Annotated in this window: 45 protein-coding genes, 6 tRNA genes, 2 pseudogenes, 1 riboswitch and 1 other annotated feature (2 of these 55 running past the window's edge); of the genes and pseudogenes, 22 read left to right on the top strand and 31 right to left on the bottom strand. The window is 28.6% G+C overall.

What is annotated here, in order from left to right:
* The 7 genes from BTM21_RS10535 to BTM21_RS13715 form a co-directional block, all read left to right on the top strand.
* Window positions 1–613: the 3' portion of a DUF624 domain-containing protein gene (locus BTM21_RS10535; RefSeq protein ID WP_021874726.1), read on the top strand. 62 nt of this gene lie to the left of the window's left edge; 613 of the gene's 675 nt are visible here — the last part of the coding sequence; the start codon falls outside the window, past its left edge; the stop codon is at window positions 611–613.
* Window positions 614–641: 28 nt separating this feature from the next.
* Entirely contained in the window at window positions 642–1,931 is a 1,290-nt protein-coding gene (locus tag BTM21_RS10540; protein ID WP_021874725.1) for a glycoside hydrolase family 125 protein, read from the top strand.
* Window positions 1,932–2,282: 351 nt separating this feature from the next.
* On the top strand, window positions 2,283–2,774 hold the full coding sequence (locus BTM21_RS10545; protein WP_079481071.1) for a hypothetical protein: 492 nt from the start codon (window positions 2,283–2,285) through the stop codon (window positions 2,772–2,774).
* A gap of 71 nt (window positions 2,775–2,845) precedes the next feature.
* A complete protein-coding gene (locus BTM21_RS10550) occupies window positions 2,846–3,619 on the top strand; it encodes a hypothetical protein (RefSeq protein ID WP_021874723.1) in 774 nt (257 codons plus the stop codon).
* Between the two features lie 93 nt (window positions 3,620–3,712).
* On the top strand, window positions 3,713–3,922 hold the full coding sequence (locus BTM21_RS10555; protein WP_021874722.1) for a hypothetical protein: 210 nt from the start codon (window positions 3,713–3,715) through the stop codon (window positions 3,920–3,922).
* A 95-nt stretch (window positions 3,923–4,017) separates the two neighbouring features.
* Window positions 4,018–4,176 carry a hypothetical protein gene (locus tag BTM21_RS13710; RefSeq protein WP_021874721.1) on the top strand — a complete coding sequence of 53 codons (159 nt, stop codon included), beginning with the start codon at window positions 4,018–4,020 and terminating at the stop codon, window positions 4,174–4,176.
* Window positions 4,177–4,254: 78 nt separating this feature from the next.
* Window positions 4,255–4,395, top strand: a complete 141-nt coding sequence (locus BTM21_RS13715; protein ID WP_021874720.1) for a hypothetical protein — start codon at window positions 4,255–4,257, stop codon at window positions 4,393–4,395.
* A gap of 112 nt (window positions 4,396–4,507) precedes the next feature.
* Here the strand turns inward: BTM21_RS13715 and BTM21_RS10560 are convergent, their stop codons facing one another.
* From BTM21_RS10560 to BTM21_RS10590, 7 genes and pseudogenes are all read right to left on the bottom strand, one after another.
* Window positions 4,508–5,827 carry a sensor histidine kinase gene (locus BTM21_RS10560; protein WP_096145436.1) on the bottom strand — a complete coding sequence of 440 codons (1,320 nt, stop codon included), beginning with the start codon at window positions 5,825–5,827 and terminating at the stop codon, window positions 4,508–4,510.
* Complete coding sequence (locus BTM21_RS14025) at window positions 5,824–5,913, bottom strand: hypothetical protein (protein WP_311195411.1); 90 nt, start codon at window positions 5,911–5,913, stop codon at window positions 5,824–5,826. Before BTM21_RS14025 ends, BTM21_RS10560 begins: the two co-directional genes overlap by 4 nt.
* Before the next feature lie 301 nt (window positions 5,914–6,214).
* The gene (locus tag BTM21_RS10570; RefSeq protein ID WP_021874717.1) at window positions 6,215–7,615 is read right to left on the bottom strand and encodes an FAD-binding oxidoreductase; all 1,401 of its coding nucleotides are present in this window, start codon (window positions 7,613–7,615) and stop codon (window positions 6,215–6,217) included.
* 2 nt (window positions 7,616–7,617) lie between these two features.
* Window positions 7,618–8,807, bottom strand: a pseudogene (locus BTM21_RS10575) (electron transfer flavoprotein subunit alpha/FixB family protein).
* Between the two features lie 12 nt (window positions 8,808–8,819).
* Window positions 8,820–9,608, bottom strand: coding sequence for an electron transfer flavoprotein subunit beta/FixA family protein (locus BTM21_RS10580; RefSeq protein ID WP_021874715.1), 789 nt, complete (start codon window positions 9,606–9,608; stop codon window positions 8,820–8,822).
* A gap of 29 nt (window positions 9,609–9,637) precedes the next feature.
* A complete protein-coding gene (locus BTM21_RS10585; protein WP_079481070.1) occupies window positions 9,638–11,158 on the bottom strand; it encodes an L-lactate permease in 1,521 nt (506 codons plus the stop codon).
* 398 nt (window positions 11,159–11,556) lie between these two features.
* Complete coding sequence (locus BTM21_RS10590) at window positions 11,557–12,246, bottom strand: FadR/GntR family transcriptional regulator (RefSeq protein ID WP_021874713.1); 690 nt, start codon at window positions 12,244–12,246, stop codon at window positions 11,557–11,559.
* A gap of 501 nt (window positions 12,247–12,747) precedes the next feature.
* Here BTM21_RS10590 and BTM21_RS10595 point away from each other — a divergent pair.
* The 4 genes from BTM21_RS10595 (at window position 12,748) to BTM21_RS10605 (ending at window position 14,953) form a co-directional block, all read left to right on the top strand.
* Window positions 12,748–14,004, top strand: coding sequence for an IdeS/Mac family cysteine endopeptidase (locus BTM21_RS10595; RefSeq protein WP_021874712.1), 1,257 nt, complete (start codon window positions 12,748–12,750; stop codon window positions 14,002–14,004).
* Window positions 14,005–14,019: 15 nt separating this feature from the next.
* Complete coding sequence (locus tag BTM21_RS10600) at window positions 14,020–14,340, top strand: dockerin type I domain-containing protein (protein WP_096145437.1); 321 nt, start codon at window positions 14,020–14,022, stop codon at window positions 14,338–14,340.
* Between the two features lie 203 nt (window positions 14,341–14,543).
* A complete protein-coding gene (locus BTM21_RS13720) occupies window positions 14,544–14,690 on the top strand; it encodes a hypothetical protein (RefSeq protein WP_161493127.1) in 147 nt (48 codons plus the stop codon).
* Between the two features lie 32 nt (window positions 14,691–14,722).
* The gene (locus BTM21_RS10605) at window positions 14,723–14,953 is read left to right on the top strand and encodes an IdeS/Mac family cysteine endopeptidase (RefSeq protein ID WP_096145438.1); all 231 of its coding nucleotides are present in this window, start codon (window positions 14,723–14,725) and stop codon (window positions 14,951–14,953) included.
* Window positions 14,954–15,173: 220 nt separating this feature from the next.
* Here BTM21_RS10605 and BTM21_RS10610 read toward each other — a convergent pair whose 3' ends face one another.
* On the bottom strand, window positions 15,174–23,666 hold the full coding sequence (locus tag BTM21_RS10610) for a GH36-type glycosyl hydrolase domain-containing protein (RefSeq protein ID WP_021874710.1): 8,493 nt from the start codon (window positions 23,664–23,666) through the stop codon (window positions 15,174–15,176).
* A gap of 146 nt (window positions 23,667–23,812) precedes the next feature.
* Window positions 23,813–25,108: a M18 family aminopeptidase gene (locus tag BTM21_RS10615; RefSeq protein WP_021874709.1), complete on the bottom strand. Its 1,296-nt coding sequence runs from the start codon at window positions 25,106–25,108 to the stop codon at window positions 23,813–23,815.
* Between the two features lie 182 nt (window positions 25,109–25,290).
* Here BTM21_RS10615 and BTM21_RS10620 point away from each other — a divergent pair, with 182 nt between their 5' ends.
* The 4 genes from BTM21_RS10620 to BTM21_RS10635 all read left to right on the top strand — a co-directional run bounded on the left by BTM21_RS10620 (window position 25,291) and on the right by BTM21_RS10635 (window position 28,447).
* Window positions 25,291–26,469 (top strand): cation diffusion facilitator family transporter, encoded by a 1,179-nt coding sequence (locus BTM21_RS10620; protein ID WP_021874708.1) that lies wholly within the window; start codon window positions 25,291–25,293, stop codon window positions 26,467–26,469.
* Between the two features lie 134 nt (window positions 26,470–26,603).
* Window positions 26,604–26,978 carry a GntR family transcriptional regulator gene (locus BTM21_RS10625; protein WP_079481069.1) on the top strand — a complete coding sequence of 125 codons (375 nt, stop codon included), beginning with the start codon at window positions 26,604–26,606 and terminating at the stop codon, window positions 26,976–26,978.
* Window positions 26,979–26,981: 3 nt separating this feature from the next.
* A complete protein-coding gene (locus BTM21_RS10630; RefSeq protein WP_021874706.1) occupies window positions 26,982–27,830 on the top strand; it encodes an ABC transporter ATP-binding protein in 849 nt (282 codons plus the stop codon).
* Window positions 27,827–28,447 (top strand): ABC-2 transporter permease, encoded by a 621-nt coding sequence (locus BTM21_RS10635; RefSeq protein ID WP_079481068.1) that lies wholly within the window; start codon window positions 27,827–27,829, stop codon window positions 28,445–28,447. The genes BTM21_RS10630 and BTM21_RS10635 overlap by 4 nt, the downstream gene beginning before the upstream one ends.
* Before the next feature lie 98 nt (window positions 28,448–28,545).
* On the opposite strand, the gene BTM21_RS10640 is transcribed toward BTM21_RS10635, so the two are convergent.
* The 10 genes from BTM21_RS10640 to BTM21_RS10685 form a co-directional block, all read right to left on the bottom strand.
* Entirely contained in the window at window positions 28,546–29,250 is a 705-nt protein-coding gene (locus BTM21_RS10640) for an MIP/aquaporin family protein (RefSeq protein WP_096145479.1), read from the bottom strand.
* Between the two features lie 408 nt (window positions 29,251–29,658).
* The gene (locus BTM21_RS10645; RefSeq protein WP_021874703.1) at window positions 29,659–30,012 is read right to left on the bottom strand and encodes a DUF1667 domain-containing protein; all 354 of its coding nucleotides are present in this window, start codon (window positions 30,010–30,012) and stop codon (window positions 29,659–29,661) included.
* A gap of 56 nt (window positions 30,013–30,068) precedes the next feature.
* The gene (locus BTM21_RS10650; protein WP_021874702.1) at window positions 30,069–31,310 is read right to left on the bottom strand and encodes an NAD(P)/FAD-dependent oxidoreductase; all 1,242 of its coding nucleotides are present in this window, start codon (window positions 31,308–31,310) and stop codon (window positions 30,069–30,071) included.
* A gap of 11 nt (window positions 31,311–31,321) precedes the next feature.
* A complete protein-coding gene (locus BTM21_RS10655; protein ID WP_021874701.1) occupies window positions 31,322–32,755 on the bottom strand; it encodes an NAD(P)/FAD-dependent oxidoreductase in 1,434 nt (477 codons plus the stop codon).
* 196 nt (window positions 32,756–32,951) lie between these two features.
* Window positions 32,952–34,448: a glycerol kinase GlpK gene (gene glpK, locus BTM21_RS10660; RefSeq protein ID WP_021874700.1), complete on the bottom strand. Its 1,497-nt coding sequence runs from the start codon at window positions 34,446–34,448 to the stop codon at window positions 32,952–32,954.
* A gap of 442 nt (window positions 34,449–34,890) precedes the next feature.
* Window positions 34,891–37,419 (bottom strand): SEL1-like repeat protein, encoded by a 2,529-nt coding sequence (locus tag BTM21_RS10665; RefSeq protein WP_021874699.1) that lies wholly within the window; start codon window positions 37,417–37,419, stop codon window positions 34,891–34,893.
* Window positions 37,420–37,614: 195 nt separating this feature from the next.
* The gene (locus BTM21_RS10670) at window positions 37,615–38,451 is read right to left on the bottom strand and encodes a MurR/RpiR family transcriptional regulator (RefSeq protein WP_021874698.1); all 837 of its coding nucleotides are present in this window, start codon (window positions 38,449–38,451) and stop codon (window positions 37,615–37,617) included.
* Between the two features lie 183 nt (window positions 38,452–38,634).
* Window positions 38,635–39,357, bottom strand: a complete 723-nt coding sequence (locus BTM21_RS10675) for an amino acid ABC transporter ATP-binding protein (protein WP_079481066.1) — start codon at window positions 39,355–39,357, stop codon at window positions 38,635–38,637.
* The gene (locus BTM21_RS10680; RefSeq protein ID WP_021874696.1) at window positions 39,341–40,024 is read right to left on the bottom strand and encodes an amino acid ABC transporter permease; all 684 of its coding nucleotides are present in this window, start codon (window positions 40,022–40,024) and stop codon (window positions 39,341–39,343) included. Before BTM21_RS10680 ends, BTM21_RS10675 begins: the two co-directional genes overlap by 17 nt.
* A gap of 47 nt (window positions 40,025–40,071) precedes the next feature.
* Window positions 40,072–40,911: an ABC transporter substrate-binding protein gene (locus tag BTM21_RS10685; RefSeq protein WP_021874695.1), complete on the bottom strand. Its 840-nt coding sequence runs from the start codon at window positions 40,909–40,911 to the stop codon at window positions 40,072–40,074.
* Between the two features lie 178 nt (window positions 40,912–41,089).
* On the opposite strand from BTM21_RS10685, the pseudogene BTM21_RS10690 reads away from it, so the two are divergent.
* From BTM21_RS10690 to BTM21_RS10700, 3 genes and pseudogenes are all read left to right on the top strand, one after another.
* Window positions 41,090–42,528 (top strand): annotated as a pseudogene (locus tag BTM21_RS10690) (IS6 family transposase).
* Between the two features lie 572 nt (window positions 42,529–43,100).
* Complete coding sequence (locus tag BTM21_RS10695) at window positions 43,101–44,183, top strand: PRK06851 family protein (RefSeq protein WP_021874694.1); 1,083 nt, start codon at window positions 43,101–43,103, stop codon at window positions 44,181–44,183.
* A 170-nt stretch (window positions 44,184–44,353) separates the two neighbouring features.
* On the top strand, window positions 44,354–45,706 hold the full coding sequence (locus BTM21_RS10700; protein ID WP_021874693.1) for a methyl-accepting chemotaxis protein: 1,353 nt from the start codon (window positions 44,354–44,356) through the stop codon (window positions 45,704–45,706).
* Between the two features lie 200 nt (window positions 45,707–45,906).
* Here the strand turns inward: BTM21_RS10700 and BTM21_RS10705 are convergent, their stop codons facing one another.
* The 5 genes from BTM21_RS10705 to BTM21_RS10725 form a co-directional block, all read right to left on the bottom strand.
* Window positions 45,907–47,145, bottom strand: coding sequence for an IS256 family transposase (locus BTM21_RS10705; protein WP_079480999.1), 1,239 nt, complete (start codon window positions 47,143–47,145; stop codon window positions 45,907–45,909).
* Window positions 47,146–47,264: 119 nt separating this feature from the next.
* Window positions 47,265–48,542, bottom strand: coding sequence for a Na+/H+ antiporter NhaC family protein (locus BTM21_RS10710; protein WP_021874692.1), 1,278 nt, complete (start codon window positions 48,540–48,542; stop codon window positions 47,265–47,267).
* A gap of 107 nt (window positions 48,543–48,649) precedes the next feature.
* Window positions 48,650–48,758, bottom strand: a riboswitch (SAM riboswitch).
* Between the two features lie 168 nt (window positions 48,759–48,926).
* Window positions 48,927–49,002, bottom strand: a tRNA-Lys gene (locus tag BTM21_RS10715).
* Between the two features lie 4 nt (window positions 49,003–49,006).
* Window positions 49,007–49,080: transfer RNA gene (locus tag BTM21_RS10720), tRNA-Gly, on the bottom strand.
* 64 nt (window positions 49,081–49,144) lie between these two features.
* Entirely contained in the window at window positions 49,145–49,819 is a 675-nt protein-coding gene (locus BTM21_RS10725; protein ID WP_079481065.1) for a hypothetical protein, read from the bottom strand.
* 204 nt (window positions 49,820–50,023) lie between these two features.
* On the opposite strand from BTM21_RS10725, the gene BTM21_RS10730 reads away from it, so the two are divergent.
* Window positions 50,024–50,434 carry an HNH endonuclease gene (locus BTM21_RS10730; RefSeq protein ID WP_079481064.1) on the top strand — a complete coding sequence of 137 codons (411 nt, stop codon included), beginning with the start codon at window positions 50,024–50,026 and terminating at the stop codon, window positions 50,432–50,434.
* Between the two features lie 117 nt (window positions 50,435–50,551).
* Here BTM21_RS10730 and BTM21_RS10735 read toward each other — a convergent pair.
* A tRNA-Gly gene (locus BTM21_RS10735) sits at window positions 50,552–50,626 on the bottom strand.
* A gap of 9 nt (window positions 50,627–50,635) precedes the next feature.
* Window positions 50,636–50,719: transfer RNA gene (locus tag BTM21_RS10740), tRNA-Leu, on the bottom strand.
* A 142-nt stretch (window positions 50,720–50,861) separates the two neighbouring features.
* Window positions 50,862–51,070: a binding site (T-box leader), on the top strand.
* A gap of 89 nt (window positions 51,071–51,159) precedes the next feature.
* Here BTM21_RS10740 and thrS point away from each other — a divergent pair.
* Window positions 51,160–53,097: a threonine--tRNA ligase gene (thrS, locus tag BTM21_RS10745; RefSeq protein ID WP_021874690.1), complete on the top strand. Its 1,938-nt coding sequence runs from the start codon at window positions 51,160–51,162 to the stop codon at window positions 53,095–53,097.
* 92 nt (window positions 53,098–53,189) lie between these two features.
* On the opposite strand, the gene BTM21_RS10750 is transcribed toward thrS, so the two are convergent.
* From BTM21_RS10750 to BTM21_RS10765, 4 genes are all read right to left on the bottom strand, one after another.
* Window positions 53,190–53,561 carry a NifB/NifX family molybdenum-iron cluster-binding protein gene (locus BTM21_RS10750; protein WP_021874689.1) on the bottom strand — a complete coding sequence of 124 codons (372 nt, stop codon included), beginning with the start codon at window positions 53,559–53,561 and terminating at the stop codon, window positions 53,190–53,192.
* Between the two features lie 2 nt (window positions 53,562–53,563).
* Entirely contained in the window at window positions 53,564–53,947 is a 384-nt protein-coding gene (locus tag BTM21_RS10755; protein ID WP_021874688.1) for an ArsR/SmtB family transcription factor, read from the bottom strand.
* Between the two features lie 118 nt (window positions 53,948–54,065).
* Entirely contained in the window at window positions 54,066–56,507 is a 2,442-nt protein-coding gene (locus BTM21_RS10760; RefSeq protein ID WP_021874687.1) for an MGH1-like glycoside hydrolase domain-containing protein, read from the bottom strand.
* 178 nt (window positions 56,508–56,685) lie between these two features.
* The gene (locus BTM21_RS10765) at window positions 56,686–57,252 is read right to left on the bottom strand and encodes a 5-formyltetrahydrofolate cyclo-ligase (protein ID WP_242944826.1); all 567 of its coding nucleotides are present in this window, start codon (window positions 57,250–57,252) and stop codon (window positions 56,686–56,688) included.
* Between the two features lie 181 nt (window positions 57,253–57,433).
* Here BTM21_RS10765 and BTM21_RS10770 point away from each other — a divergent pair.
* A tRNA-Met gene (locus BTM21_RS10770) sits at window positions 57,434–57,509 on the top strand.
* A 15-nt stretch (window positions 57,510–57,524) separates the two neighbouring features.
* Window positions 57,525–57,600: transfer RNA gene (locus tag BTM21_RS10775), tRNA-Met, on the top strand.
* Between the two features lie 41 nt (window positions 57,601–57,641).
* Here BTM21_RS10775 and BTM21_RS10780 read toward each other — a convergent pair.
* On the bottom strand, window positions 57,642–57,671 hold the final stretch of the coding sequence (locus BTM21_RS10780; protein WP_021874685.1) for a lactate utilization protein. The gene runs 609 nt beyond the window's last position; the window shows 30 of its 639 coding nt (coding positions 610–639); its start codon lies off the right edge, out of view — the gene reads right to left on this strand; its stop codon occupies window positions 57,642–57,644.

The following is a 57,671-nucleotide window of genomic DNA, read 5'->3' on the forward strand; positions in this document are numbered from 1 at the left end:
TTTGCTTAATATCTTTTTTATGATATTAAATATTCCAGTTGTTTTATTTTTCCTATTTGTAGGTATAAGTAACATTTTTACTTATTTACCTTTATTTTTAGTAACTTTAATACCTACTGGTGCAGCCTTTACAACATTATTATTTTGCATGGGAAAGATAGTACGTGATAAAGATTTAAGTGTTTTAAAAGATTTTATTCGTGGATTTAAAATGAATTTTAAGCAAAGCACTCTATTTTGGTGTGCTGAATTATTTATAATTTTCATTTTACACTCTAATATTAAGTTTTTCTCTACAGTTAAATATAACTTAGTACTTACTTGTATATTTACAGGATTATTAATACTTCTAGCTTTAGTAACTCCTTATATATACATATTAATTAGCAGATTTTCTATGAAAAATCTTGATCTTATAAAGGCATCAATTATATTAACCTTTACTAGACCAATACTTACTATATGTAATGTTTTGATAGCTGCAATTACACTTATTTTATTTGAAGTAAGTCCAGGAACAACTGTATTATTTATCTCTAGCGTATTTACATTTTTATTAGCATTTTCTAATAAGGCATTATTAAGAGATCTTGAATTGTCTTATTCAAAATAAATTATTTGTTTTAATTCAGGAGGATATTATGAATTCTACAACTACTAAACTAGAAAATATAAAAGAAACATTAATAGGTATTGGACAAGATTTATCCAATTCTATAAAAGATGAAAAATTAAAATCCTTATTTTTTAATTGTTTTATTAATACTATAGAAACTACTGTTACTGTAGAAGATGATGATGCCTTTGTAATAACTGGGGATATTCCTGCTATGTGGCTTAGAGACTCAACTTCTCAAGTAGAGCATTACTTACCTTTTGTTAAAAACAATGAAAATTTAAAGGATCTTTTTACTGGATTAATAAAGAGACAAATGAAATGTATTCTTATAGATCCTTATGCAAATGCTTTTAATAGAGAAGCTAATGGTCAAAAGTGGGACAACGATATAACTAAAGATAGTCCTTGGGTTTGGGAAAGAAAATATGAAATAGATTCTTTATGTTACCCTGTAAGATTAATTTATAAGTATTGGAAAGAATCAGGTGATACTTCTTTCTTTAATGATGAAATTAAAAATATCTTCAATATAATTATTGATTTATGGATAACAGAACAAGATCACTTTGGAAAGTCAGACTACTCCTTCCAAAGATTAAACTGTTCTGAAACAGATACTTTATGTAATAATGGTCTTGGAAATCCTGTAGGCTATACAGGTATGACATGGTCTGGATTTAGACCTAGTGATGACGCTTGCAAATATGGATATTTAATTCCTGCTAATATGTTTGCTTCTGTAGCTTTAAGATATATAGAAGAAATTGCTGAAACAATTTATAATGATATTTCTCTTAAAGATAAAGCTTTTAAATTAAGAACTGATATTGAAAATGGAATTGAGAAATTTGGAATTATAGAAAATAAAGAATTTGGTAAGATATATGCTTATGAAACAGATGGATTAGGAAACTATAATTTTATGGATGATGCTAATGTTCCAAGTTTATTATCAATACCTTATATTGAATTTAGAGGAATTGATGATGAAATTTATCAAAATACTAGAAAGTTTATATTAAGCAAAAATAATCCTTTCTATTATGAAGGTAGTGCTGCTAAAGGAATTGGAAGTCCACATACTCCACCAGAGTACATATGGCATATAGCACTTTCAATGGCAGGGCTTACTACTAATAACAAAGAAGAAATATCTGATTTATTAAAAACTTTATTAGCTACAGATGGTGATACTGGATTTATGCATGAAGGCTTCTATTGTAATAATCCAAAGGAATTTACAAGAGATTGGTTTGCTTGGTCAAATTCATTATTTGCTCATTTTGTATATGAAAAGATTTTACAAAATTAAATTATAATAAAATTAGGGCTGTCTCGTAAAAATTATTTACAAGAGACAGCCTTTTTTTATAAATCTTTCATTCTTCCTCATATTTCTTAATAATTAATAATAATTTAATAATAATTTCAAATTTTATTATATTAATTAAATTTATTTAAATTAATATAATGAAAAGTTATTCTTTTAATCCTTCTATCCTCTAAAATTCTACTTCCCACATCTCCTCTTTAAACGCGATATATATTTCTGTTAATTAATTAACTGTTTTTGTAACTATCTGTTATTTATCTCCTTGATTAACTGATAATTTATAAGTATAATCTAATTAAAATTATTTATATGAAAATTAAGGAGTTTTTTATGTCTTTAAATAAAACTTTTAAATTTTATAAGAGAATCCTGCTTTTTTTACTTTTAATTTTTAGCTTTGATATATTCTTAGATTTTGATAAAACTAATTTATGTGATTCAAATTCTACATTATTAAAAAATAAAATTTTAGGACTTTCCCCATCTTCAAGCCCAATCATGTTAAATGATCTTACCGAATTTGAATGGGATAAAGTCTATTCCTTTTCACCTTATACAACAAAAAAAGATATTTATGAAACTATTGGTTTGAATTTTAATATTGCTAAAACTGTAAGTGAAGGTATGAATCACATGATGTTTTTAAATAGAGATGAAGTAGTTTGTTATTTATATGGATACCCTGATGAAACTAAATATTACATATCTTTAGATTGTTCATTTTATGAAAATGGAATTGGAGTTGCTCACTTTGATGATAATATTTTATTTGATGTTTCTACTTCAGATAGTATATTAACTTTAACTCATATTATTGATTAATTTACATATTCTCCCCACATAATAAGTTATCCAAATAAATTGAAAATTAATATTTATATTGAGGTGAAAAAATGATTATTAATAAAATTTATAAATTTTTAGACTTAATTAAAACTAAATTCTATATGAAATTTAAACAAAAATCTTTTAAGGGTGAAAAATATCCTATAAATTATTTATTACATAAAAATAAAACTTCTGATATTTTATTAGTTGTATTTACTTCATGCACTAAAAAAGGTCAAAAGGCTCGATACAATTATCTAAGAACCTTAGAAAAATTCAACGTTAATAAGCTATTTATATTAGATGATTTTGGATTTGATGGTAGAGGTGCTTATTATTTAGGTAAAGATAACGATTTTAATATTCAATCTGATGTGTCTTCTCTAATAGCTTCTATATCCAATAATTTAAATATAAAAAAAGAAATATTCATAGGCTCTAGTAAAGGTGGCTACGCTGCATTATATTTTGGTCTTGATAGAAATAATAGCGTAATTATATCAGGTGCTCCTCAATATAAATTAGGGAATTATCTTAGTTTACCTGGTCATGAAGAAATTCTTCAATATATTATGGGCGATACTGATAAGAAATCTATAGATTACCTTAATAATTTATTGGAATACAAGTTAATTTCTAATTGTAATAATAAAAATGAAATATATATTCACTATTCTACAGAGGAAGAAACCTTTGAACCTGAAATAGAACCTCTAATAAATAAAATTAAAGAACTAAATTTAAATTATTCCTTTGACATTCATAATTATAAAAATCATTCAGATTTAACTTTATTTTTCCCTCAATATATAAAAGATACTTTAAATAAATATCTATAATTATAATTTATTTTTATTCTATTTTTAGAAGATAATACTATGCATTAAAAATTGTACAAGTCAAATAATAAATAGTGAAAGGAGGGATTTAATATGACAAAAAAATATACTACTTATTTACCAACAGAGAGAACTAATTATGAACCACCTAAACACGCTCTTGAAAGTCATGGAAAAACTAATGGTACTACAAAAATCCCAAGTACCATTGAAGATCCTATAGTTGTAAATAATATTGTTACATCTGAATTTGATTATACTGAGCATGTTGATGTAGATAAGGATTTAAATGTAAATCCCTAATAATTTTAAAATGTATTATACTGACTAAAAAAAGTTGCATAAATATAATTTAACTTATCTCTCATATACTTAATGAATATTAAGGAGTGATTTATATGTCTAACAATAAAAAAAATAGAACTAACGGAACTATACCTTCAGTAGGAAAAGAAATTGCAGATCCTGTTAATTCTACTAATATAGCTACTTCTTTTTATAAATATCCTGCAAAGGATCAAATAACAAGAAAAAGTAAAACTAATCAACTATATTAAGTTTTATCTTACTTTTAATATTTTAAAAGGTGTTTCAAAAGAAACACTTTTTAAATTTACGTTAGGAGGTATATTGTTATGTTAAGTTTCTCTAAAAAAAGTAACAACATAAAATCCTTTGGATATCCTAATAAAATAACTTTAGATGATTCAAATACAAAGTCTTATTTTAATGATGGAAAAGAAAATCATAGCTATCTAAAGTCTAGAGAATATTAATTTAATGTTTAATTGTTGTAATATAAATAGAGGCTATAGTCATTCACTATAGCCTCTATTTATATTTAAGATTTAATGATTTTTTGATTAATTTGTGATGAAACTGTGAAAATTAAACTTCCACTATTAAATCATATGGAATTGTAAAATAAAATTCTGTTCCCTTATTTACTTTACTTTCTACACCATAAATAAATCCGTGAGCTACTATTATTTCTTTGCATATAGCTAATCCTAAACCTATGCCTCCGCTTATATTCCCTTTATAATATCTATCCCATATAAATTTTAACTCTTCTTCTTTAATTCCTATTCCAAAATCTCTAACTCCAACCTTTATGCCTAAATTAGTTGTTTCTACTTTTAATGTTATTTCTTTAGTTTTTGAATGGATTAATGCATTGTTGAATAAGTTGCTTATTACTCTAAATAAATATTTTTCATCTATATCTACATTAAATTTTTCTAAATTATCTATTCTTGTATCTATTTTATATTTTACATTTTTAATTCTATTATTAGCATTTACAAGTCTTCTAAAGCTCTCATATAAAAACATTTTTAAGGATTGGTTTTTTAAATTTAAGAATTTGTTATCTTCTTTTAACCTACTTAATAGTAACATTTCATCAACTAATTCATTTAAATTATCTACCTCATTAATTATACTCTCGCTATATTCTACCAACTTATCTTCAGGGATAATTCCATCTCTTATAGCTTCACTATTAGCTCTAATAACACTTAATGGCGTCTTTAAGTCATGACTTACATTTGCAATAAATTCTCTTTGAAGATTATCTTTAGTTTTAAGATCTTTAGCCATTTCTTCAATACTGCTAGATAAATCTGAAATTTCATCATTACCTTCAATTTTATAGCTACTTGAATATATTCCTTTAGCTATATCTTTTGCTTTATTTTGTATTTTTATTATGGGATCCGTAAATTTATCTCCTACATATATAGCTAAAATAGCTGAAAATACTAATAAAAGTATAAATATAAATACCATTATTGTATTTACACTTTTTATTAATTGTTCTGTTGCTTCATACCCTTTATAAATTACTAAGTCTCCATATGGAGTTTCTACTTTATACGTAATATATGTATTTCCATTTTTAGAATTATATATTTCTTGTGTTTCTAAACTAAAAAAATCAATGTTTTTTATTTGTTTGTTTTTATTTTTGCATAGATTTACTACCTCTCCATTTTTCAATAAAACTGCTGATATATTATCTAAAGATACAGGTTCATTATTTTCTATGCATTCAATCACATACTTGCTAGTTTCCTCTAATAACTTAAATTCATTATTATTATATACACTAGGTAATAATAACCATGTTAAAGAAAAACCTAGCAATGCAGATACTAAATTTAGTATAACCATATACTTTATCATCTTTAATGTTATTTTCTTCATTTCTCAATTGTAAGGCTATACCCTACCCTCCATACCGTTTTTAAATTTCTCTGAAAAAGAGTTATTTTCTCTCTTAGTTTTTTTATATGAGTATCTACAGTTCTTGTATCCTTCTTTTTCTAAATACAATTTTGATATTTCTAGAAGTTGTTTCTCATCCTCAATAATTAAAATATTTTTCATGTATAATACTCCCAAACCCTAATATATACTTATATTTTACCAAACTTTTAGTAAAATAGGTTACTTAAAAAAAATTTTTCTGAAAATTTTTTTCATTAATATATTGAAAAAGCCTTGTAAATGTTCTGATTACTTCAATACAACACTTACAAGACTTTATTAAAACTATTTTTAGAGGATGTGCATTTTTTTAAATCTTAAACTTTATTGACAAACTTTTCCTGGATTTAATAGATTCTTAGGGTCGAATGCTTTTTTAATTCCAGCCATTATATTTATCATTTCATCTCCAATTGCTTCATGTAAGTATCCTTTTTTAGCAAAACCTATACCATGTTCTCCTGATACTTTTCCATTTAGTTCTTTTGATTTATTATACATAGTTTCCATTACTGCATTTAGTTTTTCATGCCATTGTTCTTCTGTTAATTCATCTCTTAATATATAAACGTGAAGATTACCATCTCCAGCATGTCCAAAACTTCTAATTCTTATATTAAATTGCTTTTCTACGTCTTTTGTAAATTTAACGAATTCTGCAACTTTATTTCTTGGTACAACAACGTCAACTTCATCCATTTCAGTAGTTGATGCTTTTATAGCTTCTAGGAATGCTCCTCTTGCTGACCAAATTGATTCTTGTCTTTCATCTGTATCTGAAATAAATACGTCTAATGCGCCTTCCTTTAAGCATATATCAGCTACTTTTTCATAATCTTTTTCTATATCTTCTTTTGAGTTTCCATCAAAAGTTAATAATAAATATGCATCTGAAGAATTATCTGGGAATTTCTTTCCTAGGAATTCTTCTGCTGATACTATAGCTGCTCTTTCCATAAATTCTATAGCTGTTGGAATAGCTTTTGATTTAATTATTTTTGGAACTGTTTCAATTGCAGTATCTAAATCTTTAAATGGTATTAATAAACTAATAGCTTTCTTAGGTAATGGTAATAACTTTAATGTAGCTTTAGTAACTATTCCTAAAGTTCCTTCTGCACCTACCATTAAATCTTTTAAGCTATATCCTGAACTATTTTTAACTACTTTTCCTCCAAAGTTTTCTACTTTACCATTTGGAAGAACAACTTCAAGACCTCTTACGTAGTCTCTTGTAACACCATACTTAACAGCTCTCATACCACCTGCATTAGTGCTGATATTACCACCAATAGTTGCAGTTTTTTCACCTGGATCTGGTGGGTAGAATAAGTCATGTTCTTCTACGTATTTACTTATTTCCATAAGTAGTACACCTGGTTCTAAAGTTAAAGTAAGATTTTCTTCATCTAACTCTAACATTTTGTTCATTTTACTTAAATCTATGATTATTCCTGAATGTAGTGGTACTGCTGAACCAACTAATCCTGTTCCTGATCCTCTTGGAGTTACTGGGATATTATTTTCATAAGCATATTTCATTATTTTAGAAACTTCTTCTGTTTCTAATACTTGAACTACTATTTCAGGCATTTGTTTTACAGCTCCAAGTTCATCATGGCTATAATCTTCGCTTATATTTTCACCAACAAAAACTCTTTCGCTATCATTTATAACTGAACTAATATATTCTATATCATGTTTATCAACTTTTTTGTAACTCATAACTATTCTCCCTTCTCCATTTTGATTTTTTCAATCAATTGTGGAACTACTTCATATATGTTTCCAATTATTCCATAGTGAGCAGCTTCAAATATAGGTGCTTTTTCATCTTTATTTATAGCAAAGATATAATCTGAATTATTCATACCTGCTGTAAATTGTACAGCTCCTGATACACCACAAGTGATTATTAACTTAGGTCTTACTGTTCTACCACTTAATCCAACTTGTTTCTTAGCATCAAACCATCCAGCTTCTATTAAAGGTCTTGTGCAAGCTACTTCTCCACCTAAAAGATCAGCTAATTCTTCTATCATCTTAAGGTCTTTTTCTGCCTTAACCCCTCTTCCAGCAACAACAATTACTTCTGCTTCTGAAATGCTGTGTTCTTTTTCTTTCTTTGTAACTTTTTGAACTTCTATATTAGAATTTAATTTTGAATCATCTACTTCGCAGATAGTTACTTTTCCTTTAATTTCTTCTTCTCTCTCTGGAGCAGACATAACTTTGTATCTTACTGTTGCCATTTGTGGTCTTGAGTTTGGTGTAACTATTTGAGCCATTATATTACCACCAAAGGCTGGTCTTATTTGAACTAAATCTGTGTTTTCTTTAATATCAAGTATTGTACAGTCTGCTGTTAAACCTGTTCTAAATCTTGCTGCAACTCTAGGAGCAAGTGATCTACCAACTGTTGTAGCTCCAACAAGTATAGATGATGGCTTAACTGCATTTATAAATTCAGCAAAAGCTGCAGTATATGGTTCAATTGTAAAGTACTTTAATTGTGGTTTGTCATAAACAAAGACTTCGTCTACTCCATAGTGAAGTAATTCTTCAGCCTTGTCCTTTATATTTGTACCAATGAAAACACAATAAACTTTATGATTTATCTTTTTAGCTAACTCTCTAGCTTTTCCTATAAGTTCAAAAGTAACTGGATGAATTTCTCCATCTACATGGTCTACATAAACTGCAACACCATTCCATTTACTCTTATCTATTTTTTAACTTCTTCTTCTACGTATTCTACAGCACCCTTAGGTCCTTTTCTTACGCATAATTTACACATTTTACAACTTGCATTTATTTCTAATTTTCCATTATTATTTTCTAATGCACCAAATGGACATATTTTTATTAATTCGTTTATATCTCCTACTTTATCTTGATTTATAACAAGCTTTGCCATTACATATCCCCCCTAAATGAATTTTAACTCTTTTAACTTAGATGCTATTTTTTCAGTTAATTCTTCTGGCTTATCATTCCACATTTCATGTGCATCATTTGATGCTGGTGGGAATATTCTTTCAACCTGAGTTGGTGATCCATTTAGACCGTATTTTTTCTCATCTTTATCTTCAAAATCTTTTAACGCAATAACATTTATTTTTCTATCCTTAGTTGCTACTTTCTTCTTATAAGAAGGTAGTCTTGGTTGGAAAATATCCTTTTCAACAGTTATTAAGCAAGGAAATTTAACTTCTGAAACCTCTACAGTATCTGGCATATCCATTTCTACTGTAATTGATTTTTCGTTAACTTCTAAGATTTGTCTAACGTTTGCTACATGTGGGATACCAAGATATTCTGCCATTTCTGGTCCAACTTGTGCTGTATCTCCATCTGTTGTTTGTTTTCCACAAATAATAAGATCCATATCTCCTACTTTTCTTACACCTTGTGATAATGTATATGAAGTTGCAAGAACGTCTGCCCCTGCAAATTTTCTATCTGATACTAATGTTCCTTCATCTGCTCCCATTGCAAAAGCTTCTTTTATAACATCCATAGCTTGTGGTGGTCCCATACTGATTACTTTTATAGCACCTCCAACTTTATTCTTTATTTGTAGAGCTGTCTCTAGAGCATATAAATCATATGGATTCATTTTTGAATCTATACCATCTCTTTTTAATACTCCTGTTTTTTCATCTACTTCTACCTTTGAAGTCCCTGGAACTTGTTTAATACAAACTACTATATTCATTACAGTTCTCCTCCATTCTACCCATTTTTTTAAAATAAAGCTGCGCCAAGGAATGTAATTATTCCCTGTATGATTACATAAGCCAAAAAGAATTTAATAGTTGAATTTAATATCTTTCCTTCTTCTCCTGCTATACCTGTAGCTGCTGTTGCAACTGCTATACTTTGTGGTGAAATTATCTTTCCTGCTGTTGCTCCTGCTGTATTAGCTGCTGCTAACCAACAAGGATCAATTGCTAAAGATTTTGCAGCTTCAACCTGAAGTCCACCAAATAATACATTTGATGAAGTTGCACTACCTGTTATAAATGTTCCTAATGCACCTATTAATGGTGCTATTGCAGGATAGAATCTTCCTGTAATCATAACTAAAATAACAGCTATAGATTTAATCATTCCACTATATCCCATAACCTTAGCTAATGCTATGATTGATAGGATTGTTATCCCTGACTTACTCATTTGTTTTATAGTGCTACCTAATACCCCTAACTTTTCTTTTAATTTAGCACCTTGAATTGCTCCACCTATAAAGCCTGATATTAAAATCAAAACTCCTGGTGTTCCAATCCATGTAAATGTATAAGGGCTAGCACCTTGTCCTTGGTAAATGTTTACTGAAGTTTTAATTGAAGATAAAGCTCCATTTACACTTGGGAACAAAGGGCTTGATATAAGTATTAGAACTAATATCAATATAAATGGTGACCATGCAATAACACCTTGCTTTAAGGAAACCTTTTCATTGCTACTATCATTTTGTTTATCTTTATGGAATGTTTTAGCCATCCATATAGTTACAGCTAATGATATTACTGAACCTAAAACTGCTGGTAGCTCTGCTCCTAAATATTTAGCAAATATAGCTTGTGGAATTGCAAAGGCTAATCCTGAAGCTAATGTTATAAAAAGCACCCCTTTAACTGCTTTAAAACTCTTACCTGTTATCATAACTAATGCCATAGGAATAAAAACAACAAATAAGAATAATTGTATTGAAACTGCATTACTAAGCTGTGTTTGAGTTAAATTTGTAAGCTTAGCTAAGGTGTTTATAGGTAATCCTATTGCTCCAAAAGCTGTTGGAGTTGTATTTGCAACTAAACATATAATTGCAGCAAATACAGGATTAAATCCTAATACAGTCAATATACTAGCTGGTATAGCAACTGCTGTACCAAAACCAGCTACAGATTCAAGGAATCCACCAAATCCCCATGCCAATATTAATACTAAAATACGTTTGTCTGTTGTTACATTAGTTAACATTTTTTTTATAGTATCCATACCCTTAGTATGAACTGATAGATTATAAGTAAATACTGCTGCTATAATTACAAGCATTATAGGCCATAAAGCTAGTACTATTCCTTCTAATGCAGCTGATAAAGATACAGTAAAAGGCATTTTCCATCCTATCATTGATAATACTATTGTGAAAACTAATGCTATTAGACAAATCTTGTGACCTGGTATCTTAAAAACTCCAAGGGCAACAATTAGTAATATTATAGGCAATAAAGCAATAAAAAACATTAAATATTCGTTCATTCCCACACCCCTCTTCAAATATGGATATATGCTTAAAAATCCAGCTCACACCAATACCAAAAGAAAGTAAAATTTATTAACAAAATAATTTATAAAGTTTAGTTTTATTAATAAATCTGCGAATAAAACTTCATAAATTGGTTCATACTTTATAGCGGTAAAATGGTATGACCAATTTCAAGTATTATTATATATCACTTTTCCTATATTTTCTATAATTGTTATTTTGTTAACATATTTAAATTATAAATAATTTCAAAAAAAATATAGGCTAAATGCCTATATTCCTAATTTTAAAAAATTTTTATATTTTTTATTTTTTTACTATACTACCTATTTTTGTTATTTATTTAACCCTTTTATTATGTAAATTAAATTACTAAGCTTTTAGACCTCTATTAACTTATATACCTTTTTATTAAACTAAAATGCTCCTTCATAATATAATGAGCTTTGCTTTCATCTCTATTTTTTATAGCATCATATAATTTATCATGTAATTTATCAAGCTCTTCTTTATTAGACGTATCTGCTAATATATTTTTTCTTGAATCCTTTATAAAATTATCAATTAATTGGGATAGGACCTCTAAAACATCTATTATTAACTTATTTCCTGATGCCTCTGCAATCATATAGTGAAACTTCTTATCTAAAATTACATTTTGATCTTCATCAAAATTCTCTTTTAATTCATTTAATATATCTTTTATGCCTTCAAGTTGTGTGTCTGTTATTTTTCTTGCTGCTAATACTACCGTTTCTAATTCTATAACTTCTCTTAATTCAAATATATCTATTGGGTCACTTCCTTGTAACATAAACATTATAGATAATGGTTCTGAAATTAACCCACCAAAATCTTCTTTTATATAATTTCCTGCACCCTGTTTGCTTTCAATTAAACCAACAACTTCTAAGGCTCTTAAAGCTTCTCTAACTGATGCTCTACTTACTCCAAGATCTTCTGCCATAACTCTTTCTGAAGGAAGCTTATCCCCTTTTTTAAGAATCTCATCCTCAACCATTGATTTTATTTGTTCTACAATTTGTTCATATACCTTTGTATTTTTAACTTGATTAAACATTATAACACCCCCAATAAAAATTAAATTCTATTACATATTTTAATATTAACATGAAAACATTTTTATAAAAAGCACTATGGTATTTCTCTATTGACTCCATTTATACAAAATATAATATTTTTATCAGCTCTAATTATTATTAAATATATTAATATTATATATTTCGCAAAAATTATAAATAAATTACTCGAAATAAGTTGATAAATGTTGAAAATAAATAAAATAAGTAGTATAATTTTACTAGTTAGTATATTAGTACTAACTTTTTAAATGGTTTTAATCACTAGTATAAATCAAACTTCATTAAACTACCATTCTAAATTTCTCTATAATTTATTTAACCAAAGTAACTTAATAAATATATCTATTATAATAAAATTTGATATGCTTAAGGATAAACTTTTATAATAATTAAAAGAAAAATTTCAAATTCAAATAAATGTTGACTTTTGATATTATTTGTATAAATTACATAAAAAATTATTAAAAAGGGGTGACCTAATGATAAAAAAAACTAGAATAATTAGTGCAATTTTACTTACAAGTATATTGTCACTAACCTTTTCAAAAACTTTAACTACTTATGCAGATTCATCTGACCCAAACTATGACTCTAAATACGACCTTAATAATGACTCTATTATCAATGAACTTGATATTGATGAAATTTCAAAATATTATAACAAGCAAAAATCTTCTACAGATTGGAATGAAAAATTTGACTTTAATAAAGATGGTGTTATTGATATATTTGATATTATTAAAATTTCAAAACGTAATGGTATAAAAAAACCTGAAAAAAATTTATCTAAAAATACTTTAGAACTTCAAAATCTACTAGCTGCTAATAAAAATGTAACCACTACTGGAGATGCAGCTGGTAAAAAAATTTACAATGTCTGGGTAAAAGGAATTACTCCTCCAAGTGAAAGTGACTTTACTACTCTTAATTTAGGAGCTAACTATAGCATAAATGTTGCTCCATGGAAACCTGGACAAGGTTGGTATGATATCAATAAAGTAAAAGGTGGATCAGGAGATAACCTTTTTTGTAGTGGAGCTGTTGCTACTAATATGCTACATTGGTGGTTAGACCAAAATAAAGAGTATATAGATAGATATTTAGCTCAAAATCCAGAAAACGGTAAAAATTTAGATAAATCCCTCCATATTCGTACATCATCAACCTTCCACGATCAAAAAAATAGTGATATTTTTAATCTACTAAAGAAGTATTTCCGTAACAATGTACTATCAAGTGTTAAAACATTATTATGGTATATAAATGGATCTAGTATAGGCTTGCCAACTTCTCCATATATTGATACTAGAGCAGGATTTCTTAGTGGAATATTTAAACAAGAAGATTTAACTGATGTATGTTATATAGGACCGTACGACCTATTGAACACTAGGCTTTTAGAGTGGTTACAAGAGGATAAGGTATTAGGAATTTCTCATGAAAATGTAGGTGTCAATTATAATCACATTATTACACTTTGGGGAGCTAGCTTTGATGAAGCTGGAAATCTTCTTGGAATCTATGTAACTGATTCTGATGATGAAAAATCTAAAATATCAGATAATGTTCTTTATGGAATGAAATATTATAGAACCGTTAAAGATCCTAATGGAAGAGCTAGAATGACTACCTATAATGGAAAAGAAAATAATAGGGGCGCAAAACTTTCAGTTTTATATTCTTTCAATTTAGGAAAAGACCAATGGGAAGAATACTTTAAGAAAGATAATAATTAAATGGAGGGTAGATAAATGCTAAAAAAAACTAAAATAATTAGTGCAATTTTACTTGCAAGTATATTGTCACTAAACTTTTCAAAAACTTTAACTACTTATGCAGATTCCCCTGCATTAAACTATGATTCCAAATATGACCTTAATAATGATTCCGTTATTAATGAACTTGATATTAATGAAATTTCAAAATACTATAATATAAAAAATAGTTCTCCAAATTGGAATGAAAAATTTGATTTTAATAATGATGGGATTATTGATATATTTGATATCATTAAAATTTCAAAACGTAATGATATAAAAAAACCTAAAAAAAATCATCTAAAAATGCGTTAAAACTTAAAAAGCTAATATCTAATAATAAAAATATAACTACTACTGTAGATTCAGATGGTAAGCAAATTTACAATGTATGGGTAAAAGGAATTACCCCTCCAGCTGAAAGTGATTTTACTAATCTTAATTTAGGCGCTAACTATAGTATAAATGTTGATTCCTGGAAACCTGGACAAGATTCGTATGATATCAATAAATTAAAAATGGAATCTTCTCGTAACAATTTAGCACCAAATGATAAAACATTATTATTGTATATAAATGGATCTGGTATGGGGTTACCAACTTCTCCATCTCTTGATACTAGAACAGGATTTTTTAATGGTGTACCAAAAAAGAAGACAATTTAATTAATAAATCTTATGTAAGAATATATCATCTATTGAATATTAGGCTTTTAGATTGGTTACAAGAGGATAAGTCTTTAGGAGTTTCTAATAACAATATAGGTATCTATTCTAATAATGTTATTACACTTTTGGGAGCTAGCTTTGATAAATCTGGAAATCTCCTTGGAATCTATGTAATTGATTCTAATGGTAAAAAGTTCAAAATATCAAAGGATATTCTTTACGGAATAAAATATTATAAAACTGTTAAAGATTCTAATTGAATAACTAGAACTACTAACTATAATGGGAAATAGAATAATACAGTGGCAAAACTTTCAGTTTACAAAAAGCCCAATAGAAAGAATACTTTAAGAAAAATTAACTCTATTACATATATTAAAAATAATAACTTAATATTATATATTCTTAAATAAATTAAAAGAGTAAGTAGTTTACTTTAATCTAAAACTACTTACTCTTTATTTAATTAATCGCTTTTATTTATATAACTACTATGATTTCATGACTTCCTATAGATTTTGGAATTAAATCCCCATCTAATGGAACTCCATTAATAGTTATACCTTTTTCATCTCCACGTTTTACTTTTATATTATATTGCCCCTCTTCGTCTCTTATACTTATTTCATATTCATTCCAAGTATCAGGAATACAAGGTTTAATTTTATAACCTTTTCCTTCTACTTTTTTAACCCCAAGTATATCTTCTAAACCTACTTTATACATCCATCCTGAAGCGCCTGTGTACCAGCTCCAACCACCTCTACCACCATGAGGTTCTTTTATATAAACATCTGCTGCCATTACATAAGGTTCAACCTTATAATTTCTTGCTTGAAGTTCTGTATTAGTATGGTTTATTGGATTAATCATATTATAATATTTGCATGCTTTATCTCCTAACCCTAATTTAGTTAATGCTAATATAACCCAAACTGCAGCATGAGTATATTGGCCTCCATTCTCACGAACACCTGCTACATAGCCCTTTATATATCCAGGTTCTAAATTAGATTTATCAAATGGTGGTGCAAGCAACATTATTAATCCCTTATCTTTACTTACTAAATATCTATCTACAGCTTCCATTGCTTCTTCTACTCTTTCACGCTTTCCTGCACCTGAAATTATAGACCAACTTTGTGCAAGGGAATCTATTTTACATTCATCGTTTTGTATTGAGCCTAATGGTGTACCGTCATCAAAGTATGCCCTTCTGTACCAACCACCATCCCAAGCATTCTTTTCTTGATTTTCTCTTATAAAATCTTGGAAAGCTATATATCTTTGTTTCTTTTCATCATCTTTCATATGTTCACATATATCTTTAAATCCATCTAATATTTTATATAAGAACCATCCAAGCCATACACTCTCACCTTTTCCTTCGTTTCCAACGGTACTCATTCCATCGTTCCAATCACCACTACCCATAAGTGGTATATTGTGTGCTCCAAAATTTAATCCCCTATCTATAGCTTTTAGACAGTGTTCATAAATAGTACCCTCTTTTGTTGATTGATTTACTATAGTATATCTTTCATCTTCACCATCTCTTAAAGGTTCATCCTCTAAATAAGGTGCTTTTTCATATAAAATATCATAATCTCCTGTAGATTTAATATATTCTATAGTTACATAAGGTAACCATAATAAATCATCTGAGAATCTTGTTCTTATTCCTGAGTTTACTACTGGATGCCACCAATGTTGAACATCTCCTTCTACATATTGTCTTGAAGCACTTCTTAATATTTGATCCCTTGTAATTTTAGGATTTAATATTCCTATAGACATAGAATCCTGTAATTGGTCTCTAAATCCATATGCTCCACCTGATTGATAAAAGGCCGTTCTTGATAAATACCTACAACTTAAAGTTTGATACATTAGCCATCCATTTAAAAGATAATCCATAGATGGATCTGGTGTCTTTACTTGTATATTTCCTAGGAAATTTGCCCAATAACCTTTTACGTTGTCTAAAGCTTTATCAACATTTTCTATATTTCTATATTTATTTATCTTTTCTTGTATTAACTCTAAATTTTCTTCTTGCCCTAACATTACAACAATTTCTTTTTTCTCTCCAGGTAATAACTTAATCTTTACAGAAGAAGCTAAACATGGATCAAAAATAGCACCTGCTGAATTAGATAAACTATCTTTATGTAATGCTAAAGGAGTACTTAAATCTTCACCGATTCCTATAAATTCTTTTCTATCTCCAGTAAATCTTTGTTCTTCTCCTCCTTGCATTGATAAATATGCCTTTAGCTTACCAAAATATTTTGAATAAGGATTTTGGCTCCATATATAATCTCTTTGTATATAGGTACTTATATTTTTTGCACTACCATAATTGTATACTCCAAGTACTAATTGTGCGTAATAGAATAGTGTCAGCTCTTTATTTTGATTTGATAGATTTTCCACAGTTACTTTATAAAGCTTAACTTTTTCACCTTTTGGACAGAAGGCCTTAAGTTCTCCACTTATATTATATGCAGTATGTTTGAAAGTAGAGTACCCAAAGCTATGCTCTATAATATACTCTCCTCCATCCCTTACTGGTTTTGGAGTTATGCTAAAATAAGTTCCTGTTTTATCATCTCTTATATATAAAGCTTCTCCTAATGGGTCCATTACCCAATCATTACTCCAAGGCGTTATTTTGTTTTCCCTACTGTTTCCACACCAGGTATATGATGCTCCCGCCTCAGATATATGGAAGCCAAAATCTTCATTTGAAATAACATTGATCCACGGTGCTGGAGTATTTTCATAGTTTTTAAGTCTTATAACATAACTTTTATCTTTTGGATTAAATCCTCCATAACCATTAAAGAAGTCTAAATTTCTTTCATCAAAATCATAAGTTCTCTTTTTATTTACCTTAGAAGTTTCAAAATTATTCGAACTAACTTCACCTTCTGAAGTTATATTTGAGCAGTCTACGTCTTCTTCAATAACATTAACATTTACTCTCTTTTCATTATATAACTCCTTATGTCTAATATAGCTTTGTGGTTCATTTGTTTCTAATTCGTTTATTTGCTTTATTAATGTTCCATTAGTTGAATTTATATATAATCTAGCTATCCCAACTATAAAGTTTTTAATATCCTCACCCATAGTTGCTTTATTATGTATAAAAATACCTGCTGTTTTATTTATGTTATCTCTTTCTCTTGAATTTCTTATTACGTCCCCAATACTTTTTTGTAATGGTTCTTCATAAGATACTTCTTCTTCATTATATATTATTAAATCTACTTTTAACCCTTTAGTTTTCCAATAATAATGCATATTTACTACCTGTCTTACAAGACTTAAATCATCTTCATTTTCTACTAAAAGCATTACAATTGGTAAATCTCCAGATATTCCATAAGCCCATAAATTTTCTTGACTCATATTTATATTTTTAATGTACTCTTCTCTATTTTTTCTACCACTATGTAAAAATAATATATAAGAAGCTAAGCTTTGATATATATTAGCTTGTGCTGATTTTATACCTATATATTTTAGCTCTAATTGATTTGCATAATTAGCAGCTGATATTTCTTTTTCTATCTTCTTAATAGCTTTGTATTTTTTAGCTAAATCTATTACTTGTTCTTTTGAATCTCCTACAGCTGTTATATAGTATATTTCTTTTTCCTCTCCAGCTTCTAACCTAACTCTTGCTCTTATACTCATTATAGGATCCAATACTATTCCTGTAGTATTTTGAAGTGGTGCATCATTATCCATAACCTTAGGTGATTTTAAATCTCTATCTCTTCCTATAAAGTTTATTCTTGATGTTTCATAAGTTAATGCACCTTCTATATTATCTTCCCCTGATATTGTATGAACAATATATGGAACTCTTGCTCCCTTAGCTCTTGGACGCCTATTACCTATTAAGCTATGAGTTTCTTCATCATATTCAGTACTTATAAACAAATTAGAAAAGCTTGGATGAACAGCATCTCCTTCAAAGGATTGAAGAGTTACTTCAAGATAACTTGTTATCTCTATAGTTCTTTCCTTTTCACCTGTATTTTTAAGAGTTATTTTTCTTATTTCAACATTATCTTCTGGTGAAAGTGATACTTCATAACTAGTTTCTACACTGCCATCTTTTCTTTTAAAATTTGCCTTATCTATTGTAAATTCAATACTAGAGTTATCGGGTGTTTCCTTACATGGTTCATAGGTTGCACTCCAATAATCATTTGAATTTAAATTTTTTATATAGAAGAACATCCCTGTTGAATCTGTTGTGCTATCACCCTTCCATCTATATACTGTCATATCATCTTTTTTAGAGTAACCACTACCAGTTTGAGTGATCATAGTTGAGTAACTTCCATTTGATAAAATAAGAACTTCTGGATTTTCTCTTTTTGCTCCTTTTATAATTCTTGGAACAAAATCCTCTTTTCTTATTGTCACATCTGGAGTATGAATATCTACTTCTCTTTCAAATGTTATATTTTGAGGTATCTTTTCCTGTAGCAATAATTCTACTGCTTTTATTTCTGGTATCCTATGAAATCTTTGTTGCAGTATGTTTTTATTTAAAAGATTATCTAGGGCCATTAGGGACATACCTAAGTGATGTACCATATAACATCTTACTTCTTTATCATTTTCTCCACTACCTATTCTTTGCTTTGTATAGTCTATTGCTTCTATATATCCATATCTACCAAAAGCTCCTATATCTTTTAAAAGCTTTAAGTTTTCAATAGCTCCTGTTTTTTCGTAAGGTAATGTCATTATAGTTGAATAGGGTGATACAACTAACTCATCTTCTAATCCTCTTTTTAGTCCTATTCCTGGAACTCCAAATGCCTTATATTGATAATTTTGTGCTACATCAAATTCATAAAAAGCCGATTCTGAAATTCCAAATGGAATGCCCTTTTTTTCAGCATAAGCCTTTTGTGATTTTATTACTGATGAATATGTTAAATCCCAAAGAGTATTATCAAAATTTTTCATTATTTGGAATGGCATAAAATACTCAAACATCGTTCCACTCCAAGACACTAAACTCTTATTTCCAAAAGCCTTAGTCATATTCCTACTTAAATTATACCAATGATCCTTTGGCACTTCGCCTCTAGCTATTGCTAAAAATGAAGCTGCCCTTGCTTCTGATGCCATTAAATCATAGTATGAATTTCCTAGAGAATTTTCTTCTAAGTTATATCCTATGGCAAATAATCCTCTCTCTTTGCTAAATACTACTTTAAAATCCATATCATCCATAATGCTTTGGATTTCTGAAATTAATCTATCTATTCTCTCTTTAAAATCTTCAATATTGTTAATTTTTCTTAGTATTATATCTTGATATTCTTCTCCTGATGAACTCTTTACTTCCTTTAAATAATTTATTAATCCTATTAAAGAAGGTACCTCTTCATCATTAAATTTATCTATTATTAATTCTTCTATTCCTTTAAATAGATAATCATAAAAATCTAATTTAAATTCAATTTCTTTTTTAAGTTTATTAATCCAATAATGTTCTTTTACTGACTTTTCATCTTTAGAGTCTATATTTTTCAATGTATCATTTATTAAATTTAGCTCTTCTTGTAGAAGCTCTTTATAATCATTAAGCTCTACCTCATCTGGTAACATATCAAAAACTTCTATTTTTTCTTCTGACCTTATTAACTTAAAAGTATCTTTTATTGATAGTATTTCTTCCTTTCTTATCAAAGGTTTATTTTTTAATTCTTTTAAAGTTTCACTTATTATCCATAAGTAACCTAAAAGATTCCCACTATCTACTGTTGATACATATCTAGGCCATAGTGGTGCTTTTGTTTTTGTGTCATACCAATTTAAATAATGTCCATGGAATTTTTCTAATCCTCTCATTCCATCTAAAACCATCTCAAGTCTACTTACTACTCCACCTAGTGGTAAATATGCTAAATCATAAGCAATAAGATTTGTTAATAATCCCATGCCTATATTTGTTGGAGATGTTCTATGAGCTACCCCTTTAAATGGCTTTTCCTGATAATTATCAGGCGCTAAATAATTATTTTCTTCATTTACAAAATCCTCATAATAAGCCCAAATACTCCTACTTACTTCTCTTAAAAGCTCTTCATCCTCTGACTTTAATGGTTCTTCTTCTATACATTGAACTCTTGATATATTATATGCTAGAGCTGGTGCTATCCCCCAAAGTACTGCTAGTATCAAATTAGTTAACCCTATCAATGGTTCATTACCTAAAGATAAGAATAATACTATTAACGCAACTATAGGTGATATCCACATTTTTTTATAATAATTTCCTAATGTATTAACTACAGAGGCTTCAGCATCTTCTGCTGTTTGCCATTGTAATAAATTCTTTTTTGATATAGTTAATCTAAATAAAGTCCTTATTATAGCATCTAACATTAAATATGTTTGATATGGAATGAAACTTAAAATCAAAACTATTTGTTTTAGATTTTTGAAGGTTCCCATAAGTTTGTTTTTAGGAGTTACTACAAAGTCTGTAACTGTAAATACCAGTGGTATTATTATTGCTAAAAATAATAATATCATTATTTGTCCTGATGTTTTAAATATAGTTAATGCTAGTATTAATCCTATTAATAAAGTAGGTGCAAGTAAGCTCCTTCTTAAATTGTCAAAAATTTTCCATTTTGAAATTAAATTAAGCTTTGAAGAAAATAGCCATCTTAAAATTTGCCAATCTCCTCTAACCCATCTATGTAGTCTTAAGCAACTAGATAAATAGTAAGCTGGATATCCATCTACAACTTCTACATCTGTTACTAAGGCACATCTAGCATAAGAACCTTCTAATAAATCATGGGATAGGACCTTATTATCTGGTATTTCATTTTTTAAGGTATCATAAAATGCATTTATATTTATAATACCCTTGCCTGTGAAAATTCCTTCTCCAAATATATCTTGGTATGTATCTGAAGATGCTGTTGAGTAACCGTCTACCCCTGCTTCTCCTGCAAATATCTTAGAAAAATATGTTTTGTTTTTACTTTCTAAGGTTACTGAAACCTTAGGTTGCATTATTCCATATCCTCTAGTAACTCTCCCATCAGATATATATGGAGTGTTTAACACATGACTCATAGCTTCAATTAAACTTTTTGCAGCACCCATTGGAAGTACTGTATCTGCATCTAGTGTTATTATGTACTTAGCATTTTTTAAGGAATCTATATTGCTACTTATTACGTTATAAGTTGTTTTACCATCGTTTTTTAGCAAAGCTATGAATTCCATGATTTTTCCTCTTTTTCTTTCATAGCCCATATAGACCTTTTCCTTTTCATTAAATACCCTTTTTCTATTTAAAAAGAAAAAGTGATCTTTAGAGTCTTTAAAATATTTTTTATTTAATCTTTTAACTTCTTCTATGCCTTGCTGATTTATTTCCTTATCCATGCTGTTATTTTCTGTAATGGAATCTTTAAAATCTCCAAGTAAAGCATAATAAATATTTTTATCTCTATTTGCTAAATAATAAACCTCAAGCTGTCTTAATAACTCCTTTGTTCGCTCTTTTGATGTTAATAAACTTGGAATTATTACTATTGTTTTTTCTTCCTCTGGTATGCCATCTTTAAAATCCATCCTTGGTATATGTGTTGGTGGTACTATCTTTGCTATATTCCAGTTAAATAAAGCTATAGTTATTTCACTAGATGGTATTATCATTATTAAAAAAGCTATTATATATTCTAGTGGGGTAAATCTAACTCCTGTTAGATAAGTAAGAGTTAGTACTCCAAAGTTTATAAGTAGCGTTATTAATAATATCATTATTAAATATTTACTTTGAGACATTTTATAGTCTACTTTTCGTTTCTCATAAAATTTCTCTAAAAGTTCATCGACACCATCATCTATTAGATAATATCCAACATGGGTTTTAAATAATTCCCTATCTTCATTTATTGCCTTTTGTGATAATTCTAATACCTTTTTTGCTAAATTTAATTCATAAATATTTAATATCCTAGAAAGTTCTTCTACCCTATGCCTATAATGATCTTTTGTCTTAAAGTCCATGTTTTCATAGGTTCCAGCAGGATCTTCTCTTAAAATTTCTTCTACTTTTGAAGTATTATTAAAATAATTTTTCCAATCTACTGCATCTATAAGTCTTAAAGAACTTATTATACTTCCAATTGATGTTTCTATAACTCCTTCTTTGACTATATTTTTTTGTAAACTATTATCTTTACTACTGTCTACTCTCTCTTTAATAAACTTAAATATTCTTTCATCTTCTATGGAATTATCTCTTAATACCCTAAAGAAATTTTCTATAAATTCTGATGAAAATAAACCATCATGTAGCTTTTCGGAATCACCCATATATTCTTCAACAACTTGATTTTTTTCTGATACATTACTTAAAGGATATTCCTTCTCCAACTTTAATAATAGAGAATCTAGCTTACCATGATTATATGAATCTACTACTGTATTTGCTAAAGCTCTAGCTCCCGATCTTTGTTTTTGTAGAATAATCATATCGTTAGTTATCTTTGCAAGATTTATTATTAACGATATTCTAATCATTAATGGAAATGCCCATAGTTCTCCCATAGTGAAATCTATATCTTGTTTGTTTATAAACTTTATAATTTCTTCTTCTTTGATTATTCCTTGGTTTATCTTTACATATTCTTTAGCTAAATCGTAAATTCTAGGACATCCTGCCCCATTTTTATTTTCAGAAGGCAAGTTATCAAAATAACTTGATGGAAGATTAAACTTTATGGCTTTGTATTCTTTTTCTATTAGGTAAATATTGTCTAATAACCATTCACCTGAACCTATAATCTCCTCCCCCTGCTTAAACTGCTTATTTAGGTATTTATGGTTATGTACTATTCCCTTAAAAGCTTGATTTAACTCTGCTATAACAGCTTTTCTACAGCTTAATGAATCTTTATCTCTCATAAATACACATCTCCTTACTTATACTCATAATACGGTTATTATTCCCAACTATCCATATATTACTCATATATATAAGTATTTTTTCAAACAAAAAAGCCCATAGAAGAATAATTGATTTTATTCTCCTACAGACTTTTTAACTTATCCTATAAATTAAAGAATTCTGTAAATGCTTTAACTGTATAGTAATTATCTTTAACACTTGCAAGTTCTCTTATTGAGTGCATTGAAAGTACTGGTGAACCCATATCTATAACTGGAATTGTTAATCCTGCTGCTGTTACAGGTCCTATTGTTGTTCCACCTCTTACATCTGATCTGTTTACAAACTTTTGATATGGAACATTTGCTGCTTTACATACACCTTCAAATACTGCTCCACTAAAACTATCTGTGCTATAGCTTCCTGCAGCTGCTATCTTTAATACTGGACCACCTTCTAATACTGGTCTATTAGTTGGGTCATGCTTTTCTCCTGAATTTGGATGTACTGCATGAGCTAAATCAGCTGATATCATAATTGAATTTGATAAAGTTCTATGGAAATCTTCTCTATCATGTCCTAATGCTAATGCAATTCTTTCTAATATATTTATTAATAATATTGAACTTGCACCTTGAGCTGTTAAGTTTCCTATTTCTTCATTGTCTATGCAAACCATAACTTTAGTAGCAGCATTTACTTTACTATCTACTAAAGCTTTCACTCCTGCATAAACCATCCACATATCATCAAGTCTTCCTGTTGATATAAGTTCTTCATTCATTCCCATTAAACAACCTTTTTCAACTTCATATAGTCCTAAATCAAAGCTCATTATATCTTCAACATTAATCTTTAGCTCTTCTGCTAATATTTTAATTAGATAGTTGTCCTTTTCAAACTTTTCATTTATTAAACCTAATAAAGGAAGAGTATCTTTTTGTCTATTTACATCAAATCCTTCATTAACAGTTCTATTCATGTGAATTGCTAAGCTTGGAATTATAAGTAATGGCTTAGCTATATTAACTAATTTAGTTACAGGTTTAAGTGGATTTTCACCCTTTACTATTACTTTACCTGCAACCCCTAAAGGTCTATCAAACCAAGTATATAATATTGGTCCTCCATATACTTCTGTATTTAATTTTAAGTATTTACCTTCAACAGTCATTTCTGGATTTGGTTTAATTCTAAAGCCTGGTGCATCAGTATGAGCACCTATAAGTCTAAATCCATTATTAGCTAAATCATCATTACCTACAACAAAAGCTATAACAGCTGAATCATTTTTTCTTACATAGTACTTACCTTCTTTTTGTAAGTTCCATTTATCACTCTCTTTAATTTCTTTAAAACCATTTGAATCTAACACATTTTTTACAGTAAGTACACTATGAAATGCTGATGGACTTTCATATAAAAAATCTATTAAATCTAAAGCTAATTGTCTCTCCATTTTTAACGTCCTTTCTTAATTAATAAAAATTTCATCTTTTATTATACCATATAATAAAAACCACTCCTAATTCAGGTAAAATATTTTCAAAATTTTTCTAGACAAATTTAATTATCTCAGTTAGTCTTTGTATATAAACTTATATTTAAGAAAAAATATTTATATAGATTGGAAGTGATTTAATGATTTCAAATTTTTTAGTAAAAACCTTTGTAAAAGATAATGAAAATACTAAAAATCAAAAGGTTAGAAATGCTTACGGTACTCTTGGTGGAATAATTGGTATTATAATTAATTCTTTATTATTTTTAATTAAATTTTCAGTAGGTATGCTTGTTGGATCAATTGCAGTTTCCGCTGATGCTTTTAACAACTTATCTGACGCAGCCTCTTCTATTATTACTATAATAGGTTTTAAAATGGCAAATAAGCCAGCTGATGCAGAGCATCCTTTTGGACACGGTAGAATTGAATATTTATCTGCATTAATAGTAGCTTTTATGGTTATGCTTGTTGGTGTTCAGTTTATAAGATCTTCCTTTGAAAGGATTTTAAATCCTCAAGCTATAAACTTTGAACTCGTTCCATTTATACTACTTTTAATTTCTATAGGATTTAAAATTTGGCTATCAAGTTTTAATAAATTTCTTGGAAATAAGATTAATTCTTCAGCATTAAAAGCAGCTGCTACTGATGCTCTTGGAGATGTTTTTACTTCAAGTACCGTTGCTATTTCTTTTTTCATTGCTAAGTTTACAGATTTTCCTATAGATGGTTATATTGGAATCTTAGTTGCACTTGCAATACTTTATGCTGGATTTAGTCTTGTTCGTGAGACTCTTAATCCTCTACTTGGTGAAGCACCTGATGCTGAGCTTGTAAATAGTATTTGTGAAATGGTCTTATCTTATGAAAATATTACAGGAGTTCACGATTTAATAGTTCATAACTATGGACCTGGAAGAGTTATCGCCTCTATCCATGCAGAAATTCCGTCTGATATAGATATTATGGAAATTCATAATGTAATAGATAAAGCTGAAAGACAAATTTCTAAAGAATTAGATTTACACTTAGTTATCCATATGGATCCTATTTGTGTAGTTACAGATGAAATTCAAGAAGCTTGGGATTGTGTTGCAAAAACTCTTAGAAAATATCCTGCAATAAAATCTATGCATGACTTTAGAGTTGTTGGAGAAGGAGAAATTAAAAATCTTATTTTTGATATAGTTCTTAGTCCTTCCGAAAAACTAAGTCAAACTAAATTGGATATTATGGTTGAAGAAATTAAAAAGAGTATAAGAGAAGAACATCCTCAATATAACTGTGTTATAACAGTAGATTATGATTTTGTTTAAAAACATCTAAATTTAAAAGATACCCTTACTAATAAATTTATTAGTAAGGGCTTTTTATTTTATTGACAAATTATACACATTATATATAATGAATATATACAATATAATATTATATTTTACAGGAGTGATAGGATTTGAATATTATTATTAGTAATTCAACTGGCCAACCTATCTATGAACAAATTTGTTTACAGATAAAAAGTATGATTATTTCTGGTGAACTAAAAGAAGGCGATGCTTTGCCATCTATGAGATTACTTGCAAAAGAATTAAGAATAAGCGTTATTACTACAAAACGTGCTTATGAGGAACTAGAACGTGATGGGTTTATTGTATCTATTACAGGTAAAGGAAGTTTTGTAGCTACTAAGAATATAGATTTAGTTAAAGAAGAACATCTTAAAAATATAGAAAACCTTATGCAAGATATTTCTGAATCTGCAATTACATGTGGAATAAGCCTTAATGAACTCATAGAAATGTTAACGCTTATTTATAAGGGGGAATAAAAGTTGACTAATATTTTAGAAATTAAAAACTTAAGCAAAAACTATACTGACTTTTCTCTTAAAAATTTAAATTTAAATGTACCTACTGGGTGCATTACAGGATTTATAGGTGAAAATGGTGCTGGTAAAAGTACAACTATTAAACTTATTTTAGATATTATCCATAGAGATAATGGTGAAATCAAAATATTGGGTACGGATAATAAATCTCTAAGCAACAATTTAAAAGAAGAAATCGGCGTTGTTTTAGATGAAAGCTGTTTTCCTGAAAATCTTAATCTCACAGATATAGATAAAATCATGAAAAGAACATATAAATCTTGGGATAAAGATGTTTTTGAAAAGTACTCTTCTAAATTTTCTTTACCTAAAAATAAATCTATTAAAGATTATTCAAAGGGTATGAAAATGAAGTTATCAATTGCTGTCGCATTATCTCATAATCCTAAATTATTAATTTTAGATGAAGCTACTAGTGGACTTGATCCTATAGTTAGAGATGAAATTCTAGATGTGTTTTTAGACTTTATTCAAGACGAAAACCATTCTATATTTATTTCATCGCATATAATAAGTGACCTTGAAAAGATATGTGATTATATAGCTTTTATACACAAAGGACAATTAATATTTAATGAATCTAAAGATGAACTATTAGATAAATATGGACTACTAAAATGTAGCACTAAAGAATTTGATTCTATAAATAAAGATTTTGTAATTGGTTATCGTAAAAATACCTTTGGAATCGAGGCTTTAGTAGTAAAAAATAAAGTTCCTAAAGGATTTATTATAGATAATCCATCTATTGAAGATATAATGCTTTATCACGTAAAGGAGACTGTAAAATGAGTGGCTTAATATTAAAAGATTTACTTAATTTGAAAAAACAATCAAAGGTTTATATAGCATTTATAATATTCTATGGCTTTCTAGCTTTTACAAGTAAGGATACTTCATTTTTAAATGGAGTAATTTGCATATTTTGTGCCATGCTTCCTATTACAGCATTGGCTTATGATGAAAGATCTAATTGGGATAGATATGCACTTTCTATGCCAATAAATCGTAAAGATATTATTATTAGCAAATACCTACTTGGAATACTATGTTCCTTTTTAGGATTTATAATTTGCTTTTTATTTAATATTTTTTCAAATTCATTATCTAAAGAAACTTTAGCTCTATCTTTACTATTCTTTGGTATTTCAATAATACTTATATCTATACTTCTACCTATTCTATTTAAATTTGGAGTTGAAAAAGGTAGATTAATTATGATGATTGTACTTTTTAGTCCAACTATTATAATTGTAGCTATATCCAAACTTAATTTATCTAAACCAAGTGAAGAAACAATAAATACAATAATACACTTTGCACCATTTATAGCTCCTATTATAGTTTTAGTTGTTCTTATATTATCAATTTTTATATCCTTAAATATATATAAAAATAAAGATTTATAGATAAAAAATAGCTGTATCAAAATATTTTGATACAGCTTTCTTTAAGTTATAAAATCATATCTCCCCTTTGAAAATGTAAAATAAGTGTTATTTAATAATTAAAATACCCATGTGAATGCTAATGCTCCAACAAGTCCCCCAACTATTGGAGCTACAACAGGAATCCATGCATACTTCCAATCTGAATCTCTCTTTCCTGGTACTGGTAAGATAGCATGTGCAATTCTTGGTGCTAAGTCTCTAGCTGGGTTCATAGCATATCCTGTAGTTCCCCCTGAGCTTAAGCCTAATGCCCAAATTAATAAACCTACTGCAATAGTGTTTAATCCATTTGCCATGTCAACTTGTCCTAACCCTAAAATACCAAATACTAAAAGTGCAGTTGCAATAAATTCACTAATAAAATTAAATTTACCATTTCTTATTGCAGGTCCTGTACAGAATACTCCTAGCTTTCCATCCTTATCATCTGTTTCTTCAAAATGATTATAATATTGAATAAATACTAATATTGCTCCAATGAATCCACCAAGCATTTGAGCTAATACATACATTGGTACTTCACTCCATGCGAACTTACCAATAGCTGCTAATGCAATTGTTAATGCGGGGTTGAAATGAGCTCCACTTGTAGCTCCAAAAATAAGTGCTGGTATAGCAACTGCAAAAGCCCATCCTGTTGTTATTACTATCCATCCACTGCCACAACCTTTTGTCTTTTTTAAAACAACATTAGCTACAACAGCATCTCCTAAGTAAACAAGAATCATCGTTCCAATTAATTCAGCTAGAAAAGTCATTATAAAATACCTCCTCGGATTTAATCCCATCTTATTTTTACAATGTCTTGCAAAAAAAGTTAAAGAAAAAGCTGAACAAAAAAAAGAACTTAATTCTCTTTATGCTCAACTCTAAAACTCCATCGCACAAATCTGTCTTCTGTTATTTTATAAATGTAATCATTTCCAAAGGTCTGATTTAATCATACCATATTAATACTTTTCTGTCAATTATCCCTATATTTTTCTGTTATGTTAACCTATTTTAAAGATTAATTTTTAATAAAATTATAATAAACAGCCTATTAAATTGAAAATTTGAAATTCTTCATATATCTTTACAATAGATTATATTTATATTCCTTACTTAATTTATTTAATCAATATAAAAGACCTAAATATGCATATCTAGGTCTTTTATCCATCCTAACTTTATTTAGCTAAAATGTTTCTACTAGCTACAACATTAATACCTGTTCCTAGTACATTCTCAATTATTATATCCCCCATTTTAACTGGAGCTTTTACTATAACTGAGTTTATAACCTTCATACATTCAAAATTTAAATTTTTAGGAATTGCTCCATTTGTCTTTACAGGCATAACTGGAAGTTCTCCACCTTCTACCTTTACTGTTGAAGTTACAACTCTTACAGGATTTGTTACTTCATTTAATCCATATATTTCTCCCCTTTTACAAGTATTTCCTTCTACTGTTTTCTTCTCTGTATCTACTTTTAAGTGACATCCCATTGGACAACTTATACAAATTAATTCTTTAATCATTTATTCTTCACCGTCCTACAATCTATATTTCTAATAATCTACAACTTTATTTTTTACTATTCTAAAGAAATTGTTAAATCTCCCTTAATTCCTTCTAATAGCTTTCTAGGTAAAATTATCTTTTCCATTTCTGATGGAGCAAGATGTGCTCTCTTAAATGAAGCTATTTCTTTATCTCCTTCTCTAACAACTAAAACCTTGTTGTGATAGATATTATTTACCCTCATAAATACTGTCATGTTACCATCTATTGCTTCAACTGTAACTTTTTGAGGAACAGTGTAATTTATATTTTGTCCATTAATTATTTTAATGGCTTCACCCTTTTTAAGTTCATCTTTAATATATTTAGCTGCTGATTTTCCAGCATGTTTTGATTCTTGAGTAACAAAATCAACTAAGTCATGAACATGAACAACATTACCACAAGCAAAGATTCCATCTATTGATGTTTCCATACTTTCTGAAACAATAAGTCCATTTGTTCTCATATCTTTTTCTATTCCAGCTTTACTTGATAACTCATTTTCTGGAATTAACCCTACTGAAAGAAGTAATGTATCTACTTCAAATTCCTTTTCAGTTCCTTTTATTGGTCTTCTCTTTTCATCTACTTGAGCTATTACTACTTTTTGTAATCTTTCTTTACCAACTATATCTATTACTGTATGTGAAAGATATAGTGGAATATCATAGTCTTGAAGACATTGAACTATATTTCTATTTAATCCATTGGAATATGGCATAAGTTCAACAACACCTTCAACTTTAGCTCCTTCAAGAGTCATTCTTCTTGCCATTATTAGTCCTATATCTCCTGATCCTAAAATAAGAACCTTCTTACCTGGCATATATCCTTCCATATTTATATATCTTTGAGCTGCTCCTGCTGTAAATACTCCTGATGGTCTATCTCCTGGAATATTTATAGCACCTCTAGTTCTTTCTCTACATCCCATTGAAAGAATAATAGCTTTTCCTTGTAAAACAACATATCCATCTTTAGGATTGATAGCATGTACATTTTTATCTTTATCTATATCTAATACCATTGTATTAAGCATAACCTTAACGTTAGTATCTTTAAGCATATCAATAAATCTTTGAGCGTATTCAGGGCCTGTCAACTCTTCCTTAAAAGTATGAAGTCCAAAACCATTATGAATACATTGATTTAATATACCACCTAGTTCATTATCTCTTTCTATAATTAAAATATTTTTTATTCCTTCATTATAAGCTTCATAAGCTGCTGCAAGTCCTGCAGGGCCTCCTCCAACTACTATTAAATCGTACATAGCTATCCCTCCTACTTTGTTTTTCCTACTAATATATATGAACCGTCTTTTTCAAGGTTTATATCTTCCATTCTAATTTTTAATTCTCTTGCTATAATTTCTTGTACCTTTGGTCCACAGAATCCACCTTGGCATCTTCCCATTCCTGGTCTACATCTTCTCTTAACACCATCTAATGTCATATTTTCTCCAAAGCATCTATTTATGGCTGAAACTATTTCACCTTCTGTTATACTTTCACATCTACAAACTATTTTTCCGTATCTTGGATCTTTTTTTATAACTTCAGCTTTTTCTTCTGCTGATAATTCCATAAATCTTATTTCTTTTCTTATTGGATTGAACTTTTCATTCTTTGTAAGACTTAAACCACAACCTTCTAATATTTCAACAACTCCTTCTGCAATAGCTGGTGCTGATGAAAGTCCTGGTGATTTAATTCCTGCAACATCTATAAAGTTTTTAACATCATCTGATTCTTGAATTATAAAATCTCCTGTACTTGGTGTTGCTCTAAGACCTGCAAAATTTCTAATGGATTCTCTAAAGTTTATCTTAGTAGTGGTCTTCACAGCTGTTTCTCTAATATAATCTAATCTCTCTCCTTCAGTTTTAGTATCTTCTTTGTCATCAATATCTTGAGCATCTGGTCCTACTAAAAGGTTACCATGAACTGTTGGTGTAACTAATATACCTTTACCAAGTTTTGATGGGCATTGGAATATTGTACTGTTTACTAATGAGCCTTGTGTTTTATCCATTACAAAGTATTCACCTTTTCTTGGAACTATATTGAAAGTTTCTTTACAAATTAAATTATGAATATCATCAGCATGAATTCCAGCAGCATTAATAACATATTTAGCTTCAATAGTTCTTCCATTCTTAGTATTTATCTTAAATATATCCTTTGATTTTTCTATTTTATTAACTTCTGCTCTTAACATTAACTCTCCACCATTTGAAACTGCATTTTCCATAAGAGCTATTGTATATTCAAAAGGTCCAACAATTCCTCCTGTTGGTGCATATAAAGCTCCTACTGCTTCCTCACTAAGATTAGGTTCTTTCTTTAAAAGTTCTTCTTTATTTAAAACCTTCAAGCCCTTAACACCAATTTTATTCCCATTTTCATAAAGTTCATGAATAGTTTTCATTTCCTCTTCTGAAAAAGCTACTACTAATGACCCATTTCTTTTAAATGGCACATCTAATTCTTTGCAAAGACCTTCAAACATCTCATTTCCTTTTACATTATACTTTGCCATTAACGTTCCAATTTTTGGATCATATCCAGCATGGACTATTGCTGAGTTTGCCTTTGAAGTTCCCATTGAAACATCATTTTCTTTTTCCAACACAACCACTTTTAAATTATATTTAGTAAGCTCTCTAAAAATTGAAGCTCCTATTACACCTGCTCCTATTATTGCAACATCATACATACTAAAACCTCCTAGAATTTTTATCATTAATTTAAGCGATAGCGACTTTTGCATATTAAAAAAGTCAAGTAGAAACTAAAGATACTTAAATCCCTAATTTTCGTGCTTGACTCTAATTCTCTTAACACTTTATATTTAATTATATTTTATATTTTACCATAAATTTTTATTTTTGTAAATAGATTTCAATTGTTTATTATCTTTCCCAATCCTTAACTCTAGAAACTGCTTTCTTCCAGCCTGCATAAAGCTTCTTTCTTTCTTCTTCTTCAATACTTGGTTTGAAGCTTTGGCTTACATACCAAGATTTAGAAATTTGTTCTTTATCTTTCCAATATCCAACAGCTAGTCCAGCTAAATACGCTGCTCCAAGTGCAGTTGTTTCTGTAATTATTGGTCTTGTAACTTCTGTATTTATAATATCTGATTGGAATTGCATTAAGAAAGCATTCTTACTTGCTCCTCCATCAACCTTTAAGCTTTCAATTTTATATCCTGCATCTTCTTCCATTGCATGTAATACATCTTTTGATTGATATGCAATAGCTTCAAGTGCAGCTCTAATTATATGATTTCTATTAGATCCTCTAGTTAATCCAAAAATAGCTCCTCTAGCATACATATCCCAATGTGGTGCCCCTAGTCCAACAAAAGCTGGAACTATATATACTCCACCATTATTTTCAACTTTATTTGCAAAGTATTCAGTATCTTGTGCATCAGTTACAAGTTTTAGTTCATCTCTAATCCATTGAACTACTGCTCCACCAACAAATACTGAACCTTCTAAAGCATATTGAACCTTTCCATCAATACCAATTGCTATTGTTGTTAATAATCCATTTTTACTAGTAACCTTTTCTTCTCCTGTATTCATAAGTAAGAAACAACCTGTTCCATAGGTATTTTTAGCTGATCCTTTTTCAAAACAAGCTTGACCAAATAATGCTGCTTGTTGGTCTCCAGCAATACCAGCTATAGGTACTCTGTATCCACCTTTACCTCCAAGGTTAGTGTATCCATAAACTTCTGAACAATTTCTAACCTCTGGTAACATTGACTTTGGAATTCCTAAAGTTTCTAATATTTTTTCATCCCATTTTAATTCATTTATATTGTAAAGCATTGTTCTTGAAGCATTTGTGTAATCAGTTATATGAACTTTTCCCCCAGTAAGCTTCCAAACAAGCCATGTATCTACTGTACCAAAAAGAAGTTCTCCTCTTTCTGCTTTTTCTCTTGCACCTTCAACATTATCTAAAATCCATTTAATTTTAGTTCCTGAAAAATAAGCATCTATTATAAGACCTGTAGCCTCTTTTACATATTCACTTAATCCTTCTTGTTCTTTTAACTTATCACAAATTCCTGCTGTTCTTCTACATTGCCAAACAATTGCATTATATACAGGCTCTCCAGTATTCTTGTCCCAAACAATTGTTGTTTCTCTTTGATTTGTAATACCAATAGCTGCAATCTCTTCTTGACTTATATTAGTTTTTGCCATTACTTCTTGAAGAACTCCATATTGGCTTGCCCAAATTTCCATTGGATTATGTTCTACCCAACCTTCTTTAGGATAAATTTGAGTTATTTCTTTTTGGCTTACTCCTAATATATTTTGCTCATTATCAAATATAATCGCTCTTGAACTTGTTGTTCCTTGATCTAAGGCTACAATATACTTTTTCATTCTACATACACTCCTCGTAATTATTAAAAGTCAATATTTGAAATATCTAGATATTAATTTATTAATCTTAAAGTCGCTATCGATTAATTAATATTTATATCTCCCCTATATTTCTCTTCTGTTGTAGAAAAATTTTTAATTATAATCATAACTATAAAACCCTTTATGATTTATATAATTACTGGCCTTTTATATTTATGAGTAAAACTTTAATTTTATTAGTAATAGCTAATGAAAACATTTAACTAGCTACTTGAATTTATTATTACATTTATGGATACATCTGTCAATTAAGATATTTTTTTAACATTTTTTGAGCATTATGTTAAGTTTACCCTAATAAATTCCTAATTTTTATCCTTATACTTTGTTATTTAATTAACTATTTATATGTATAAAAATCCTGTAACAAAATTATAAAAACTTTTGTTACAGGATTTTTCTAAATTAAATTATAATATATTAATTTTTCTTTGGTTTTATATAAATTTATTAAATTATCAGAGTTTTTTTCTAGTGTCTCATAATAATTAAAAACATCTACTATAGCTGGATAAAAACCAAGAGCTATACTTTTTTCTATTTCTCGTATTCCTTTTTCTATAATAGAATTATCTTTTTCTAATTCCCCTTTTTCTACAAGTTTCTTTCCTTTTACATATATACTTTTCCCCTGTTCTATATTATTTCTTTTATTTCTTATTGCTTTAAAATACTGTGAATAAGTATTTATATCCTTGTTATTTTTATATAAAATATATTCTAAATTGGCATAAGCCTTTATATATCCTAATTCTACAGATTTTAAATAAAATTCTATTGCATCATCATCAGAAAAGCCAAGCATGTGTTTTTCTGCTATTTCTCCTAAAAAATTCATAGTTTTTCGTTCATCTAATTCCATGGTGTCTTGTATATATAATGTTGCCTTTTCTAAATTTATATCCGTACCTATTCCTACCATATAATAATAAGCAAGTTTTAAATTTCCTTCCACCACATTTGCTTCTCTTAAAAGTTTTGCTCCCTCAAAAGCCTTTTTAAAATCACGTTTTATTCCTATACCTCTTTCGTAGATTTCTATTATATTTAAAATTGCTTCTGTATTATATTCTTCCGCTGCTTTCTTATACCACTTAATAGCTTCTTTTGCATTTGGATTAACATATAGTCCATGTTTATACCAGTTTCCTAACTTTATCATAGCCTTTTGACAGCCTTTTTCTGCAGCTATTTTAAAATACTTAAAAGCTTCTTCATTACTCTTTTTAACACCGATTCCATAATTATAAACTAATCCATAATAGTAAAAAGCTTCTTCTATATCATTTTCCATTGCTGAATATATATAGCTTAAAAGTTCATCTTCATTAACTTCTTTCTCATTAAAAACATCAATTAAATATTCACTAGCTAAGGCTTCTGCTGCAATGGCTGAACCTTTCTTGTAAGCATTTTTTAAATAATCAATTCCAAGCTCTCTGTCTCTATCTAAATTAGCAATTCCCATAACATAAAGAGCATGATCTTCTCCACTACTAGCTGCAATATTCATATATTCTATTGCTTTATCTACATCTTTTTTTACTCCATCACCATTATAGTAAATTATCCCGAGTTTTTGGGTAGCCCTTAAATCACCAGCATTATGTCCTTTTACAAAGTACTCCATGGATTTTTTTAGATTTCCCTCTTCTTCAATTAATTTCCCAACTTTATAATAAAGATTTTCATTTCCAAGTTCTATACTTTTATTGTATAATTCAAAGGCTTTTTCCTTATCTATTTCTACTTCAAAACCCCAATAGTACATATCTCCTAAACTTTCTATACAGTTTTTATCCCCCTTATTAGCACCTTTTGATAAGTAGAAAAATGCCTTTCTATAATCTGTTTCAACGTAGTTTCCTTCTAAATAAGATTGTCCCAACACATAGTATGAATCTTCAAAATCATTTTCTGCTGATTCTTCTAACCAATAATATGCCTTAAATATATTTTTTTCACAACCTTCTCCATTTTTGTATAAGTAAGATAAAGCATATTGTGCTGGTGCAAATCCATTTTCAGCAGCATTTTTATACCACTGAAAAGCATACTCTAAATTTCTCTCAACATTTTCACCTGAAAAGTATATATATCCTAACGAATATTGAGAAAAGGAGCTTCCTCTTAAAGCAGATTTTTTATACCAATAAAGCGCTTTATCTATATTTTTTTCTCCACCTAATCCTTTTTCATAAAATAAAGCTAAATATGCTTGTGCATCTTCATTACCTTCTTCGGCAGCCTTTTCAAAAAATTCTCTTGCCTTAAAATAGTTTTTTTCTACCCCTTTGCCTAAATAATGGATTTCTCCTTCCATTAAATATTCACTTCCTGGTTCATCATACTCTTCTAATTCAGAAAACTCCTTTATCTCATCTAAATCATCTAAATCTAAATCAAAGTCTTCAATATTATCAAGATAACTACCCTCTTCTTCAATCTCAAACTCTATACTATCTGATTTTCTAAGAACTTCACTAATTTTATTAGTTTTAAAATCCTCGTTTAAGTATTTATTAAAAATCTTCTTTTCATCATCATTTAACTTATCATAAAATAATGAATAATTTTCTTCTCCATAATTTATAGAGAGCCATACTAATATTTCATACAAAGTCGAAAATCTAATATTTAAATTTTCTATATTTGAATTTATATCTTCTACAAACTCCGATAAAATATACATAACTTCATAAGGGATTGTTCCCTTACTTCCTAAAACTTTAATATTCTCTAATATATAAGTGTCCCTATGGTAAAATAGATTATTTTTAATACAGATTATAGTTATAATATCTTGTAGTAAGGTTAATACATTTTTATATTTTTTTTCTAAATCTTCTTCTCTTTCAATTTCTTGAACTTTTGTATATAACTCTTTGAATTCTAGTTTTAAAAAGTCATAGTTTAATCTGTAGCTCATTCTTCCCCCACTAATCGGATTTCTAAGATTACTACTATTGTATTATTAAAAATCTAATATTATTAATAGAATAGAAACTATAACTTACTGACTCTAATTATATTTTGATATTTTTAAAATGTACTTCATATGCGTTTATAAAAAAAACTATTACCTCTTATAATTTAGTAATAGTCTTTTCTAGTTTAATAAAATTTATTTTAATTGTTGAATTATTTCTCGTGTATCTATAAGATATTCTTCTATTTTGTAGAAGTCTTCTCTTGCAACTCCTAAGAATAATATATCAGTTAACGTTAGGGAGGCTATTTTAGATGATATAGCACCTAATCTTAATTCCTTTTCTTCATTTGGTAAATATAAGACAATATCTCCTATTTTAGATAAACTATTTTTATTATATTTTGTTATTACAATAGTTTTTGCCCCATTTTCTTTAGCTTTTTTTATACCTAAATTAACTTCCTTAGATTCTCCACTATAGCTTATTCCTATCGCTACATCTTCTGGTCCTATATGTACTGCTGATACCAATTGAATATGTGGGTCATTTTGATAAACAACTTGCTTATTTATTCTTAAAAGTTTATATTGAAAGTCTACAGCAACTAAGCCTGACACTCCTATACCAAATAAATAAATTTTTTTTGCTTTACATAATGCATCTATAGCATTATTTATATTCTCTAGATTTATTAAATTTAAAGTTTCTTTTATTGTATTAGTATTGGATTTACCTATCTTTTTTACTATAGTTTCTGTTGATTCATCAGGTGCTATAGTAATATCAATTTCTTTCTCATTTTCTCCTCTATCTCTAGCTAGGTCTACCTTTAATGCTGTAAATCCTTTGTATCCTAGACTTTTTGAAAACCTAACAACTGCAGCTGGCGATATATCTGCATTTTTGGCTAAGTCTTGAGCTGATAAAGTTACTACTTTTTTACTATTGTTTAATATATATTTAGCTAACTTTTTTTCTGTGTTTGTAAAACTATTAAATCCTTCTTTAATTTTAAATATACAGCTCATATTATTCCCCTTTTTCCATGTAAAATATTTCTATTTTTCTAATTTGTAAATTTTAATATCCATATATTATTAAAATTTTAATTTTATTTTAACATAATAAATAAAACCAAAACAATAGCTACTAATAATAAAAGCTATGAATTGCCCCAAAATTCATAGCTTTCAAACATTATAAATTTATTTTTATAATACTTTAGATAAAAAATCTATAGTTCTTGGATTTTTAGGATTGTTAAATATCTCCTCTGGAGTTCCTTGTTCAACTATATTTCCACCATCCATAAACAAGATTCTATCTCCAACTTCTTTAGCAAATCCCATTTCATGAGTTACAACCACCATTGTCATTCCCTCTTTAGCTAGTCCCTTCATTACATTTAAAACTTCCCCAACCATTTCTGGATCTAATGCTGAAGTTGGTTCATCAAATAACATAACATCTGGTTCCATTGCTAAAGCTCTAGCTATTGCTATTCTTTGCTTTTGCCCACCTGATAATGATGCTGGATAAGCTGTATCCTTTTCTGCTAAACCTACTCTATTTAAAAGATCATATGCTTTTTTCTCTGCTTCACTTTTTGAAAAACCTTTAACCTTTAAAGGTGCCATAGTCAAATTTTCTAATACTGTCTTATGAGGAAAAAGATTAAACTGTTGAAAAACCATCCCCATTTTTTCTCTTATTTTATTTATATCTGTTTTTTTATCTGTAATACTATTTCCTTCAAAGATTATTTCTCCATCTGTAGGATTTTCTAATAAATTTAAACATCTTAAAAATGTACTTTTACCAGAGCCTGAAGGTCCAATTACAACGACAACTTCCCCCTTTTTAATATTCTCATTTACCCCTTTTAAAACTTCATTTTTCCCAAAACTTTTATATAAATTATTGACGTGAATCACTAACCTTCAACCTCCTTTCAATGTAGCTCATTAGTCTTCCTAGTGAGAATGTTAAAATAAAATAAAATGTTGCTGCTATTATAAGTGGTTCGAAACCTAAATAAGTAGCTCCTGTTACAACTTTAGCTGAGAACATAAGCTCTCCAACTCCAATAACAGATGCCATGGAAGATTCTTTAATAATTGTAACGAACTCATTACCTATTGCAGGTAAAATATTTCTAACTGCTTGAGGAATAACAACTAATCTCATAGCCATAGCTTGTGTCATACCTAAACTTCTTGCAGCTTCTAACTGCCCCTTATCTACAGCTTCAATCCCAGCTCTTACAATTTCAGAAACATAGGCAGCTGAATTTAATGAAATTGCAATTATTGCTGCTGTAAATGCACTTAAATTAATATTAAATAGCATTTTAGATCCTGCATAAACCATAAGAATTTGTAACAGCATAGGAGTTCCCCTAACTACTTCTATATAAATAGATGCTATTATCTTTAAGGGTTTTATCTTTCCAATATGAATATTTGAACTTTTCATAAAGAATAAAAGTGATCCAAATAATGCTCCAAATAGAACTGTTATAAGTGATATTATTAATGTTATCTTCGCACCATCTATAAATACAGAAAAGTATCTAGGTACAAAACTAAAGTCTAAATTCAATGTTGTAACCTCCTTTTAAGTTAGAAATTTTAATATTACCTTATTATCTAATTATTTTCAGCTTGTTCTGCTGCTAAATTATTTGCATCAATAATTAATTTATCTAATTCTCCACTATCTGTAAGTCTCTTTATTGTCTTATTTACTGATTCAATTAATTTTGGTGATCCCTTCTTAATTCCAACAGCATTTCCGCCACTTTCTTCTTCAAACTTAACATCAGCAAGAACTAATTCTGAATTTGCTTTTATAGCCATTTCTGCAACTGGAACTTCAACAATTAAAGCATCAACTTTACCTGTCTTAAGCTCTAATATTAAATTATTAACATTTGAAAGTTGTTTAAGGTCAACCTCTTTTATTTTTTCTTGTGCTATTTGAGCTTGAGTTGATCCTAATTGAGCTCCAACCTTCTTTCCTTGTAAATCTTCTATTGTTTTATACTTGTCCTTATCTTCATTTCTTACTATTACTCCATGATGTGATGTATAATATATGTCTGAAAAATCTATAACCTTTTTTCTTTCTTCATCTGGATTCATACCTGATATAACCATATCTATCTTATCTGCTGGAAGTGCTGTAACTAAAGAATCAAACTCCATTTCTTTTATCTCTAATTTAACACCAAGATCCTTTGCTATTTCTTTAGCTAAATCAACATCAAAACCAACTACAGTATCTTTTCCATCTATCATTGCATGAAATTCATAAGGTGCATAATCTGCACTTAATCCAACTACAAGATTTCCTTTTTCTTGTATAATATCAAGCTTGTCCTTTTCTGAATTAGCTCCATCAGCTTTACTTCCACATCCTATCATTGCTATAGCCATAACGCTAACCATTGCAACCCCTAATAATTTTTTTAATATACTCTTTTTCATTTAAATATCCTCCTCTAATAAAAGTTAGTGTAAAGTTTTTTACACTACTTTTCTTTTTAAATCTTTATATATCAAGGTTTCGCCAGTTTTTTTGTATAAAAAAATAACGACCCCCTAATTTCATGTTAAAATTGAATCTCTAACCAAACAAAATCACACATGAAAGGATGTCGTTATTATGGATTCAATTATAACTTATTTAATTACTTATAATCAATATTTAATTGCCATTATCGGTCAATTACTTTTATTCATCTCAAAACATATTCCACTTAACCAGATGATATTTGATGATTCTAATAGTCCAGAATACCAAAAATTCAAAGTAGATAAGCTACCCACAATTATTAGATTTGAAAAGGTAGACTATATATTACTTTTAGCTTATTACAAACATAAATATAACAAGACCGTAAAACCCGTCCAAAGACGGAACGGGAAGTCTATCCCTAAAAAAACTAAATGTCCTAAGTGTGGTGCACCACATGAATATATATACGATAACAATGGCAGTAAAGGACAGTTTCAATGTAAAGTTTGTGGTCTTACATTTAAAGAAACTAATCACACAACTAAACCAATAGTATTTATATGTCCTTATTGCGGTGCTACGCTTACGGAACAAAAGCAACGCAAGCACTTTAAAATACATAAATGCAATAATTCTAAATGCTTATACTATCAAAGAAATCTTAAGAATCTTCCAAAGAATATTGATCCTTGTGATAAATACAAGTATAAGCTTCATTACATATATCGTGAATTTAATATTAACTTCTTTAAAATGGATCTATATCCAATATCAAAACATGCTACCGGATTTAGTTTTAAGAAGTTTAGCCCGCATATAATGGGACTATGCTTGACTTATCACGTTAATTGTAAAATGTCTACAAGACAAACAGCTCATGTTTTAAAAGAAGTTCATGGAATAAAAATTTCACATAGAACTGTTGCTAATTATGCTCTAACAGCAGCTGCTGTTATTAAGCCGTTTGTTGATACCTTTGATTACAAACCCTCTAAAATACTTTCTGCCGATGAAACTTATATAAAAGTAAAAGGCATTAAGCATTATGTCTGGATTGTAATGGATGCTTGTAAAAGGTCTATTCTAGGTTATCAAGTATCTGATACAAGAGATACTGGCCCTTGTATACTAGCAATGCGTATGGCTTTTGATAAGTTTAAAGACTTCCCTGGAAAAGCTTTAAACTTCGTTGCCGATGGTTACAGTTCATATCCGTTAGCGAAGCAACAATTTGAATTAGAAAAAATAAAGAATTTAATCTAACTCAAGTTATCGGACTTACTAACGATGATCCAGTATCTGAAGAATTTCGTTGGGTTAAGCAAGTTGTAGAGCGTTTAAACCGTACCTTTAAATCTTCCTACAGGGGTACCTGTGGTTATGGAAGTGATGAAGGTGCTCTTTATGGCTTCTCCCTTTGGGTTGCTTATTACAACTTCTTACGCCCGCATCCTTACAATTACTGGCGTCCTTTAAACGAATTAAAGCAACTAGATGGTATTGACAATATGTCTGCAAAGTGGCAAATTCTTATCAGTCTCGGTCAACAAACCATATTACATATGCAAGAATCACAAACTTCTTGATAAATCATAAAATCAAATATTGATTAAGTTTTTGCCTCCGTTACCGAAGGTCTTTTTAGCATATTCAATTTTAAAATTTTCTTAGATATTATAAAGATATTTTTAACTATTATTCCAAATTAGCCATAAGCTATTTTTTCATACGAAACTTTACACTATCTAATAAAATATCTATATTTTTCATTTCCTTCCTTTAACATAGCATAATTATACATCATATCTTTATATTTATGCAATACTTTTTTGAAATATTTTTGTATTTTTTTAATTTTTATTCATCTCATTAGTATTCCTTTAGAGTTTTCCTTCTATAAACGCCTTAATTTATTTAACAATATATACTAATCTATCTTTTAATTAATGTTTTTATTAAGTTTTTCATGATAATATTGAGAATTTTTAATCTAATTAATATTCATTTAAAATGTATATTTATATATTAATTCCATTTAATTTTTATACAATATTTCTGCATATTTATTTTTTATGCTTTTATCTTTATGCATAGGCACTTTTTGAAAATTTTTAAATATAATATTTATTGAAAACAAAACGTAGTAGGAGTGGTAATATTGACTAACTTAAAAGAAAGACATCTTTTCCCTGGAGCTAATACTTCTGGAGGCTTTTTTTCATTTTTTGACTATATAATTTCTAAAGAAGAAGCAAATAGAATTTTTTGTATAAAAGGTGGTCCTGGAACTGGTAAATCTCATTTAATGAAAAAAATAGGCGCTCACTATCAAGCAAAGGGCTATACCGTTGAATATCATCATTGTTCTTCAGATGATAAATCTTTAGATGCTGTAGTTGTTAAAGAATTAAAAGTAGCATTAATGGATGGTACTGCACCTCATATAGTAGATCCAGTTTATCCTATAGCCATCGATGAAGTTTTAAATATGGGTGATTCTATGGATGTAGAATCCGTTTCTAAAAATAAAAAAGAAATTATATCTCTTAGTAAAGTAATTAGTAATAAATTTAAAAGAGCATATAGCTTTTTTGCAGCTGCAAAATCAATACACGAAGATTGGTGTAAGTTAAATGCCGAAGCTATTGATACCTATAAAATAGATACAATAACTGAAAGTTTAAAAGAAGAAATATTTATAGCACAAAAAACTGGTTATGGTAATGAAAGACATTTATTCGGAACTTCCTTTACTCCTAGTGGAATAATTACTTTTGTAAAAGATTTATCTTCTGAATTTAAAAATAAATTCGTTTTAAAAGGCGGTCCTGGATTTGGTAAGAGTCATATTTTAAAAGAAATCGGTAAGACAGCTCAAAAGAAAGGATACTTTGTAGAATATTTACACGATCCATTTATTCCAGATAGAATAGAGCATATATTTATACCAGAACTATCAACTTGTATTCTTACAGAAAATGAAATAAGTCAAACTGCTTTTTCTGGCAAGGTATATAATATTGAAGATTTCTGCAAAGCTGATATCTTAAATAAAAATAAAGATGATATAGAATATGATAGTAAAGTTTTCTATGATTTAATAACAAAAGGTCTATCTTATTTAACTGAAGCTCATGAACTTCATGATGATTTAGAATCATTTTATATCGACTCTATAAACTTTGATATCGGTAATAAAATTTATGATGATGTAATTGCTAAAATAAATAAATATGAATAGTTAGTTATATTTAATGAGCTTATTTTTAAATAAGCTCATTAAATATTTTCAAAAATAGTTTAATTTCTTAGAATTTTTTTAAATCTTTCTCATTTTTATTGTATTTTTTTTAATTTAATTATATTATATATAAGTATTTCAAATCTATTCAACAAAGGAGATGATTGAAAATGATTTTCAAAAAGAAAAATAACTTAGAGAAATCAGAATCTAATCATAATTTAAATAACATTCTAAATAAAAGAATGAGTGAGGGAAAATACTTATCATATAATGATTTTTACGATGCAAATTTAATTGATACATTAAATACTTTGTTAAGTTCATATTACGATAACAATGCTGTTATGGGTATCAATGATATAGTAAAAAATATAATAGAAATCGATTCTGTAGATGATATGTTAGCTAATTCAGCTGAACAAAAAGACATAATACAAACTATGTTAGCAAGTAGCGAAGAACTTGCATCTACTTCAGAAAACGTAGCATCATCTATTCAAACTGTTTCCCAACACTCTAATGATGTGAAAAATGAAGCTATAGATAGTATGCAATCAATTAATAATATAATTGATAATATAATAAATTCTTCATCAAACGTTTTTCAAATAAAAGAAAATATTAATCTAGTTGCAAATAAAGTTAATGATATAAACGAAATAATTAGAATAATAAAACAAATCGCTAATCAAACTTCTTTACTTTCTCTTAATGCATCTATTGAAGCTGCTAGATCTGGGGAAAGTGGTAAAGGCTTCAGCGTAGTTGCAAATGAGATTAAAAAACTAGCTGAATACACAAAAACTTCTGTAGAAACAATATCTGAAAATATTTTAGAATTAAGTGATAGTACTCAAGAAACTCTAGGTTGTACAAACAGTACTATAGAAGATCTTAATTTTGGAATTAATAAAATGGAGTCAATACCAAAGTATATGAATAACATAATCGACTCTATAAAAGAAATTGATGAGGAGTTTTGTAATATAGCTACAATATCCGAAGAACAAAGTGCAACTACAAATACAATGGCAGATAAATTAACTAAAATTGCCGAGTTCCAAATTAATTTAGATAATATGTGTAAAGATGTTGCAGATAAAATTAATAAAACTAGTGAATTCTCTAACAATATTAGAGTAAACCAAATTAACAATACTAATTTAACTTTAGCTGAAAAATTAGATACTTATATAGTTGACCACCTTCTTTGGAGATGGAAAATATATAATATGATTTTAGGCTTAGAAAATATTAATGAGAATAATGCATCAAATTATAAAGAATGTGCTTTAGGTAAATGGTATTATAATGAGTCAGATCCTAATATCATAAACTCGCCTTCATTTAAAAAGCTTGAGAATATACATATAGATTTACATAAAGAAGCTAGTAATGCTGTTATATGCTATAATCAAAAAAATATTACTGGTTGCTATAATCACTTAAATAATATGACAAGCATTTCTTCAAAAATCATACATATAATAAATGATTTAAAAAAACATATAAGTAATTAAAAAAAAGTATTATTTCATATATAGAGAGAATAGATAATTCTGTGTAATTATCATTTTTATTATTTTAACATTACTGGAAATTTTCATTTCCAGTAATATTTTTTTATATTTAAGAAATACTAATAATGTTTCTTATTACCTTTTTTAGTATTTCAAAAAAATCTAATAGTATGCATATAATTTATAAAAAGTACAAGCTTTTAAGCTAATTCATCTTTTAATTGATCTTCAAATATTATTGATAGCTCCGCTAGCGTAGCACCCCAATTATGTATAGGTTGAGTCCATTTTTCTAGTATCTCCATTGTTGCTAAGTAAACACACTTATTTAAAGATTCATCAGTTGGGAATATGACTCTAACTTTAGTGAATTTACGTATTTGACGATTAAAACCCTCTAAGATATTTGTAGTATAAATCATCTTTCTTATAGTTGGAGAGAAGTCAAAAAATGTTGAAAGGTTACTCCAATTGTTATACCAGGAATCTATTACTATTCCATATTTATCTCCCCATCTCTCCTTTAAATTATCTAGCTGTGCTAACGCAAGTTCCTCTGTTGTAGCCTTATAAACCTCCTTCAAATCTTTCATAAATGCTTTTTTATCTTTTGAAGCTATGTATTTTATTGAATTTCTTATTTGATGAACAATACATGTTTGAATATTTACTGATGGAAATACTGTTTTTATAGCTTGTGGAAGACCTTTTAATCCATCCATACAAGCAATTAAAATTTCTTTTACACCTCTATTTTTTAAATCATTGCAAATTCCTAACCAGAATTTAGCACCTTCTGCTTCATCAACCCATATACCTAAAATATCTTTATATCCTTCCATAGTGTATCCTAAGCATATATAGACAGCCTTGTTAACTATCTTTCCATTACTTCTAACTTTAAAGTACATAGCATCTAAATAAACTATTGGATATATTTTATCTAATACTCTATTTTGCCATTCGGCGGCGCTAGCAAGCACTTTATCAGTTATTTTAGATACCATCGATGGTGATATAGTTATTCCATATAAGTCTTCAATTTCAGCCTGAATATCAGATGTTGACATACCTTTAGCATATAAAGATATAATCTTTTTATCTAACTCAGTACACACAGTTTCATATTTTTTTATAATTTGTGGCTCAAATTCAGCATTTCTATCACGGGGTACGTCTAGGTCGACGTCACCGAAGGAACTTCTTAAATTCTTGCGACTATAACCATTCCTGTAGTTCTTCTTAGTTTGATCAACTGCTTCTACACGTTCATATTTATTTCTTCCTAGATGTTCTTCCATTTCACCTTCTAATATATTTTCAAGGACATCTTTAACTAATCTTTGTATTAATCCGTTTTTACCCATTACATCATCGATTGTTTTACATCTTTTAATTTCCTCATTGTAATCAAAGTTGGTATCAATTTTTCTTGTCATAATAATTCCTCCTAATTTATATAGTATATTATTCCAAAACTTCCAACTGTTAATACAAAAAAACAGTAGATAGTTTTATTTTTACACAAAACTATCTACTGTCTCTTCAAAAGAAGCTCCTATTTATTTCTCCAATACCAATATATTGAGATTATCGCGCATACTCCCATTAAATATGGATAGAATAAATATTTCATTATTGCAAAAGGTGATAATGTAGCTAATCCAGCTGCTGATATTAATTGTGCTCCATATGGAATTATTCCTTGAAATGCACAAGAAAACATATCCATTATACCTGCAACTCTCTTAGGTTCTAAATCAAATTCATCTGATATGTTTTTTGCAATAGGTCCTACTGTTACTATGGCAACTGTATTATTTGCAGTGCATATATCTACTAAACTTACTAGAGTGGCAATTCCAAACTCTGCTCCTCTTTTTGACTTAAAGTTTTTAAGACCTTTATGTAATATAAAATCTATCCCGCCATTATATCTTATAAGTTCAATTGTTCCAGCTATTAATAATGAAATTATAATTAACTCGCTCATGCCACCGATACCATTTGATATTGATCCGAATAATCCTAATAAATCAAAACTACCATAAAATAAACCTATAATTCCTGAAATTAATATACCACCTAATAAAACTAGAATAACATTAACTCCTACTAAAGCTGATGTTATTACAGCTATATATGGCAAGATTTTTATAAAAGTATATTCAACAGTTTCTACATTTGTAATGTTTGCATCTTTTGTTAAAAACCAAAGAATAAAAGCTGTCATTATTGCTGCTGGTAAAACAATTCTAAAATTCATTTTAAATTTATCTTTCATTTCGCAACCTTGTGTTCTTGTGGCTGCTATTGTTGTATCTGATATTATTGATAAATTATCTCCAAACATAGCTCCACTTACAACAGCTCCTACAGCTAAAGCAGTTGTAATTCCAGTTCTATCTGCAATTCCTACAGCAATTGGAACTAACGCTACTATTGTTCCCATAGATGTTCCTACTGATAATGCTATAAAACAAGCTATTATAAATATCCCTGGTATTAATAAACTACTTGGAAGTAATGATAACCCCAAATTTACAGTTGAGTCAACAGCTCCCATATCTTTAGCCGTTTGAGCAAAAGCTCCTGCTAAAATAAAAATTAATACCATTAATAATATATTAGAATTTCCCGCCCCCTTGCAAAATATTTCTACTTTACTTTCAAATTTTTCTTTTCTATTCATGATTATTGCAGTTAATGCTGCTGCTAAAAATGGTACAATTACAGATACTGCATAGAAATCTTTAGCAATTATAGATATTCCTAAATATACTGCTATAAATACACCTAAAGGTAATAATGATAATATTGATGATTTACTCTTCATTTTCTCCGCCTCCTATTTTATAGAATCTAAATTTAAAACGTCATAAAAAAAAGCTTCTGACAAAATCAGAAGCTTAAATAACTTATTTAAAAAAGTATATACTACGCCTCTTATCTTCCAGGTTTTACCTGCAGGATTTAGCACCATAAAAACTAATGAATGTTTTTTGGTTGCTGGGTTTCATAGGGCCAGTCCCTCCACCGCTCTTGATAAGATATCAATTTTAAATTTTCTTTATTATACTATCAATTTAATAGTAAGATGTCAATATAAAAATTATTTCTTTATTTATTTAGATATTCTTTTATTAAATATCTATTACTATTTTTTATTTAGTACACTTAAAGTAGAAATAAAAAAAGATTAGCAATTGCTAATCTTTTCTGGTGCGTCATCAGGGATTCGAACCCGGGACACCCTGATTAAGAGTCAGGTGCTCTACCAACTGAGCTAATAACGCATAATGGAGCGGGTGATGAGAATCGAACTCACGTAACTTGCTTGGAAGGCAAGGGCTCTACCATTGAGCTACACCCGCATGTCTTACTGACAGTAATTATTATAATATACATAATAATTACTGTCAACAATTTTTGTACACTTTAAATCACTTCTGTTAGAGATTTCAATAAAATATCTTTGAATTTCTCTCCTATTCTTCTATCTACTACGGCATTCTTGCAGATTTCTCTCCAATTGTCTATATCAACAGTAACTCTTTTTTCGAAGTCACTTGTTGTTGAGGTCATATAGCTAGATGAAATTACAAACTCACCTAAATCCTCAGCACTTTTGAATATCTTTATATATAAAAATTCTGTATGATCTCCATACCATACTCTATTAAATTCTCTTACAAATTTTAATATTTCAGGTAGAACCTTTTCAGTTGGTAAATCCCAACACTTCTTAAGCATATCTAGTTGTTTTATCATTAGTGAAGCTTCTTCTTCTGATATCTTTCTACTACTTTGAGCATCAGATATTACTTTTTCTACAGGAGTATTTGGTACCCTTAAAATTAATCTATCTTTTCCATAGATCCATTTATAAAAAGCTTCTTGTAAAAAAGAATATTGGATATACCCCAGTAAAGCTTTTTCATTTGGAAAATAACTCCAAACATTGTTAAGTCCATTATTCCTACAATAAATTAATGTGTGAATGTAAAGGCTTTTCTCTGTAGGGGGAGTATCCATAAACATATGTCCTCTTATAGTTTTATTTTCACTTATAAGATTTTCCCAGTAGTCAAAAGAGTCGTAATTCTGTCTCACCTTTATCACCTTTCTTTCTACTATATAATATATTATATAGTATAATGTACCATCTTTTCAAGTTGTTTCATTGTGTATTAAAGGTTATTTTAAATCCCTTGCTTAAATGAACATTCTGAAAACTTGCCTATTAATACCTTTGAATTTTAACCATTTTTACCTTATAATTTAAGTAAGGATAGTAAAAAAAAGGAGGCATAAGCTTTGTACCACTGTGAAATTTGCGGCTCACCAGCGGATGTTCATCATATAGTCCACAAACATGAAGGGGGGTACGACTTCGATTTAAATTATAAATATCTTTGTAACCTTCATCATAGAGGAAAAAATGGCCCCCATAATTGTATTGAAACAGATTTAAAATATAAACTTGAATTTCAAGACAAATTGTACAAGCTTTTACCTAAAGATTTTTATAGCGTCAAAGAGATTTCAGAAATTTTAAAATTACCTAGTTGCTCTCTTAAACGATTAATAAAAAATCTTAAACTATATAAAGAAGGTTATCAAAAAGATGAAATTATAAAACACTTAATGGGTGGAAAACTCTACTCCCACTCTATGTTAGATGAACTTGAACTTGAACATTTATTTAATAATATTAATATTAGCTAAAATTTAACTTATTATTCAATATAGGGTGATTTTTTATCACCCTTTTTTTAAAACCTTTGTATTACATAATATGTTTAGAAAGCAAAAAAAATAACACAGTTGCCTGTGTTATTTTTTTGGAGCGAAAGACGAGACTCGAACTCGCAACATTCACCTTGGCAAGGTGACGCTCTACCATTGAGCCACTTCCGCAAATATAATTGGTGCAGATGAAGGGAGTCGAACCCCCACGCCAATGGCGCTAGATCCTAAGTCTAGTGCGTCTGCCAATTCCGCCACATCTGCTTACCTATTTACTTCATTATATAAAAATATTCATGAAAAATCAATATAAAATTTATAATTTTTAACCTTTTAGTAAATAAATATCTTATTTTTTTCTAGTTGACATTAATATTTTATATTATTATAATTAATAACAAATAATGAAAATACGTTGAAGAGAAGAGTAAACTAAAGCTTCATTTACAGAGAGAGATTACGTTTGGTGTAAGTATTCTTATTTGAAATTAGTTGAAGACCCCCTCTGAGTGACTCTAATAAAGTCCGTTTTATCACGTTACGATAACTACTTTAAGAGGCCTTTTTAGGCAATTAAGGGTGGAACCGCGGGAATATTACGCTCTCGTCCCTTTTCTGTATAAATTTTATATAGAAATTGTGATGAGAGCTTTTTTTATTATTATTTTTAACTTTAAAATATTTTTTGAGAGGAGTAAATTATTATGATTAAAATTACTTTAAAAGATGGATCAGTTAAAGAATTTGAAGCTGGTATATCAGTTCTTGATATAGCTAAATCAATTAGCGAAGGTTTAGCTAGAAATGCTTGTTGTGGAATAGTTAATGGTGAGGTTGTAGATCTTCGTCATATTGTTAATGAAGATGTTGAACTTGCAATTTGTACATTCGACTCTAAAGAAGGTAAAGATGCTGTAAGACACAGTATCTCTCACGTATTAGCTTATGCTGTTAAAAGATTATTCCCTAATGCTAAGTTAGCTATAGGACCTTCAATTGAAAATGGATTCTATTATGATTTTGATTTAGAAAAAGCTTTTACTACTGAAGAATTAGTTAAAATTGAAGATGAAATGAAGAAAATAATAAAAGAAAATCCTTCAATTGAAAGATTCGAACTTCCAAGAGCAGAAGCTTTAAAGCTTATGGAAGAAGCTAATGAACCTTATAAAATTGAGTTAATTAATGATTTAGGGGAAGATGAAATTATTTCATTCTACAAGATTGGTGACTTTACTGATTTATGTGCTGGCCCTCATCTTATATCATTAAAAGCAGTTAAGGCAATTAAGCTTATCAGAAGTGCTGGTGCTTACTGGAGAGGCGATGAAAAGAATAAAATGCTTTCAAGAGTTTATGGAACAGCATTCTTAAAAAAAGCTGATTTAGATGCTCATTTAGAAGCTTTAGAGGAAGCAAAGAAAAGAGATCACAATAAATTAGGTAGAGAACTTGGAATATTTACAACTGACGAAAATGTTGGTCAAGGACTTCCTTTAATAATGCCTAAAGGAGCTAAAATAATTCAAACTCTACAAAGATGGATTGAAGATGAAGAAGATAGAAGAGGTTATGTTTTAACTAAAACTCCTTCAATGTCTAAGAATGATTTATTTAAGGTTTCAGGACATTGGGATCATTATAAAGATGGTATGTTTGTTTTAGGTGATGAAGAAAAAGATGCTGAAATTATGGCTTTAAGACCTATGACTTGTCCATTCCAATTCGCTATTTATAATTCAGATCAACACAGCTATAGAGATTTACCTATAAGATATGCAGAAACTTCTACTCTTTATAGAAATGAATCTTCTGGTGAAATGCATGGATTAATTCGTGTTAGACAATTCACTTTAGCTGATGGTCACATAGTTTGTACACCTGAACAAATAGAACAAGAATTTAAAGGTTGCGTTGAATTAATAGACTACATAATGAAAACTTTAGGAATTGATGGAGATATCTCTTATAGATTCTCTAAATGGGATCCAAATAATACTGAAAAATATATAAATAATCCTCAAGCTTGGGAAGAAACTCAAGTGTTAATGAAGGGTATATTAGATCACCTTAACATTAATTATGTAGAAGCTGATGGTGAAGCTGCATTCTACGGTCCTAAACTTGATATTCAATTTAAGAATGTTCACGGAAAAGAAGATACAATAATAACTATTCAAATCGACTTTGCTCTTGCAGAAAGATTTGATATGACTTATATAGATAAAGATGGCAATAAAAAGCGTCCTTACGTTATTCATAGATCATCAATCGGATGTTATGAAAGAACTTTAGCAATGCTTATAGAAAAATATGCTGGAGCTTTCCCTACTTGGTTATCTCCAACTCAAGCTATCGTTCTTCCTATATCAGACAAATATAATGATTATGCAGAATCAATTGTTAAAGAATTTAAAAATGCTGGTATAAGAACTACTTCAGACTATAGAGCTGAAAAAATAGGATATAAAATTAGAGAAGCTAGACTTGAAAGAATTCCTTATATTTTAGTTGTTGGTGAAAAGGAAGCTGCTAATAATGAAGTTTCTGTAAGAAGTAGAAAGAATGGTGAAGAAGGGGCTATTGCTGTTTCTGAATTAAAAAATAGATTAATATTAGAAATTGCTAATAAAGAAAAATAATATTAAAATAAAAAATAGTCATTTACTTTAAAGGTAAATGACTATTTTTATTTTGTAAATTTAAAATATATAATATGGTTAAATATTATATCTTAGTGATGTGAACAGCCATCATGGTTACATGTATGACTCATTGAAAATTCATGTAGCTTACTATCATTAAGTGCTTTTATATTTTCATCTATAGTTCCTGCTATTGCCTTATAAACTTTAATTCCTAAAGAATTTAATTTAACTATTGCTCCTTGACCAATTCCCCCTACTACTACAGCATCTACAATTTCTCCTGCTAATGCCTTTATAGGTTGACACTTCCCATGCTCATGATTTAAATCCCCATTACCTATAGTTGAAAGTTCGTTTTTTTCTGAATCGTATATTACAAACATTGGAGCTGTACCAAAATGACCATATGGTATGCTTTCTATTCCCTCATTTGATTTTACCGGGAAACAAATTCTCATAATTAATCCTCCTTCAATAACTTTTTGCAACAACTTTTCATTGATTTGCAATTAATTTTGCATTGTGAAATATTAATATCACTAAGTTTTATATTTAATTTATTAGAAATTGAGTTTATATCATCATTTATCAGTAAACTCATAAAATTTATAGCATTTTCTAAAACTTCTTTATTTAAATCATAAACTACATAATATCCTCTTTTATATCCGGTTATTAAGTTTACATCTTTTAAAATTTTTATATGTTGAGATACTGCGGCTTCAGATATATCTAAATGTTTTGCAATGCCTTTAGCACATATATTTCTTTTAGATAATAGTAATAATATTTTTATTCGAGTTTCATCACCCATAGCTTTAAAAACTCTTACTTTTTCTTTCATACGTATCTCCCATTTTTAGTTAAGTAATTGCTTAATTAAATTATATTACTCTTAACTATTTTTATCAACTATTTTTAAACTAAAAAATTAAGCCTGCAAAATGCAGACTTAATTTTTTCTATTTATTATTTTTTTCACTTTTCTTTTTATAATATACAACTCCTCCAACTATAACTATTATAATAATAGCTACTACTGCTACAGTTGTTGCAGTTGAAGTTTCAGCTTTTTCTACTTCTTTATTATTTTCATCAGATTGCGCCATTGTTTCAAAGCCTACTTGTGATGTTGTTTTATCATTTGTTAATGTATTCTTATACATTAAATAGTATGCTGATGCTGACCAACTAAAGTTCTTAGTATGCAAGCCTGCACCTGTTTCTGGATTATAATTTTCTCTAATAGGTCCATCTGCTATTAATCCTTCTGCATTATCAAATAATTTATGAGATAAAGTTAATGCATCATCATAATATCCATAATTTTGAAGCGCTTCTACTCCATATAAAGCTTGATCTAACCAAACTGGTCCTCTCCAGTATTTATTAGGATCAAATTTAGGATTATCTTTAGATGCTGTTGGTAATGGAACAAAAGTATTAAACATTTCTGGATTCATCATAACCTTTTTAACACCTTCTGCTTGTTCCTTATCTGCCATTTTAGCCCATAAAGGTATCCATCCTTCAGTTCCCTTTCCTCTATTTACAAGTAGTTTCTTTTGAGAACCATCTTCATTTATTTGTAAATCATAGAAGAAACCAGTTTCTTTATCATACATATTTTCAGATACATAGTTCTTAAGATCTTCTGCTTCTTTAGAGTATTTCTTAGAATCCTTCTTTTCGCCTAATTCATCAGCCATAGATTTTAAGAAGCCTTTTTCAGCATAAAGATAAGCATTTAAGTCTACAGATTCTTGGTTAATTGAATAACCTACAAGTTTACCATTCTTATCTTTATTTTCAAATACTTTTACACCTATATCTCCTTCTCCATAACCCTCTTTATCAAATCTAGTTGCATTGTCCATTCCACTTTCCCATGCCGCTGCTAGGATTCTTTCTTCTTCATTATTGTTAAGGTCATGAACCATTCCACCATATTCAGCTACCCCATTTTTATCATGGTCTCTATTTTTATACCACCAATCATGATAAGCAACTAACTTAGGATACATTTCTTTTAAGAATTCTTTATCTCCAGTAGCCTTATATACATTCCATACTGACCAAGCAGCTAAAGCTGGTTTTGAGTTTCTTTCATTCCAGTTTCCGCCTTCTCCGCCTCTAGCTTCGTCTTGATTATAGAATATAGCATCAATTATAGCCCCTTCATCTTGTGGTCTAATTGGATCATCTTTTTGTATTTGGTAATCAAATAACGCTTTTATGTTATTCTTTGCTAATTCACCATCAAATTGTGCAGTTGCTACTGCTTGCTTCCAAGAATCCCATGCCCAGAAACCAACAAACCATTTATATGATAAAGATGGAATTACACCATCATGTTTAAGTGCTCCTGCTGCACTTCTCCAATTGGTAATTAACGTAATCATTGATTTAACTGCTGCATTCTTATATTTTTCATCAGCTGTTTTTTCTTCTTTAAAAGTCTTATCTAAATAACCTTGCCAACGAGATTCATTATCTTTAAATTGAGTATCTACATCTGTAACTATTTTTTTAACCTTACCAGTTTCTTTGCTTAATTCATCCGCTGTAAAAGTATAACTCTCTGTTGAGTATGTTTTAAATGTTTCCTTTGCAGGAATCTTAACTTCATCCTTTAAAACTGTCTTATATGTGTTTCCATCTACTGTTGTACTTGTATTTCCATTATATTTTACTTCAAATTTAGTTTGATCACTTGAGAAGAATGACCAAGTAGATCTTACATTTGAAAAGTTTACTTTTACTCCTTCACTAGTTGCTTCTAAAGTTTGGTTTAAATCATATACTTTATTTCCTGCATCATCTTTCTTTAAAGCATAAGGGGATTTATTAAATATATTTCCTGTCCATTCAAGCTTTAAATTAAGTTCTTTATCGGTATTGTTTACTACCTCAGTTCTTATTAATGCAGTTCTATTTGTTGCAAAGATAAGTTCTAAATTTAAAGTGAAATCTTGTAATTCATATTTTTGCACTAATTTACCTGGATAAAAATCAAAAGAAGTTTTAGCTGTTCCTAAATCATACGCTGTATTAGTAGTTGAGTTTATAATATTTATTTTGCTAATAGTATCAGACATATTTATAGGATACTCTTCCCCCACTATTAATGGTCCTGTAAAACCTCCATAAAGATTAGTGTCCCCAGTCTTAGGTAAGTAATAAGCATGCCATGCTCCCATGTCTGAAAAAGGATTATCCAAATTTGTTGAGTAATCATCATTTAATTCAACCTTTGGACTTCCTGTTACATCAAGAACGTTTTTAAAGTCTGTTATTTGTGCTCTTTTATCTTCTGCAAGAACATTAACATAACTAAAGTTAGTGAACAATGCAGTTGCTACTAGAGCAGTTGCTACTATTTTTTTGAGTTTCTTAATAGCCATCTTAACATTTCTCCTTTTCAAAGTTGTATTACTAAAATAAGTCCTATAGTAAATGTTAAAAATTACTACCCCTTTACTTATTCTCAGTACCATTAATAGTATGTTATAAACCTAACTATTATATTCTCAAAATTATAAATACCTACAACATAAAAAAGCTAAATAAGTCTATAAAAACTTATTTAACTTTTATTAATCTTTTTTCAGTTATAATATAATCAACTTTAATATCATGTTCATCTACTAATAAATTATCCTTAACTTGAAAATCATAAGCTAATGCAACTTTATTATTTTCTTTATAAATATCTAAAAGATATCTATCATAATAACCGCCTCCATAACCTATTCTATTTCCATTACTATCAAATACAGAGCCAGGCATTATTATTAAATCTAATTTATTTTTATCTATATTTTTATCAAAAGATATAGGCTCCAATATTCCATATTTATCCTTGGTTAAGTTTTCTAAAGAAGTTATATTAATAGCTTTCATTTCTCTAGACTCCTTAATAGTCTTTGGTACAAATATTTTTTTTCCATTTTTTAATGATTTATTTATTAACTCTTTTGTATCTACTTCACTACCATAACTTATATAAGTAAATATATTAGTACTGTTTTTATATAATTCTGTATTTAATAGTTTACTTAGTATATTATTATCCTTTTCAATCTTTTCTTTAGCATTTAAGTTATCTCTAATCAAAAGTACTTTATCTCTCAACTCTTTTTTACTCATTTTTCTCATTCCCTCTTATATATTTAATGATATTATATACTCTTATTATTGCTATATCTATATAAATTCACTTATATATAGTTGATAAAAATTAAATAATAATTTATTTTTAAATAAATCATTGACTTACTGAACTATTAAGCATATACTTAAACCCAAGACAGTAATTAAATTTAAATATCGCGGGGTGGAGCAGTTGGCAGCTCGTTGGGCTCATAACCCAAAGGTCGTAGGTTCAAGTCCTGCCCCCGCAACCAAATTTCCCATAATGCCGCGGGATGGAGCAGTTGGCAGCTCGTTGGGCTCATAACCCAAAGGTCGTAGGTTCAAGTCCTGCTCCCGCAACCAAAAAAAAACTATACAAATTGTATAGTTTTTTTTGGTTATTATTAATATCCTACTTCGTCTGCAATAACTAT

Origin of the sequence: Clostridium chauvoei, assembly GCF_002327185.1 — a bacterium.
Classification (GTDB): Bacteria; Bacillota; Clostridia; order Clostridiales; family Clostridiaceae; genus Clostridium; species Clostridium chauvoei.

Excerpts from the sequence above, each read along its gene's own strand:
- BTM21_RS10750 (WP_021874689.1), bottom strand. The coding sequence starts at position 53,561 with ATGAGAATTTGTTTCCCGGTAAAATCAAATGAGGGAATAGAAAGCATA.
- BTM21_RS10610 (WP_021874710.1), bottom strand. The coding sequence starts at position 23,666 with ATGAGAGATAAAGATTCATTAAGCTGTAGAAAAGCTGTTATAGCAGAG.
- BTM21_RS10585 (WP_079481070.1), bottom strand. The coding sequence starts at position 11,158 with ATGAACGAATATTTAATGTTTTTTATTGCTTTATTGCCTATAATATTA.
- BTM21_RS10635 (WP_079481068.1), top strand. The coding sequence starts at position 27,827 with ATGAGTGGCTTAATATTAAAAGATTTACTTAATTTGAAAAAACAATCA.
- BTM21_RS10710 (WP_021874692.1), bottom strand. The coding sequence starts at position 48,542 with ATGAAGAGTAAATCATCAATATTATCATTATTACCTTTAGGTGTATTT.
- BTM21_RS10545 (WP_079481071.1), top strand. The coding sequence starts at position 2,283 with ATGTCTTTAAATAAAACTTTTAAATTTTATAAGAGAATCCTGCTTTTT.
- BTM21_RS10755 (WP_021874688.1), bottom strand. The coding sequence starts at position 53,947 with ATGAAAGAAAAAGTAAGAGTTTTTAAAGCTATGGGTGATGAAACTCGA.
- BTM21_RS10700 (WP_021874693.1), top strand. The coding sequence starts at position 44,354 with ATGATTTTCAAAAAGAAAAATAACTTAGAGAAATCAGAATCTAATCAT.
- BTM21_RS10650 (WP_021874702.1), bottom strand. The coding sequence starts at position 31,310 with ATGTACGATTTAATAGTAGTTGGAGGAGGCCCTGCAGGACTTGCAGCA.
- BTM21_RS10570 (WP_021874717.1), bottom strand. The coding sequence starts at position 7,615 with ATGAGTTACAAAAAAGTTGATAAACATGATATAGAATATATTAGTTCA.
- BTM21_RS10655 (WP_021874701.1), bottom strand. The coding sequence starts at position 32,755 with ATGTATGATGTTGCAATAATAGGAGCAGGTGTAATAGGAGCTTCAATT.
- BTM21_RS10615 (WP_021874709.1), bottom strand. The coding sequence starts at position 25,108 with ATGGAGAGACAATTAGCTTTAGATTTAATAGATTTTTTATATGAAAGT.
- BTM21_RS13720 (WP_161493127.1), top strand. The coding sequence starts at position 14,544 with ATGGAATCTTCTCGTAACAATTTAGCACCAAATGATAAAACATTATTA.
- BTM21_RS10595 (WP_021874712.1), top strand. The coding sequence starts at position 12,748 with ATGATAAAAAAAACTAGAATAATTAGTGCAATTTTACTTACAAGTATA.
- BTM21_RS10760 (WP_021874687.1), bottom strand. The coding sequence starts at position 56,507 with ATGGCTATTAAGAAACTCAAAAAAATAGTAGCAACTGCTCTAGTAGCA.
- BTM21_RS10540 (WP_021874725.1), top strand. The coding sequence starts at position 642 with ATGAATTCTACAACTACTAAACTAGAAAATATAAAAGAAACATTAATA.
- BTM21_RS10550 (WP_021874723.1), top strand. The coding sequence starts at position 2,846 with ATGATTATTAATAAAATTTATAAATTTTTAGACTTAATTAAAACTAAA.
- BTM21_RS10600 (WP_096145437.1), top strand. The coding sequence starts at position 14,020 with ATGCTAAAAAAAACTAAAATAATTAGTGCAATTTTACTTGCAAGTATA.
- BTM21_RS10555 (WP_021874722.1), top strand. The coding sequence starts at position 3,713 with ATGACAAAAAAATATACTACTTATTTACCAACAGAGAGAACTAATTAT.
- BTM21_RS10765 (WP_242944826.1), bottom strand. The coding sequence starts at position 57,252 with ATGAGTAAAAAAGAGTTGAGAGATAAAGTACTTTTGATTAGAGATAAC.
- BTM21_RS10645 (WP_021874703.1), bottom strand. The coding sequence starts at position 30,012 with ATGATTAAAGAATTAATTTGTATAAGTTGTCCAATGGGATGTCACTTA.
- BTM21_RS10590 (WP_021874713.1), bottom strand. The coding sequence starts at position 12,246 with ATGTTTAATCAAGTTAAAAATACAAAGGTATATGAACAAATTGTAGAA.
- BTM21_RS10620 (WP_021874708.1), top strand. The coding sequence starts at position 25,291 with ATGATTTCAAATTTTTTAGTAAAAACCTTTGTAAAAGATAATGAAAAT.
- BTM21_RS10705 (WP_079480999.1), bottom strand. The coding sequence starts at position 47,145 with ATGACAAGAAAAATTGATACCAACTTTGATTACAATGAGGAAATTAAA.
- BTM21_RS10560 (WP_096145436.1), bottom strand. The coding sequence starts at position 5,827 with ATGAAGAAAATAACATTAAAGATGATAAAGTATATGGTTATACTAAAT.
- BTM21_RS10670 (WP_021874698.1), bottom strand. The coding sequence starts at position 38,451 with ATGAGCTGTATATTTAAAATTAAAGAAGGATTTAATAGTTTTACAAAC.
- BTM21_RS10580 (WP_021874715.1), bottom strand. The coding sequence starts at position 9,608 with ATGAATATAGTAGTTTGTATTAAACAAGTTCCAGGGACTTCAAAGGTA.
- BTM21_RS13710 (WP_021874721.1), top strand. The coding sequence starts at position 4,018 with ATGTCTAACAATAAAAAAAATAGAACTAACGGAACTATACCTTCAGTA.
- BTM21_RS13715 (WP_021874720.1), top strand. The coding sequence starts at position 4,255 with ATGTTAAGTTTCTCTAAAAAAAGTAACAACATAAAATCCTTTGGATAT.
- thrS (WP_021874690.1), top strand. The coding sequence starts at position 51,160 with ATGATTAAAATTACTTTAAAAGATGGATCAGTTAAAGAATTTGAAGCT.
- glpK (WP_021874700.1), bottom strand. The coding sequence starts at position 34,448 with ATGAAAAAGTATATTGTAGCCTTAGATCAAGGAACAACAAGTTCAAGA.
- BTM21_RS10685 (WP_021874695.1), bottom strand. The coding sequence starts at position 40,911 with ATGAAAAAGAGTATATTAAAAAAATTATTAGGGGTTGCAATGGTTAGC.
- BTM21_RS10665 (WP_021874699.1), bottom strand. The coding sequence starts at position 37,419 with ATGAGCTACAGATTAAACTATGACTTTTTAAAACTAGAATTCAAAGAG.